The following is a 55,489-nucleotide window of genomic DNA, read 5'->3' on the forward strand; positions in this document are numbered from 1 at the left end:
AATGGCAATTAACTTAAGGTTCTTTTCTTCGATAATGTGCGCCAGGAGTTCATCACGCTTTGCGGTTTTTATGCCAAGTGCGCGTGCTTTTAGCAGTTCGGGGTGATCGCTTGGCAACGCAGAAGTATGAACGAACCAGTCGATGGGGGTTGCGCTGTGACAGGCCTCAAGAAACGAACCATCTTGGTTAAACGATAGGGAAACGCCTTTTTTTTCGAGCATATGAGTGAGGGGGGAAGCCTGGAGATCGGACCCCTGGATAGAATAGCCCGCATCGAGAGCTATTTCGGCGAGAGGCCCAATCCCCACTCCGCCAATTCCAGAAAAGAAAACATTCATACCCTACAGTATACCACTTGTCCTTATCCGGTCTCTCGTGTTGTAATAGAGGAAACGAAGGCAATACAAACATGATTAGGCAACTTATTCACCGACTTCTCCTACGCCGCCACTTTTGGCGCTATGCGACGTTTTCTGAGGTAGCCGAAATATATGCTTCACGAACGCTGCGGTTGATGGCCATCAGTATGTCGATGGTCTTTATGGCGATTTTTCTGTATCAAAACGGCTATTCGGTTCAGTTTATCGCAGGATATGGAGTGTGCTTCTCTTTCTTTAAGGGAATCATTGCGCTGCCAGCTGCGAAATATACGGCACTGTTTGGTCCAAAACACGGTATATTATTGTCAAATTTGTTATATATACCGTCTATGGTATTGTTTGCCTCGGTGCCGCAGCTTGGTCTGCCTGCGCTTGTAGCAACAGGAATTCTTCAGGGGATTTCGTTGACTCTTTATGATATTTGTCATCTGACCGACTTCTCTAAGGTAAAAAGCGTGGAGCATGGCGGTAAAGAAATCGCATTCATGAATATCTTTGAAAAGATAGCAACTGGTCTCAGTCCCCTTTTAGGGGGAGTTATTGCACTATTTGCGGGTCCTCAAGCGACTCTGTATGTTGCGGCCCTTCTCTTTACGATAGCTTCTATACCTCTATTTAAGACGGGCGAGCCGGTGCCGACTCACCAAAAACTAGTATTTCGTGGTTTTCCGTGGCGAACGGTTTGGAGGACGCTTGTAGCAGAAACGGCTGTGGGCTTTGACTCTGTGGCTTCAAGTACTGTATGGCTTTTGCTTGTTGCGCTGACGGTATTGGGTATTTCGGGCAATCAGGTGTATGCAGAATTAGGTGCGCTTATCTCGGTAGTATTGCTCGCTGCGCTCGCGTCATCGTATGCGTACGGTGTGCTGATTGATCGACGAAAGGGCGGAGAGTTGCTTAAAACGATGGTAGTAGTAAATGCATTGCTCCATCTCACGAGGCCGTATGCTCAAACCCCCGTGTCGGTAGCGCTAATAAATGCAACGAACGAGGTGGCGACAACTGGATACGCAATGTCGTTTGTAAGAGGGATATTCGATACCGCAGATTTGTCAGGGCATAGAGTAACATACATTGGGCTTATTGAGATAGCGCTCAATGTTGGTATGGCCGCCGCCGCTGGTCTATTCCTCTTCTTTGTCAGCTTTTGGGAGCCGACTTTAGGGATGAAGCTGTTCTTCTTTGTGGCTGCCCCCGTGACACTTCTTATTGCAACGCCGAAGTTTCGTCTCTACCGAAAATAAGGGGCATGCTACAATAAAGAGAGCGTCGAGGTGGGGTATTTTTAGGTGGCTGATAGAAAGCGAGTAAAGAAAAGTATCAAACAATTGCAGCGGGTGAAAACCTGGCAGCTTTTGATTTTGTTTATTCTTATGGCTTTTGTTACGGCCACATTCCTCCGCTTAAACAACATCGGCATGATCCAGCGCCGTGACGCAGTGCTTGCTGCCGATAAAGATGGCAACATTGAAACGATCCAAAGCAGATTATGGGACCTCCAACGCTATTCATCGATGCATATGAATAGCGAAACAGGGCCATTTTATCTGGAGCAGCAATACCGTCGTGATGCACAAAAAGCCGTAGACGCGGCCTCTAAAAGCGACAATAACCCGAACGGTAACATCAATGCAAAGGCCGAGGCAGTCTGTCGCCCTCAGTATGCGGTATGGTCACCTGCCTACGTACAGTGTTTTACGGATGAGCTTGCCAAGTACCCGCCGTCTCCCGATCCTACCGAAAACGTCAACCTCCCTAATCCCTCTTTGTATCGGCAGAATTTCATTAGCCCTTTATGGTCGCCTGATTTTGCGGGATGGTCTGTAGTAGTATGTGTCGTTATTCTTCTTATGATTATTGCCCGGTTGATAAGCCTTGGCGTTCTTCGTCTGCTACTTAAAAAACATTACCACGGCATTTAAATGTTGACAGAGGCCGACAGAGGCGGTACGCTTACAGAGTAAGACGCTAAAGGAGGTATAAGAACTTATGGCTTACAAACACACTAACTCTAAAGGTGTTACCTACTACCTGCACAAAACTGAAGTGACGCTTCGTGGCGGCAAAAAGCAGACAATCTACTTTTTCGCTAAGGTAGAAAAGAACGCTAAGGGTGAACCTACAGACCTTCCAGAAGACCGCGTAGTTAAGGAAAATCCACGCAACGGCTTCCTTACCATTAGCAAGAAGAAAACAGAAGACTAGTACATTTCTCTATTTATAGACAGAATCCCACAACAGTTACGTTGTGGGTTTTTTGTGTGCGGGGGTGGTTTAGACCCCCGGCACGCGTGTCAGCGCAGCTCTACCTTCTTGACCTTGAAGCAGCGATCCAGAGCACCTTGAGTCAGCAGGCCAAAATAGCCTGGGGCGATTTCGGTGGAGCTGAAGCGAAGGATGTCAGCGGTTGACTTGATGTCGTCTACTTCCATACCCTCGCGATTCGCAGCGGCAAATGCGGCCACCTCTCCTACGACATACCCTGTACCAGGGGGAGTGATCTCGAGGATCCGCACGCAGAATGACTCGCATACGGCCAGCTTCCCTCTGTCCAGGTTGAGTAGCTGAAGGTGAATGACCGTTCCGCTCTCACTAACGATGAAAAGCTCACGTCCGATTTCCTGGCCAAGATCAATCGTGTCCATGGTGACTCCTCGATCGAAGGGATGATGCGAGTATAATCTTATCATAATAATGAAAAAAAGCAATGTATTGAAACATAACCTTTTTTGATGTACAGTTAAATCAAACAAACAGGTGCCAAATTTACCGGCAAATGCCTCGTGTGTTTGCCGGTTTTTTGAAACCTGGTTCTCTTTACTCTAGAGCGACTAACGACAACGCTAAGATAAACACCTACGAAACGATCAATACATTTATTGTGCGTTCAGGGCTTTTCCTCTAAAATAAGGACGTTTTAGACCAGCACTTGAAGAGGAATCATGGCTGAACAGCGGTTTGTGCCGGGTACGCCGATCGATCCGAGCGTTCCGCTTATAGTGGGTGTGTTTCATGAGGAATGGCTACGGGTGGTGTACCCCGAGATCAAGGAAGTTGCCACCAGTCAGCGGACGTGGGAGGGAAAGACATTCATCGTCTATCCCGTTCACGAATACGGCGTAACCCGCAAGCTTCTAAAAATGCTGATGGCGACGACTAACGAAGAAACGGCGGCAGCCAAAAACTATCCGCATCCGATACATGACGAGAAAGGTAGGCTTATCGCGGTCGTCGTTCACCAAGTGTCATCCATGATTTACGACGGATTGTACACGTACCGCATGCTCATGAAGTAGCCTAAAACAAACTTCGGTGGTGCTCCTTCTAATTGACGGAGCACCACCGAAGCCGATAATCGCTTTTCGTCCTTTTGGACTCATCAGTACGAATACGCATTTGTAGAAGCAATTTGCGGCAGAGTGAAGTGAATTTTCGCTTCACTCTGCCGACCTGAGCATGCAACTCAGGATTTTCCTCTCAGATCACGTCACACCTCGGCGACGGCGAATCCCAGTCGGGGGACCAGGAAGCTGCCTTCGAAGCCCACGTTGGTGATGCCGGCCCCGAAAGCCATGGGGTACTTCGTGCCGAAGTAGTCCCAGGTGAACGGAACCTTGCTGACGTGCGTGGAGAACTGGTTGGTCTTGTAGCCTCCCCAGCCCTTCTTGGCGAACGACCTCCAGTCGAATTCCTTCTTGAGCTGCGGACCCTCTTTGGTCTGGATGTAGGCGAAGAACGCCGTGATCCATCCCGAGACGTGCGGTCCACCGGAACCGTCCTCGTACTTGTAAATCGAGCGCCAGAAACCCTCATTGGGTGTGGCGCCTCCGGCAGTCTCGGCGATCTGCTGCAACACGGGTAGGAGGTCACTGAAGTAGCCTGCCAGCCCGTGGAAGTCGCGTGCCAGCATCTCCGTGCGGAAGTAGAGATCGTTCCAGTCGGTCGGTTCTCCCTCCAGCTGAATGCGCGGAATACCGCACCTGGTGGACATGACGTACTCGTAGAACGGGCTCGCCGCGTCCATCAGAGCGATCAGTAGCGTGGTCTCATCCTCGATGGTGGAGGTCGAGAATCGCGGCAGGAAAAGATCGGCTGTGTAGTCGGTGATCTTCTCCCTGAGCGGATCACGGAACAGGTTGATGGCCCGTCCCCATTCTGAAGGTGCGTCGTAACGCAAGGAGTCGTCGCGGACCTCGATGGTCTGCTTGGCCTCCGGCGTGTCGGTGAACAGACGTGCATAGTCCGACGAGTTGTCCTTGATGAGCTGGGCGACCTCGTGGACGATCATGTACCACAAGACTTCCGGTCGAAGGCTCAGCGCGGTGTGTGATGCGTACGCCTGATGAATCGCTTGGATTCCCAGGCTGGCACTAGCCGAACCAAAGGCGGCTTCGTTGTAGTCGCCGAAATCGTCGGGCTGGTTGACGAAGTACGTTGTGTCGCTGCTGTTGTAGTGGAATCGTGCCGGGTTACCCAGCGCGGACTTCAAGAAGACCTCGTTGCCCGTCTGTTCGACGCGAGTTGCTTCTTGGGTGCGGTGAGAACTCCAACGATCGTAGGAGGGCTCGACGGGGGTGTCGATAACGACAGTCACCAGAACTCCTTCACGAGAAGTACACTGTATAAATACAGAGGTCGTTCCGAGAGGAAAGACCTGTATATTATAGAATGATTTGTAATAAAAATCAATAAATTCTAATCTGGTGGGGGCGGTTGGAATCGAACCAACTACCAAGTGGTTATGAGCCGCCTGCTCTAACCGATGAGCTACGCCCCCGCTCTAGGGCATTATAGCGTATTCTTCCCTGTTAGGCTATAATAGTCTTAAGAAAATGAAAAACATAAACATCCGCAAAACTTACTATCATCTTCGACATCGGTACTTCACGATGAATAATGTAGTGATGACAATCGCCCTCCTTGTGGGCGTGGGCTGGGCGTGGGCATCGGTAGGTGCCATGCAACGCAATTATAATTTGCAAAAAGAGGTGGATGACAAGGCGCGTCAAGCCAAGTTACTTGAATTAGAAACACAGTCACTAGCTTTTGAGCAGAAGTATTTTAAAAGCACTGAATATCAGGAGTTGGCACTTCGTGAACGCTTAGGTCTTGCGAACCCAGGAGAAAAAGTATTAATGTTACCACCAAATACGGACGCGGCAAGAAAAGCTGATGCATCATTGGCCGCGTCTCCTCAAGTAAAAGCGAGCGATGAGCCGGTGAGTAATTATCAATTATGGATGAATTTTCTCTTTGGTGGAAATAGCAAAGAGATGAAGTAATACGGCAAAGAAAAAACGACTACCGAAAGGGTAATCGTTTTTTCTTGGTTGCGGGGAGAGGATTTGAACCTCTGACCTCGTGGTTATGAGCCACGCGAGCTGACCAGACTGCTCCACCCCGCGATACGTTCTTTATTCTAACAGATTGAATCATTCATTGCAATGGAGTAACAGGGTAATGCGGGGTAGGCCAAAAAAGCCTACCCCTAGGGAAGCTACTTGCTCAGTAGTAATCCTCGTCGCGCTGTTGTTTGTTGTACGTCTCCGCCGACGAGACTCCATAGCTGTGAGTCACGTCGATGATGTGACGACAGTCCTTGTCCGGGCAGGTGATGACGGTCTTGTGGTCGTCGTGGCTGTGCGGCAATCGTTCGCCTGCTCGCACGTCTCGCTTCTGGAAGCGAACTTTGGCACCACAATTGGAGCAGTTTGTTTCGAATCGCTTATCACGACCAACGATTTCGGCCACCAGAACTCCTTACTCGTAGTAGTTTCGCTCCCTACCCTATCATCGAACACAAAATGCGTCAACGATCAGAGCTTTGCTGCGGCAACCCGAACAGCTTCACTCCAACTAAGAAATGCGTGCGGTGTCTCTGCCAGCTGTTGGGCGGTGAGCTGATATTTTATAGCCAACGCTAATTCATGAATTGTCTCGGCCGAATGAGGAGCCACTACAGTTGCGCCCAGTAAGATCCCTTTTTTATCAGTGATGAGTTTTACAAATCCATCCCGAAAGTCCGATGTGTTGCTGCGGGCAATAATATTAAGGGGTGCGATAGCTTTGTTGATAGGAAGATCACGCTTAATACAGTCATCCTCAGAGAGACCCACTGAGGCAATACCCGGATAAGTGAAGGTAAGACGGGTAGTAGCCGTATAGTCTGGGCTGGTGCGAGATTTGGGGTGAAGGAGATTGTGTGCGGCAACGCGGCTTTCAAGGATTGCTGTATGTGTGTGGCTGTTGTGTCCTAGCACATCGCCTGCCGCGTAAATGTGCCGTGCCCTTGTTTGAAGGAATTCATTTGTTTCAATCCCTTTAGGGGTGTATGCGACGCTAGCATTTTCAAGACCAAGATCAACCGAGGGTACTCGGCCGGTGGCAATGAGGACATCATCAACATGGATTGTTTTTTCCACCCCACCTCGATTGTAAGTGATTTTTTTGCCAATACCATCTTTTACGATGACAAGCGTTCGAGTTTGCGTGAGGGAAGTAATGCCTTTTTGTTCTTTTAGAATCCGCTCCATGAGGATGCCAACTTCTTCATCTTCTTGAGGAAGAATGCGACTGGCGATCTCAGCCAAATATACCTTGGTGCCAAACGTTGCCATCAATTGGGCAATCTCAACGCCGATTGTTCCGGCGCCAATAATGTAGAGACTTTTTGGTGGCCGCATAACTTCGAGGATCGTTCGTGGGGTGAGGTAAGAAACGTTTGCAAGGCCTTGGATGTTTGGTGGGATCCAGCGAGAACCGGTAGCAATGAGGAATTGATCTGCGGTGAGATGACGTCGGTTAACAGTGATTTCATTTGGGGTAAGGAAGTGAGCCGAGCCTTGAAAAGTATCGATACCTTCGTTCTCGTAGTAACGCCGATTACCACCGGCTCCGGTTCGTTTTACGGCGAGATCCTTCCAGGCGCGAAGCGAAGGGTAATTATAGCCAAGAGTATTTGAGCGTAAACCAAACCGAGCCCCGTGCCGGGCTTCGTCGTATAAATGGGCAACATGAAGCAGTGCTTTGGTTGGAACATCGCTCCAGTTAGGGGAGTCGCCGCCAAATGTATCGGCTTCGATAATGGCAACCCGCTTCCCTTCACGGGCGGCAATCGTAGCGGCAGCACTTCCGCCGGCACCGCTGCCGATAACGATAAGATCATAATCAAAGGTGGTTTTTTTCGCCATTACTTTCTCCTTAGAGCACTAATTGGTGGTGTTTATACAGATATGCGGCCTCTGGATGAAGAACGGCGAGTGCTTCACTGGCTTTACGGCGGACATCTTCACTGGTGACTTCCGGTTTTTGATTGAGCCAAGAGGTAACTTGCTCGCAGACACGGTTGGCAATACTTTCAGCCTCACCCTCGGGGCTACGAACGCTCAGGCATGCGGCAACAACACTGGCATGGAGCTTGCTGCGTTGGAATTGCTCGCTTTCTCGCTTGCCACTCCGTTTGATAATATCGGCCATCTAAAATCCTCCATGGGCCATGGCTGTGGTGGCAAGTACTTGGTCGACATAGATATAAAATCCTAGTACTAGCAAGCCGCCGCCTGCCGTAAATTGCAAGAAACGTTTGTTGTTTTCGCGCCATGCCTGGATGCGACTGAGTTTGTGGCCACTACCCACCAAAGCGTACACAATTAAGAGGGAAAGAAGTGATGTGAGAGTATAAAGAGTAATACCAAGTAACTGCCACATAGGTTCAAGTCGGATCAGCGCGAGGCTGGCTACGATAATAGGGGCTATGATAAACAACACTTCGCTGATGACGCTACTAAGTCCTAGGCTGAATGCCTCTGCGCTATGGCGAGTGGATTTGGCCCGATCACTCAAATGTCTGGCAATTTCTCTTGGAAGCCAGAGGCTCGTGCCCTGCCCTTTGCGGTAGTAAAATGCCCATACTGCCACGCCAAGACCTAAAAGAAGCCCGCAGCTTGCAGCCCAGATGATCTGTGGGGTCGTTTGGGTAAAGATATTTTGGAAAACAAAGGAAGTAAATGAAATAGCGAGCATGGTCATCACCAATGCACCAAGGAGAAAGCCTGTCGTAAGCCGCATGACCTTGGCGCGCGCTGTTTTGGCACCGATAGCATGGCCGCTGAACAGCGTAAATACACTCACGCTGAGCTGAAAGCTGGCGTGTATAAGGGCTGCGAAGGCAATTATGGCGAGAGAACTAATCATTGTTTATTTTTTGGCCTACCTCTTGATTCACTATAGCATAAGCGTAGTAACATGGTCAAAGCAACATAAGATTTGCGGTATGTTTGAAAATATGGCGCCTGTAGTGTAGGCTGAGTGGTGGCACTACACATCACCTACACCTAAGGAGCGGCCATGTGTCGTAAGCGTGATCGAGGACAAGCAGATCGGGTTGAAAAGCCCGAAATCAGTAACAGCCTTCTGAAGTCGATGATGAATCGTGCATCTCACGGAGACGTAGACGCCTTACTAGGGCTGAGTACCCTACTGAGTAAACGCATCGACGACAGTCGCAACAATTTCCGAGCCCAACACACCGATGATAATCGTGTTGAAGAGGTGCGCCAGGCACTTGCTTGGGCAACTCAACAGGCGTGGCAGAGGAGGCATTTGAAAAAGCTCTCTTCCCCCGACGTCAAACGGCTCATGGACGATGCGCTGCGTGGAGACGACGTTGCCCTTGAGCGCCTCCAGCTCATTGGGGAGGAAGTCAAGACCATCACCGGCGCCGAGGCGAATTTGGTGGCGCACTTCGTTAAGGCTAGATTGGCGAAGTAGGGTGAGTGTAGTGCGGAAGTGGGCGTCCTTCTGGTGCGCCCACTCCAATAATTCTTTCATAATACTATTGCTTTTTTATAAAATTTATGCTTAAATAAAAATATACAAATGACAAAACAAAAAGGAAAGAAAAATGGAAACAACCGACATAACCGATATGGCAACATGGAATAGAGAGCGTTCTACCGCTGAGCTTCGCTTTTTTGTCGAACGACATCACGCTACTCTGCCGGCCGACATCGAACTAGAGTAAGTCTCGCCTAAAATGCTATAATTAAATAGCCAGCGAAGATTCTTTTGAAAGGGTAGCAACGAGTGTCTGATGTACTTCGGATCCAGCCATACGACCTTTCATCCCGTCCAACGGCCAACAGTCCGACGGCGTACGCCACGTGGCCAGCAAGTAGCGAGCTTTCGGGCGAACAGCGAGGCGAAATCCGAAACAAAATAGTGGCAATCAGCGAAATCGCATCGTGTAACTGGGACGACGAAGGTCGTCTCCTTTTGGAGCGCAGGCCGGATCTGGTCTGGCGCACCGATGTGGGACAGCAGATCTGCGACGTGGTTTCCACATACCTAGAGAAGCCGCTAGACCTTGAAATAGGGAGGGCGGGATAGTTTCTTCGAGGCGGGCGAGTACTTCACGAAAAAGTGAGTGCTCGCCTTCTTCATTATGATGATTTGCGGTAGGTAGAGATAAACTGTTTGTAGTCGGCATGGGTACGTACGGATTGATTGGCGGTAGAGGTTAGCCTTTCGAGCAAGTCAAAAAGGGGCCCGTGTGGCAAAAAGCAACCACTCTTAAGGAGGTACTTCCTTGAGAGTTGAATATGCTCTTTAATCAAGGTATTCGTTGCTTCCATGGAATATAGCCAGAAGTCTTCTTGCATATGCGCAACCAAAGAATTTATTTCATAAGTGCCAGGGCGTATCCGGGCGTGGCGCAAGATATAGGTGACAACCGCACTACCGCTTCCCTTGCGTATATCTTCTTGCCAGTCATAAATATCGTCTGTCAGTTGCCGGGCGATAAGATAATGCCTGATGCCTTTTTCAATTAAGTGACGTGAAGGGGCTGTTTGATGGCAGAGATATGTGAGGGCCATTGGTCCGAGCGCATGGCCAAAAGAACGGCGGGCAAGGCCTTGGAACCGGTGATAGCGAGGAAGAGAGGGGATGATAATTGAGTTGCCGTCTTGTATAAATTGACAATTTGCCAGCTCCCATGAATTTGCTATATCCATATCGTCAAAGGTCGAGGTGACTAATTTTGAAAAAGGGTGATCAGAAGGGAAAAGCGAATGGTATCTTGTAAGCGCTAAGCGGTGGGCGCAGTTAGCGACAGGCAAGCCTTCGACGCCTGATTGCTCGTCAAGGAGGTGGTCGTAAATGGTATACGCCATCCAGCAATATACATTAGCTTCTCCTAGTAGGGTAAGCGGCAGGTTAGACGGTGTCGCTGCTAACGTGCTTGAGAAATGGCTGGCAAAGAGAGGGATTTCGAAGTGCGTATCCGCCTTTTTAATGCGCTGAAGAAACTGTAAGGCAAGCGAACGAAGCGGCTCGTCGAACTGTGTAATCTGAGCGGTGACGGTAGAAAAAACAGTATCGGCAAGGGGCGTCGAGGTCTTTTGAAAGGGTTGCCGTAAGAGTAGGGCAGCGTCGTATTTTCTTAGTAGCTCTGTCACTTCTCTGCTCTGCTTCCCTGCCCGTCGCGCGTTGATGAATAGCGTTACGCCCGGCAGTGGTATATGAAGGTAAACAAACAGGTAGCCGACGGCAATATTAGTGAGGAGATCGGGCTCTCCGTGAGCATTTCGGTACGGACCGCCCGGTGCCGTTTCGGCGGCGATGAGTCGCTTGATAAGCCGTGCCATCGTTGCTCCGTCGGGTTTTGTGCCGGTGGTTAGGGAAGTGTCTGCGATTTGTACACAGACCTCATGAAGCGGGCTCTTCCCTATCCAATCTATCGTGCGTGTACTCATGAGTGGGCGAGAGGAAGCTCGATAACAAAATCTGTCGAGTCTGTGGTGTCGGCAAGGGCGAGATTTCCTTTGAAATGGGTTTCGGTAATCTTTTTTGCTATAAAAAGTCCGATGCCGAGTCCATCTTTTTTGCTACTTTGAAGTGGTGAAAAAAGCTTCTTGCGCTGAGTAGGGGTAATGCCCACGCCTTTATCGCGCACCGTAATAAGAAGTTTCTGCCCAACTACTTCAACGAGTACGGATATAGGCTTTTCTTTTGCTGTTTTGGGGTAGGCCTCAATCGCATTGCGGATAAGGATTCCAACGATATGATTGAGTCGAAGCGGATCACCATAAAGAGGGGGGTGGTTTTTTGGTGAGATGAGAGTGATATCGGCACGCGCTTCGGCAGTCTTTGGTGCGAGAATTTTAATACTCTCTTCAAGGCAAGCGACGGCATCGAAGTGGTGAGCCTCATTTTTACCTTGTAATTGTTTGCGCACCTCACTGACGGCATGATCAAGGTAAGAGATACTTTCTTCAACGTGATGAACGGTTTGGCTGTGTTGTTGCTTTTTGAGGTCGGCAATATCGAAGTTAAGCACAGAGAGGTGATTGGCTAAATCATGAAGCAAGGCTGCGCTTAGTTGGCCCATTTCCGCGAATTGATACAGCTGTTCCATCTCCTCCAGCTGAGCTTTTTGCAACTGACGCGTCCGTTCGCGTACACGAATCTCTAGGAGTTTCTTTTCGTTAAGAAGTGCTTGCTCGGCACGCCTGCTTTTGAGAAAGAGGTATTCGGTTTGTCGCCCGAACAGCCAGGAGATAAGTGCAAGTATGCCAAGGAGTGTACTATATGCGGCTGCATCTCCAAAGTGGGACGGGTTAACAGTATTAGAGAACAGTGCGGTGTGGTGTAGCGTAATAAACGTTTGGATTGCAAAGATAGAGATAATAGCGCAAACGGCAGCATACAGTGTATGACGCGCTCCGAGTAAAATTCCTGCCAGGATGATAGTGATGGCAAAGATAAGCAGCCCGAACGAAGTGTTGAGCCCCCAGCCGAGTAAAACGATGACGGAGATAAAAAAATAAAATGAAATCAGGATTTTTGAGGCAGCTGCCCGGCGATTTCGAATCCAGACCATATACCCAATACCAAGATAAATAAGCCCCACAACACACAAGAAGATCCGACTGAGGACATAGTTGTTGTGAAATGCGAAATAGCTAACAACAAGAAGAAGTGATACGACCGCAATCAAAACGAAAGATCCGATAAGCAACGTCTCAAAAACGGTCCTGTATTCGCTTGAGGGATCCATTGCATTTGATGGCGACGGGGAATAAGGGCCTCGTGCTGATGTGTGTCTCTTTTGTCGTCTCATCTTTTACCTAGTCGTTGGCGGACCGTTTCAATCAAACCAAGGCGCACCGACTGTGAGCTCTTGCGATAAACGCTGCTCTATACTTTCCGCGTCGCGGGCATCTGTGTCAGTAAGAATTGCATATACTGTTTCTTCCATGTGCCTCCCCTTTCTAGTTAGAATCATCTACCATGTATCCAACCCCATATGCCGTTTTGATAAGAGGTGAATCAAATGGTTTGTCAATTTTGTCTCTCAGATATTTAATATGGACGTCTATTGTATTATGCCAGCTTTCTTTCGTGGTGTCCCACGCGTGGTCAAGAATCATATTGCGAGTGACGGCACGACCCCGGTTGCTGACAAGATATTCAAGGATATCAAATTCCTTACGACGCAGCGAAATGGGCTGACCGGCTCGCTGGACTTGGCGCCGATTTATATCGATGGTGAGGTCCTTGACTTTAAGTATATGGTGGTTGTATCCGTACTGATGCCGTCGGAATAAAGCATGAATCCGGGCGGTAAGCTCGCGTGGGTCAAACGGTTTAACCAGGAAATCATCAGCACCGTAGTCGAGGAGAGTGACACGACTATTGCTGTCCTTTATCCCTGAAATAATAAGGATAGGGGTAGTTATTTGGGCTTTGCGGAGTTCTTGGCATATTTCACGTCCATGGATATCCGGAAGATTGAGGTCGAGTAATATAACAGCGTACGACGAAGATAAGGCTTTGGTTTTGCCTTCTTGGCCTGTTGAGGCCGTATCAACAACGAAGCTCTTTCCGAGGTAGTATTTTATTCGTTCGGCCAAGCGAAGATTGTCTTCGATAAGCAATATTTTCATCGTTAGTACCTTTAGCTCTCAGTAAGAAATAATTCTAACTCTTCTTATAATAAGGTCTAAATATTAAATTACTATTAAATTTTAATCTTCATTTAACATTTAATTAATAAAGAAGGATGTACGGGGGTGAAACCGAGGAGTGAAAAAGTCCCTCCTCGGTACCTGCCAGCCTTTGTAGAGACGGGTGCCACGAGGCAACCGTTCAAGCATGATCTACTCCTCACATGGCTCGTAGGTGAACTTTCCCACCAAAGTTAAATCTATAATCCCACTTTTTTATTGCTAAGTCAAAACCAGGTATGATAAGTGTACATGAATAAAACTAATCGAATGCATATCGATCATTACTTGCAAGGAGTGATGCTTTCTAAGTTGGCCGCTTCAGATACGCCGCTTCGTTTTAGTGAGCTGAAGGATGATGGAATCGAGAATAGCTTGTTTATGTATCACGCGAACAAACTCATTGCCCGTGGAATGTTAGAAAAGACGGACAAAGGGTTTTACCTTACACCCAATGGTGCGCGGTGGGTAAATACTATGACCTCGGATATGTGGTATACCAAGCCGACACCACGACCACTTATCCAGTTTGTGATTACTAGGGACAATGAAGTACTTCTTAGCTCCCGTACAGGCCAGCTTAAAGAGCTCCTCAACGACTATATGCTACCGGGCGGGCTGCATAAGCTGGGCTTTTCTGCCGATGATAATGCTGCTCGTATTGTCACCGAGTGGTGGGGAGAAAGTACTATTTCTTTAGAGTTTCTTGCTGTAGTAGAGACTATCGCTACCCATAGGGACGGATTTACGCACCATAGCCTCTCGCACATCTTTAGAGGCGAGGCGGATACCGGGGTACTGCCTCCTCGGGATCCTCGTTTTGAGTTCCACTGGGTACCTATAGAGGCAATTCGGGCAGACAGCGAACTGTTTGCGAAGAGTCAGTTCGTTCCCCTCTTTATGCAAAAAGTACAAAGCGAAACCGTGGCCGCCAGAGAGGTGATTCGCATCGACACCATTTAGTAAAAAATATTTTACTGACTATTGCAAGCGGGCATACCATAATAGGCTCCGAAATAACGAAAGGAGCCTAGACTATGGCAAATCATGAACAACTTGCGAGAAGAGGACAAGAAATAATTAAAGCGGCACCACAACTTTATTTTGATGTGGATGTGGAAGCGGATGGGGTTCCCGGGTACGGATCGCTGTTAAGTGTAGGGGCGGTGAGTCCGTGGGGTGAAACATATTATAGCGAGCTAAAACCGTCGAGCGAGCGGTTTATAAAGAGTAACCGTGAGTTTTGTGAGGCGCATAATCTGGAGCGCACTCGTCTTATGGACGAGGGACGGAACCCGGATGAAGCGATGCGTGAATTGCGTGATTGGGTAGGTGATGTGACGAACACGTATGAGAAAAATCGCCCGGTATTTTCGGCATTCAATGCAAGCTTTGATTTTCCTTGGGTGGATCTTGCCATGCGCGAAGCGGAGCTGAAGAATCCGTTTGGCATTGCGGGCTATTGTATTAAAAGTCTGGCGAATCACCTATCGCGCGACTATGATTGGCGAAAGACGGCCAAGGGCAACTTGCCTGCCGAGATTGTGCCCGAGGGTGACTTTACGCATAACGCTCTTGAAGACGCCGTATATCAGCAGAAAATCCACAATGCATTAGTTGGTAAATTGAAGCAGGGTCAAGAGCTCGGAATCCTTTAATTAAAGATAGCCTACCCGCACGCCATGTGTGAGTAGGCTATCCAGACGTGACGAACTACGCGGCGGTCAGCGGGGTGACCTCTTCGACGCGGCGGAAGCGCTGCACGAAGTCGGTGAGGGGAAGCTCGTAGTAGGGATGGGTGATGTCGGCGGGGCGCCACTCGAGCTTGATCATGCCCGTGTCGTAGTCGATGCCGACCACTTTCGCCTGCCGCGAATCCATGCCGTTCTTGGATTCCCACATCTGGTCGCGCACGATGCCGGGATCACCATTACCGGAGTACATAATCTCTCTCATTCGTCGAACGTATCTGGCTTGAAAATAATACCATCATTGCAAACATTGGTCAAGAAAAGTAAAACCCCGACTCTAGCGGGAAGGAGCGGGGCTCTACTTTCCTTTTTGGTGTCGGGGCGTTATACCTTCTGGAAATAAAAGGTGTTGTCGGCCTGCATGGTGAATTCGACGCCGTATTGCTCAGTGAGGCCGGGTGTTGTGAGGCTGGTCAGGATCTCCGCGTGATTGACGACCCCGCGCTTGGTTAGCGTGACAGCCACTTGCGCCATTGCCTCCAAGCCTTCGGCCTTTTTCTGAGCCTCTTCGTACATGCTCCTCACAAGCTCGTTCGAGCTCATGGTGGCGCGCGCCGAATCGAGGTTATCCGTGCTGGAGTTCGGCGAAGAGCCGGTGTGGGATGCTTGCTCATCCAATCGGTGCCAACGGCGCCTTCTGAACCTTTCGGGCATTACTTCTCCTTCTTCTTGGCCACCTGGATCATGTAGATCGCGATGGTCTCACCGTGGACCCTGTACACGACATTGACGCTGCCGACCACCTCGTCTTCGTAGCTCGGCAGCACGAGGCATCCGGCATAGTACTCGCTTTTGGTGACGATCGTACCCATGTCGTGCGGGTCGAGCTGGTTGTTCTCGAGGTAGTCGAGAAGCCGGTCGCAGAATTCGTCCCGCGCCTCCTTACCACTCCCCTTGGCCTCGAGAGTCTCGAGCCCTCGGCCAATAGCCGGTTCGTCGATGAATTGCGCTACGTAACGAATGTCACTCACGAAAGAAGAACCTCCAATCAATCCGACGACTACAACATTATAGTTTTAACATGGTATGTTGTATTGGTCAAGTTAGCTATGCTATGATGACGATGCTACTTTTTGTACTGCTACGATGAGGAGAAATCGTGAACAGGGAAATCGGGTTTGAAGAATTCAAGGAGCGGGCCAAAGCCAGAGATTTCAACCCCCGCAACGTGACGGTGATGTGGAAATGGCTCGCGGAACACCGGGGAGGCTACGAGCTGCGAGATTACGTCCTGACAGACTGCACGATCCCTCTGGAGACCATTCTGAGTTTTACTCCGTCTATGGCGGAAGGCGCCAAAGGGGTAAGCCTGGTTTTGCTTAAGGTATACAGGTTTGTCTATCAGAGTCTGCTGGACGACCCTTCACCTCTCCCCGATCATGACGAAGAGGTAACCCGGGAGAATCTGAGGAAGTTCGCACCCGACGTGCACCCCGGAACGATTACATCAGCGTGGCATGAGTTTCGTCGAGCGATGAGTGGTTTGTCGGAGGAGCAGCCCCTTATCGAACAGCTCGAACTGTTTTGCGGACGCATGGAGGACAGGGACAACTGGCCTATAGCGTTCAAGCCGGCGTATGACAAGCTGCTGCGTGACTGGCTGAAATCCCTCCAGTCGCAGCAAGGCAAGTAGCAACGAAGATCCGTGATCGGGCTCACTGCGAGAAGCCGACCAATACCAGCTACGGTAATGCTGGTTTTTCCATGCCAAAAGTTTTATTTGCTATACTGTGGCTATGAAGCCTGGTGGAACAAACAAAACAATTCTCCAAAAAAATTTCTTCTCTACGGAATTGTTACTTCCTCTTATTTTGTTATCTTTAGCAAGTTATGGAGTGGTCCAATTGACGCCGCTGCTTACTCACAATACTGGGGCGACCCAGCCCGCTACGTGGCAGCTTGTCATTGTAGGAGTAGGGATTATACTATTCAGTTCGCTTTTTCTTACCTATGCAGCTAAGCTTATCGGTCTCACGCGGGGGTGGTTGATATTGGGCGTGCTATTCAGCTCGTGTATGATAATCACGAAATTCATCCTTATTCCAGAAGCGCTTTACTCTCAAGTTTTTACTCTTAAACCCGGTGGATTTGATCCAAACAGTACGGGTGGGTATTTTACTATAGCAATCGTGTTATTTATTGTGTATGCCGCTATACTTATGTCTACATATAGCTATCACCGTAAAAGAGTAGCGGCTGTGCTTGAGAATAAAGAGCTCATGATGGAAGAGCCAAAGAGCATGGCCATGGTAACTATACTTATTCTCCTGGGTCTTATTGCAGTGCTGGCATCGGGAGCTGGTGCTATTTTGCTATTTCCATTGTTCTTCCTTGGTGGGCCGGTGGATTATGTGAATTATGCACTGGCGGGTGGAGGGATTGTTTTGGTCTTGATGACGGTAATGACGATCGTACTTTCATTAAAATATCTCCAGCATGCCTCAAACAAAGCTATCGAGGCAAAAGATGCGACTATTTTGGCGGTTACCTTTTGGATCGGCTTGTCGCTTATTTTGGTGTATCACGTACTATGGGTGATATTTATGGGCGTTCTTCTTGCCCTGTGGCCATTTAAAACGATCTCGCCAAGCGGAAAATGAGGTATCTTCGCCTTCTTTTTCATATGATCCGCTATAAGTCGGCACTTGTTTTGGTGTTGTTTATGACACTAAGCTCGCTGATACACGATCCGGTGATCTCCCATGTTTTCAAATGGCAGACGCTTATTATGGCTGTGGCTTTGGTGTTGGTGTACGCGTGCGCTACTTGTATTAACGATCTTGCAGATTGGAAAATAGATAGGGTTAATTTGAAGGGTCATGCTGATCGACCGCTAGTAACCGGCGAGGGAAGCAGAAAAGATTTAATCATTCTTGGCATTATTGCGGCGATGGTTGCGATAAGCTTGGCACTCCTGATTAACCCCATTGCGGTGATAGTCGTATTACTGGGATTGGTGCTTAATGCAGCGTATTCTCTTCGTCCTCTACGGATATCACATCGCCCTATCCTTACGCCGTTTTATTTGGCGCTTTGTTATGTTCTTGTTGCGTATCTTGCCGGATTTGCAGTTGTATTTGCGGCAGAATTACAGTTTAATTGGCTGTACTTGAGCGCGTTTTATTTTCTCTTTTTGGCGCGCATTAGCCTTAAAGATTTTCGAGACAGAAAAGGCGATGCGCTAGCTGGAAAACCTACCTTAATCTTAAAGTATGGAAAAACGGCAGTATGCATGTTGAGCAGTACAGCTGTCGCTGTAGGAAGTATCCTTTTAATGATGGCGGTGAATAGGCCTTATTTACAGGTGGTAGTTGGAGGCTTTGCAGTGTGCCTTCTGGTCATTGAGTATAGATTGTATAGATCACGGAGCGAGCTTCACGAACTACTCTCTGTGGGATATAGCGCGAGGGTGGGAAATGGGATATCTTTTGCACTTCTTGGTACGCTAGTGTTAGAGGCAAGCGGTGCAGCGACATCGGATATAGTCATTTTTTATGCCAGTTTGGTATTGCTTTATGCCTGGATGGTTTGGGATTATGTGAAGCATCCGGAGTCATTTTACTTTGGTAAAAAGAAAGTCGTATGAGCGAGAAAGAATTCTTAGTTATTATAGGCCCTTCAGGCGTAGGAAAGACGAGTGCCGTCAAGGCTCTGAGCAGACGGAAGGTTCTTCACCCTATTCCCTCTTGGACAACACGCTCTTTGCGACCTGGCGAAGAGGATGAGCGAGTTGACCATATCTTTGTTAGCGAAGAAGAATTCGAGCGTCGTAGCAAGGCAGGTTTTTTCTTGGAAGAAGTACGAATGTTCGGATTGCCTTACAGGTACGGTCTGCCCAAAATTGAATTTAAGTCAGATACGGTTGTTCCTGTTTTGTTACTTCGAGCGTCGCTCGTCTCCCTTCTTCGAAAACACTATAGTAATTACCGTATCTATCAGATTGAAGATAGTTTTGAGCGCGTAGCCAAGCGGCTTCGGCGGCGCGAAGAACAGGGCGAGGAACAGGGCGAACGGCTGGTAATGTATAAAAAGGAAATAGCCTTGGGAAGAAGTGTTGCCGACAGGATAATAGAAAATAAGGAGGATCTTGAGGGGCTTAGTGCGAAAATCGAAGAGTACGTTCGGCAGGACTTTAAGGAGATCGTTACGTGATTGTCTTCCTCATTACGGCCTTTTATTTTCTGACACTCTTTATTGGGATTGAGTACATAGCGAGAAAGACTGCCGTCGTGACCGAGGTATCTCGTAAGTTAGCTCACATACTCGCTGGCATCAGCGCAGCTTTTCTGCCGCTCGTGCTGCCATATCCCTCGATAGCCTTATTGGCCGGTGTATTTTTAATCGTGATGATGATTTCTCGGAAGTTGCACGTGTTTACCTCTATTCATGATGTGACACGCCGTAGCTATGGTGAACTGTTTTTTCCGATTGTGATTGGAGGCATGGCGTTAATTTTTCCTCAGAATATCCTTTATATGTATGGTGTCTTGGTGATGGCTTTAGCGGACGGATTAGCGGGATTGCTCGGCACTTTTTATGGCCGCGCGACATATAGTTTGGGAAGAGCACAGAAAAGTTATTTGGGAAGTGGAGTATTTTTTCTCGTTTGTGTGGGTATTGGTTGGGTGATGACGCCGCAAGAGAGTGTAATTATAATTGCGATTATTTTGACATGTGTAGAGGCGGTAAGCTCAAAGGGGTTGGATAATCTGCTTCTGCCGCCTATAGCAGCGATCCTTATGGCAGCTCTGGGGTAGCTGCTATTGCATTTATTTATTATTTGTTTTATTATATCGATTAGCTCCCTCGTGGAGACACCTAACACCTGAAGGGGTGACTATAGTGTTTGAGCTCAGTGGCTCGTTCGATTCACTGGACCCGGAGAAGCGGCGCAAGCTCGCGGATTACCTGGAGGTGCGCAACGAGTACCTCGAGATGACGATCAAGCTCAACGAGCTGCGCATCCGGACGCTCGTGGAACCGACGGCCGCCAACCAGGACGCCGTGAACAACTACGCCTCCGCGGTGCTCGCACCGATGCGTGCGAAACACAACGAACTGGCGTCGAACCTGGTGAGAGACGCGGTCAACGTGGAGAGCCTCAAGGGCATGCTTCCCATGCTGGCCATGGCGCTCACCAGCTCGATCGACGTGCCGCTCCTGCTGACGACGCTCAACGTCGATCCCGACATGATCGAGAAGATCGTCGGCGAGGCGTCGTCCTTCTTCAAGAGGGGCATGTGACCTTCTGAAGACCAGAGGGGCGGAGAGTTATACTTTTCGCCCCTCTGGTAACCCGAAAATATGGCCTGCTTGAAATTGCGAGCCTATGAGTAGGGCTTTTTTCATGTCCAATAACGGCATACTCTTTCTACGCTTCTTTCGGGAATAGTGCCGTAATCTGTTAGAATGGTGAAATGAAACATTTTTATCAGGTCCTCTTTAATACACTTATCGCCAATGTTACAACCAGTTATCTTTGGTTTGCATTGACGTTTTGGGTATACCTTGAGACTAAGTCAGTCCTAGCTACGGGTATTATCGGCGGTGCATATATGCTCTTAATAGCAATTTTCAGTATTATCTTTGGTACGATCGTCGACCACAATAAAAAGAAGCGTGTTATGGCATTTTCGTCGATCTTTACGCTCGTGTGCTTTGTGATCGCCAGCCTGGTATATCTCTATTTCGACAAGAGTCAGCTACTCGATTGGACCGGGCCGGTCTTTTGGTTATTCACGATGATTATCCTCATTGGTGGCGTGATTGAAAATATGCGCAACATCGCACTTAGCACGGTAGTGACGCTGTTGGTACCAAAGGACGATCACGATAAAGCCAACGGCATGGTCGGAACAGTACAAGGCGTTGCCTTTATGGTAACAAGCGTCTTTTCGGGACTTTCCATCGGTTTTTTGGGCATGGGGTGGACATTGGGAATCGCTATTTTTCTTACGGCCGTCGCGGCAATTCACATTCTATTCGTAAAGATCCCTGAGAAAGAAATCGTGCATGACCCGGAACTAGAAAATAAAAAGATTGACTTAAAGGGGAGTATCGCGGCAATCCGCGCCGTACCTGGCCTTGCCTGGCTTATCGTATTCTCGACATTCAATAACCTGGTAGGCGGTGTGTTTATGGCTCTTATGGATCCATACGGACTCACACTCTTCCCAGTAGAGATATGGGGCGTCGTGTTGGGAGTGACGAGTATCGGCTTTATCATTGGTGGGACGGTTGTTGCCAAAAAGGGTCTTGGTAAGAACCCACTAAGAACAATGCTTCTTGTAAATATAGGAGTAGCGATATTAGGCGGTTTGTTTACTATTCGTGAATGGTGGTTGTTGTATGGGGTGGGTATACTCCTTTTCATGTGCCTCATGCCTATTGCAGAGGCGGCAGAGCAGACCATCATTCAGCGCGTCGTTCCTTTGAAGCGTCAAGGCCGAGTGTTTGGCTTGGCACAGGCTATCGAGTCGGCAAGTTCGCCTATCACCGCTTTTATCGTGGCACCAATAGCTCAATTTGCTATCATTCCCTACATGCAGTCGTTGCAGGGGAAGCAGACGCTTGGCTGGCTGCTTGGGGATGGTCAGGCTCGAGGTATTGCACTGGTATTTGTTGTGGCAAGCCTTCTTATGCTTGTTGTTGTGCTATTTGCTTTTAGAACTCAAGCGTATCGGCGATTATCGGAGTTTTACCAGAAGGCATAAACTCTTAGCCCTCCGCGAAATATATTCGCTTCTTTCTTCGTATAAAGGGTATGATAGATGAAAATAAATGCATCTCGGCGATCATAAAAGGAGATGCTAACCAATACAGAATACTTGTTGAGCGGTATCAAACGGGTCTCATTATTCACTGCGAAAATCTTTTAAAAGATCGCGAGGATGGTGAAGATGTCGCCCAGGAGGCATTTATAAAAGCCTACAATAATCTGGCGGCATTTTCCAAGGATAAGGCTAGATTCTCAACGTGGCTGTATAGAATAGCAACGAATCTTTGTATCGATCATTTGCGCAAAAACAAGCGGAAAGTACATATTGAGAATGTGGAGGAGTATGTTGACACCATCCAGCTACGGGCGCTTGAGCAAAACGACGTCGTGGCAATCCGCCAAGCGGTCGAAACACTTGAGCCACCGCTCTATTCACAAATAATAAAGGCTTATTTTTGGGAAGGTAAAAGTTACAAAGAAATCGCTGAATTGCACAATACATCTATAAATACGGTGGGAACCTGGATAAGCCGGGCAAAAGCTCAGTTGAAGGAGAAGCTTGTATGAAAACTATAATAGATACCTATATTGCTGCGGCTCGTCCCGATGACAGCCAAAATGCTAATGTATTATTTACCGACAGGGTAATGACCAGCATTACCTCCAGCGAAATATTTTCTTCCGCAATTCGTAAAACGAGTGTTACTAAAAAGGAGACACTGTTTATGAAATTACGTCACTTACCAAAAATAGCGATTATTGCCATTGCTATTGGCGCGCTGCTTTTTGTTACAGGAACGACTTATGCTGTAGTGCAAACGATTTCAAATCTTTCACATGTGAAAGTTGATGAATCAAGCACCAACGAATTTGGTCGAAAACAGCTCAGCGTCAAATTTAATAGCTGTGATGAACAAAAGAAAGAAGGAACGACGTACGAATTGAAACGAGGAAGTAACCTCTCGGCTGAAGATGGTGCGAAGGTTTTGCAAGCTAAGTGTGATATGGACACGCTGACTTCGTGGATTCAAAACGATGCTCAATCGGTAGAAAAGATGGGCAACTTTGCCCGAACATACACGCGACTTATGCCGGGGCTTAATACCGCAGATATAGTAAAAGAAATCAAAGGGAATACACTCGTGCTTGAACATCGTGGCGAGCGACTGCTTGCTGAGGATGCTCGCGTGGTGGAAGAAAACAAGGTCATTCCACGGGACACTTTGAAAGTCGGTGACGCGATTGTCTATTTTGTCCCTGCTACTTTTGGAGATATGGGAGTTGCGCAAGAGTCTAAGGACGCAAGCGGAGTAGTTATCTTTAAACTGCCACTGCCGGCGCAGTATTACAGCCTGGAGTATCAGTCGTATGTGAACGTTCGTGCCGCATGCGATGGTAATCCTGAGCGCACATGTTTGAAAAGCAATGGTATTAACCATACGACACTTGTAGTGACGTATGGTGGAGGGCTACCATCTATGTCAGATCCACGAACGCCACGTGAAATTCAAGGACGAGTAGTCAGTTATGATGCAAACTTAATAAAGTTAGATGTAGGCAAGGGTGTCATTTACACTATTCAAACTCCAAGGAGTATTATTGACCAATACAACCAAAACAAAGTATATACCCTCGCAGGTTTTGATAACATTTACGCCAACACAAGTCCGGAAGATTTGAAGATAAAACTAGGTGACAGTTTAAGTATTGGCTATCTCGAGTCAGCTAATGAATTTTCTTCAACCATTGCATGGAATCAGGTTAGCGGCATAAGTCTGATGGTGGAACGGACGCCTAAGAACTTGGATGTCCTCCAAAAATACTAAGCTTCGTCTTGTGGTCGGCTGAGGGTTGCTAGTTTGGCGATACCCCAGCCGATCAGGGCGTACACTACAATGGCAACAACAGTACTTACCTCAAAAGTAAACTGGCCATATGTAGGTTGGTAATTGAAAATGCCAAAGAATGGCGCTGCGAAAATACCACTGAGTGAGTAAACAAAACTAACGAAAGCTGCCGTATCGTTGGCTGCCAATAGTAAGAGCACGAGGCGGAGCGCCAGAAGCGCGATAATAATACCGGTAATATACCACACCACTCGGCGGAAAATGATCGCACCTGGTGTCGTCGTCGTTTTTTTGACCGTTTCACGTTGCACATCGGTGTTGCCTACGCGTTCGTTTGTCTCTCGTACCTCGGTTGTTTGCTTGTCTTCTTGCATAACCCCTCCTTAATTAAGAGCTAACTCTATTGTAGCACCTTGCAAAAGGGTATATGGTGCTACAATAGCATTAAGCTTTGAGAGGCTAAAACAAAAACAACAAGGAGAGACAGATGGCTCAGAATGTGCCACTTATTCAACACCCTAGCGGGATCGACCAGAAAATAGTAGATAAAGTGGTAAGCAGAAGAGAGAGACTATACGCTTTCCCTGTTCTTAATCTCTCTAAAACGGCACTTGTCGTCATTGATCTTGATATGGGAACGGGAAGAGATGATGAGGTGCAAGTAGCGAGCATCTCTGAAAATATAAATAGCCTTGCGAGTGCACTGCGAAGTAGTGGAGGGCGGATGGCTTGGGTAACGACACCTATGGAGAAGGCAACCGATAATTTTCGGGCGGTATTTGGTGATGCGTTTGCCGACCTTCACGAGGCTAACGGAAAATCAGGCAAGTCCGATACTATTTGGCCCGAGCTGGAGTATCGGACTGATGATATTCGCGTAACAAAACGAGGTCACAGTGCGTTTTTTCCAGGAAAGTCAGATTTGCATCAACGGTTGCAAGCTGAAGGAGTCGAATCGATTTTAATCGTTGGCGCTGTAACGAATGTATGCTGCGAAGCGTCCGCTCGCGATGCTGCCGAGCTACAATACAAAGTTACCCTTATTTCTGATGCCTTGATTGGCTGGTCGGAAGAGCAGAGCCAAGCAACCTTCGCTACTTTCTTTCGCTGTTATGGAGATGTAAGGCCTAGTGTGGAAATGGTGCAGCTCATTAAAGAAGGATAATTTAGGACATATGAAAACCCCCGCTATGAAAGCCGGGGGTACCTACTTCATTATGAGCCAATAGACCTCTCCAAAAAGGACTATGCGTACTGCGCTGTGAGGGCCGTCACCTTCTCCTGGTGATGCTTCACGATCGACCACAGCTCTGAGCACTCGGGGTTGGTTCTGAGGTATTCGAACGCCACCTTCAGTCGCTCAACCAGCTCTTGTTCGTGGATAGCGTTGTACAGAAGTTCGAACGCCCCCGCGCCGTACTTGGCGATCATGAAAGCGGAGGCGACCAGCATGAACTCAAGATCCACTGTGTTGGAGATGTCCAGAAGGTGCCGGTTTCCCAGGGCATCGAAATCTTTGAACCGGACAGTCACCCGTCCTGGATGCACATGAGAAGGATAGGCGCGCAATACTTCGTACATCAATCTTCACCTTTGTCCGACTAGTAGGGTGTAATGTATGGTACTGGTTTTGTATGGATTTTGCAATTACCTGGTGAATTTAATTGGAGCAATGGTAGAGCTAGCCTCCTGAGATAGCCAAATAGTTTAAGTAAGGACCTGGTATAATAAAGCTCAATATGAGCGATATAAAAAGCTTGCAAGAAAAGATCGCCAAGTTTGTTGAGGAGCGAGATTGGAGCCAGTTCCATAACCCTAAAGATTTAGCTATATCGCTTAGTCTAGAGGCGAGTGAGGTATTGGAGCATTTCCAGTGGAAAAATCACGAAGAAATGGCACAGCATGTTAAAGATAACAGGGAAGATGTAGAAGACGAGCTTGCCGACGTGCTTTATTGGGTACTTCTCATGGCGAATAATCTGGATATAGATGTGGTCGCTGCCAGCGAGCGCAAGTTGCTCAAGAACGCCAAGAAGTATCCTGTTGTGAAGGCAAAGGGTAATCACAAGAAATATACGGATTTGTAGCTATAAGAACGACTTATACCGTATTTTAAGCTACATGAGTTCGCGACAAGAGTAGTTTGTTGTCGCGAACCCATGTATGTCAGTACTGTAGGTGCAGGTAGTCAATCAACGCGAACAGCCTTGCTTTCGTTACCGTTCCAAAATCGACGAAGCTGGACGGGTGTGTGCTTAACAGCGACGACACTATGCAGAGCCATGGCAGCACATGCGTGTTGTAGGACCATCCGTCTTCGGAAGGCGTGCCGTTTTGGGCGCAGCGGCATTGGCCATAACGCTTCTCACATAGTCGGCATATGAACGCAATGCCCTCGACATTGCGGAGTTTAAGTATGAGTTCATACGCGATCCCATGCGCCTGATTGCTGGTGAGTTGCGGGTTTTGGTTTCGGAAAAAATTTGCAATATACTTGGAGTCAATCAACTGTGGCTGCACAAATACCCCTAACAATTAGCGGCAACGGCAAGTGTTATGATATCACAGCACCAAGTCGTTATACTACAGGATAGAGTTAGCTCAGAACATGTTGTAGGTAATTGGCTATATTATCGACCCGTCCGACATCAGGACGTTCAAGATGCTCAGTCCTCCTGATTTGCAAGAGCAGCTCGTTCTACCTTCAAACGCACGAGCGCTTGAAGTAGTCAGGCTCGCAATTCAGATGTGCGTGGACGATCGGCTGTTTTCGGAACCGTTAAATTGGCTAGTTATTATCTGTTAATAAACAAAATCACCCCGAAGGGTGATCGAAATATTCCTTTGGTAGGAGTGCTGCGATCGAAATGGAACATAATACTCCATGAACTGATAGAAATGCATCGTATTGTTGTATTCGCCCAGACGGGTAAACGGGTGTAGTATTACGCGCTAAGGATTGAACCTAGCTCAGCTATCAATTTCAATGTGAAGTGGCAGGTTTGTACTCTTAGCAATTTTTGGCAAAACGCCATTAAAGCCTCCCCAACGGACAGCAACTGAATTTGTAGCGGGGATAGCAAAGTGGCAAGTTTTTCTCATCAGTCTGGCTAAATAGAGTCAAGTAGATGAACATTCTGATTATGCTAAAATAAAATCAACTGTGAATAATTGTAACTGGAGGGCGAGTGGATACAGTGCACGTGAATGCTAAAGTGAATAAAGTACGCTTAGTTTCTCGGTTGCTTGTTCTTCTAGCGGTAGTAACGACGATTGTTACATTTGGTAATTCTCAGCCAGCGTATGCGGCTTCTTTTACAGTGACGAACACAAGCAATAGCGGCTCAGGTTCACTCCGTCAGGCATTGATTGATGCGAACAATAACGCTGGTATTGATACGATTACCTTCAATATCCCCGGTTCTGGCCCTCATGTAATTTCACCGCTGACAACGTATTCTTCAGCCGACGGTTCTCAGCTGGGGAGTGGTCTGGACGGCTCCAACGCCGTCATTATTGACGGCTGTAGTCAACCGGGTAGTGACTGTAGTAAATTCCCGCTTACTCTAAAAGTGCAAATCGACGGTGCAAATTTGCCGGCGACACAAAACTCTATCTTCAATCCGGCAGGCATTAACTCGGTAGTAAAAGGTCTGTCGATTACTGACAGTCGCTCCACTCCACTCTATGCGGCTTTTAGCGCAGATCGTGTCACTAGCGGAGGACGCTTTGTGTGTTTAGGTGGCCTCACTTTGCAGTCAAACTTTCTTGGTATAGCGCCCGATGGCAGCGCGAAAGGACTGATCTCGGGTATCGCCCCATGTGTTTCGGGTACGCTCTCCTTTCCATCCCGTATTGGAGGTGCTAATCCTGGTCAAGGAAACGTTATTGGCAGTATTGCTAACTATGGCATTGCGACAAATACACCGATTTTTGGATCTGGGAGTACGAATGACTGGATCATTGAAGGTAACTACTTTGGCCTAGATCCTACCGGTACTCAGGCTCGGCCAATCGGTGATGGCGTAGGGGCGCTTGATACCGCAATCGCCATATCGGGGGCATATACAGATCCAGTTACTCAAGTGTCTGGGGTAATTATTCGTAATAACAAAATAGCTAACAGTACACGCGGCATTTTTATGTATGCTTCAAGTGGTGTCTTAATAGAAGACAATGAGATTGTTAATAATGCGGTTGCGGGCATCTACGTCGCTGGCGCGGCTAAAACAACGACGGGTACAGGCTTTCCGCCCAACGTCGTACGAACACCCTTTATCATTCGAGAGAATACGATTACGGGTACGACGGGTGGCCCTGGCATTGCTATTTTAACGACTGGTGCTGGTTTTACCGGAACACCAACGGGCGTTACGATACAAAAGAACAGTATTTATGGCAATAGCGGCCCGGGGATTGATCTTGGCAACGACGGTGTGACTGCCAATGGCCCGGCAGGTGTGGCGAGGAGTGGCGCGAATAATCTGATCAATTACCCGGTGCTTACGCATGTTGAGCAAGGATCAATTCGTATAACAGGTACCTACGCGGGCATGCCTAATCAAACGTATACACTCGATTTTTATACCAGTGAATCCGGTGATTCAAGCGGGTATGGCCCTGGTCAAACATGGATTGGATCAACCGACATTACGACTGACGCCACCGGTAATGCACCGTTCTATGTCACCTTTAATACTACCGTACCAGGAGGCCATGTTGTGAGCGCGACAGCTACTAATGCGACGGACGGAACTTCTGAATTTAGTGCATTCCAAGTGATGCCAGATACTCCTATGGCATCACCCACGACACCTTCAGGCTCCGAAGGTCAATTAGCTAATACGGGTGAGAATATGGTCACAGTATATAGTGTAGCCGCTCTGTTAGTCACTGTAGGTGTAGCGGGTATTCTTCGCGCCTATTCGAGACTTCGCGTATAGTGTTGGTTGCTATGGTTCTATTTTAGTAATCTGCTCCAGAAGTGACCGACTCGAAATGGAACCTGATACTTCATGAACTGATTGCTATGAGCAGGATTGTCGAACAGTCCAAGCGAGATGTTATCTTAAGTATTGCGCGATAGGTATTGAACCTAAGTTTAGTCATGAAAATTCTGAGTGCTTTTCGTCCTTTTGAACTCATCAGCATAGACACACATCTACGTAAGCGGTGATGACAAGCAGACAATAGTTTGAGAGACAGGCAAGGAGCCTGCCTGGGTAAATTCCCAAACTACTCCCTGCCTGCCATCACCGCAGTTGATTACCCCATGGCGTTCAGCCCGGCGCGCCCCATCAGGCGGACACCCTCTGGGGAGAGGTGGCCACTCGCCTCGATGAACGAGCCGGAGTCGGCCATCACGCCGTCCGGCTTCGTCATCTCGTCACGACAGAGCGCGATGATGGCATCGGCCATCCAGCCCGAGATCATCTCGTCGAAGACGGCCTGCACGCCACCGAATGCGACGACGAGACCGTCGCGGACGACACTGCCGCCCCACTTGGTCATGCCAGGCACGAACAGGTGAGGTGCCTGCTGCTGGACGACGCGGCTCGGCAGCCCTGTCCTCCAGGACACGTAGGCCTTGGCCTCGGCGATGGTGGTGTACTTCTCGTTTTCCGCTCCGCCCACGACTTCGGCGTACAGGACAGCATCCGTGGGGAGTGCTTCCTGGCCGACGAAGAGCTTGGTCGGATCGAGCACGAAGATCGTTCCCTCGTGCTTGTTCGTGACATCCATCTGCGCGGCTGTGCCGATGGCGGGGACGATCATGTCCCATGCAGTCGCACAGATTCCACGGGTCAACCCTGTGTACATCTCGGACTCATCTCGTGACTCAACTGCGTTAACAGTGAGACTCAATACTCGTAGCTACAAGTACTAAGTCTCACTGTTAAATAATGTCTGCTTGTCAAAAAACGCCTTCGGAGCAGGTGTGCTCACGAAAGCTGAATATATTTTATCATAAAAACTGAAAATGTCTATACTTGGTAGCAGCGACTGGGATTGAACCAGTGACCTTAGGCTTATGAGTCCTACGCTCTAACCAACTGAGCTACGCTGCCATTTAACTTGAGTTATTGTAGCAGATTATTGAGGTGATTTCCAGAGCTTGGTATACTGCTGAGACGGTTATCTGATAAGGGAGGTAGTGTGAGTACCGAACGTGATGGAGCTGTTTCGAGGTTGCTTGATGCGATCGAGGGTCTGAACGTACAGCAGATCAACGACCTGGCGCGCAAGGCTGAGCTGATAGGTGGTTGGCAAATGGCGATGGAGAATGCCGCCGATCGCGCGAAGACAGGAAATCAAGAGCGTCGACCGGACGCGGACGAGCTGATCTATCGGGATCTTGTCGTGTTTTGCGAGGAGATTGGTGCACCGGTTGAGGTGGCGAGTGTAGCGTGGAATAGGTTGCATGGCAAGCGAGGAGGGTTCCCGCCGAACCAGACAAACGAACTGCGTCGTACGCCCATTACGGTGCGTAAACTGCGGTCAGCTGCTGCTGGGATGCCCAGCGGCTCTCGCCACGACAAGGCCCGTCAGGACGAACAGCTCGTTATGGCTTGGGAGAAGACTCTGTAATAACTGCATACCGTGATCAGGCCCGATAAAGGAAGCTGATCGTTGCCAACTACGGGGATGTTGGCACTCTACCCCTTGATTTTAAGGATAAAATACAGAGGTAGGGAGATTGACTTAGTAAGTATTTTATATTAAAGTTATATATGAAACCAGCTTCACGAATGAGGGAGGTTTATTGTGGTGAAAACTACTCGGCCTGGTGGCAGGCGACTCCGTGGAGTCGATTTTGTCGAAAGGGCGGCTGAGTTCGGCTACGAATCTGGGTCGGCGCGTCAGGCATGGCGAACCGTCGTGCAAACGATCAAGAAAGCCACATACAGCGTGTCGGCTGCGTACGACGAATCAGTTACGCGAGTTCAGCTCACTGACTTGCTGAAGTCCAAGCCGGCGCAGGTAAGCGAAGAAAAGTGGCAGCTCATAGTCAAGGTGAGCGAACGGCTGCTTCGTACGGTGACTCGCAAGGAGTTCCACGAGTTTGGCGCTGCGGTGGATGGCGTGACACCAACTGCTGTCGGCCAGGCGTGGAATCTGTTTATGAGGACCGCATCGAGCATGGGCGAATTGCCCGCCAGGACGCAGAACACCGATGAGGTGGAGCTCAAGCATCTCGAGACCTTCTGCGAGTTAATGGAGGATGAGAACAACTGGCCTCCGAACTACGGGCCGACTCACGACTCTCTTCTCCGTCTCTGGCTGACTTTCATCACGCAGTAGTGATCTCCGTGGTCAGGCCTCCTAGCGGGAAGCTGATCAACGCCAACTACGGGAATGTTGGCACCTACCTTGCGATCATTGATTATTTTAAGCTATATGATATAATATTTTTCGGTAGAAACTCGACAAGGAGAGGAGCGACAATGTCGTTCGAAAAACTGATCCAGGACATCGTCGCCAAGACGGCGGGTGGTGCCCAGATCGTGGTCTACGCACCGGTGACTGTCTACGTCAGTACCCCTGCGATGGCGCCGGACCCCCTGGGGCAGGTGCTCGACGTGAGCAAAAACCCCAAGTCCGTGCCCGCCAAGGGTGACGCGTGGAAGGCGGCCGAGAACCAGGCTCAAGCGGCCCGGGACGAGCAGGAGCGCAAGGCTGCGTTGGCCGAAGCGTTGACTGAGGCGAGGAAGCGTACCGCCGAAGGTAAGGGCAAGCAGCCGGAATCTCCGGAAGCCGATGTCGCCACGCCGATGGCGGAAGCCAACTTCCGCGGTACGGTCGGTGAGCAGACGCTCGTCGACAAGGCCCTGAACCAGGAGCTCAAGGGAGCCGTGGGTCACCGCCTGTGGGAACTTCTGAACACCAGCAGGGAACTGCGCGCCTTCTGCGCGGATCTTGGTGTCGACTTTCCGTTGCTCGGCAAGAACGGCATGTTCCGCCGGGCCGACCTGAAGTCGCTGGCCCGACGGGACGGCATCACTCGTGTCAAGGGCTTCGGCACCCGGAGTCAGGCTCTCCAACTCCTGAAGTCGCTGTAATTTTCTCCCTCAGGAGTTCTACTGTTTACCCTGACTCCGCCTCGTAGTGACGGCGGAGTCAGGGTAAAGAATCTACGTAGTGCAACTTGCCCTTTTCAAGCGGCCAGCCGTGGTTAAAGGGATCACCTTTGTTCTGAAGCCTGGTCGCTTCAGTGTAAAGGTGGTATACTATAATCACTTCCACGCGATACTCACTGGCATACACCGCTAAGCGTCCCTCGCGAACGGATCATCTATCTATCGTCTTCGGATTTGTCGCTAAAGAAACGGGCGAAAAAGACGGGCGAACAATCGAAATAACGTTTCTCTGATTAATTTATTCGGAGATTTTAACGATGGATGACGAACTTTTTTTGAACGAACGGGTGGAGGTGATCACGCTTTTTAGTGATGGGCAAAACCTCTGTAAGCCGGTACGATTTCGCCGACAGAGCGGGCGAGTAGTGGAGATAACCGAAGTGGGTTTGCGTCACCCGGCACTTCACGGTGCCCGGACGATGCACGTTTTTGACGTGACGGATGGTGGAGCCGATTACCGCTTGGAGTTTGATACAGAGCGGCTTACGTGGCATCTCACCCGTGAGGCGGATCACTATGAAGCAAGCGTTTAATACGGCGCGTCCTCTCGTGATGCATATTGATCTCAACTCTTGTTTTGCAATGGTAGAGCAGCAGTCTCGCCCTCTGTTGCGTGGGCGGCCCGTGGCGGTTGTGAACCGCCGCACGGAGAATACGTCGATCGTTACCGCCAGTTACGAGGCGAAGGCGCTTGGGGTTGCAGTAGGGATGAAAGTAAAGGAGGCGAAAAAACTTGCCCCTGATTTAGTGGCGCTTGAGAGCGACCCGGCAAAGTACCGCTATGTGTATCACAAAATGATGGATATCATGAAACGCTACTCGGCGCATATTACGATGAAAAGTATCGACGAAGGCATCATCGACTTTAAGGATACGACCGATGCGATTCGTGGACGCGATCTTGTTAATATTGGCTATGAGATCAAACAGCGGCTCCGCGAGGAAGTGGGCTGTGCGATGCGCTGTAATGTGGGAATCGCAACTAATCGTTTTTTGGCAAAAACCGCGGCAAGTCTCCATAAGCCTGATGGGTTGGATGTCATTACGCCGGATAATATCCATCAGGTACTGGAAAAGTTAAAGCTTACCGATCTCACAGGAATTGCTTATCGCAACCAGCATCGGTTAAACGCAGTAGGAATCTACACGCCGTTGCAATTTCTTGAGGCTGATGCCCAGACGCTTAAAAAAGTAGTGTTTAAGAGCGTTGTAGGGGAGTGGTGGCATCAGCGCTTGCGGGGCTGGGAAGTCGACGATGTTTCTTATGATCTTAAAACAGTAGGCAGGCAATATGTGCTTGAAAACAAAACGCTGTCGAGGCAATTGATTCTTAAGCGCCTTCATCATTTGTGTGAATCCGTAGGAGGAAAGTTACGCTCGCAGGGAAAACGTGCCAGGGGGGTGTTCGTCTATGCTCGTTCATACGATCGAGGGTATTGGCATGCTCGCCGTACTTCTCCCCTACCCTTTTTCAGTAACGGGGCGATTTACGCACAGGCGTTGCTGCTTTTTACCGAGGCCCCAGAGCGGATCCGTGAAATTGGTGTGAGTTGCTTTGCGCTCGAAGATAGTGATTCGCGTGACCAGCTTAGCCTTTTTGCTGATGAAATCGTGCGTGAGCAACAAATAACCAGCGCGATCGATACAATCAATCAACGCTTTGGCGATAGAACGATCCATTCAGCCGATACATTAGGTACGGGCAAATTCGTGAAACAGAAAATTCCGTTTGGCAGTACGAGGTATTTATAGGCTGGCGCGTGAGAGTAGGTTGCCAAGAATCGTTGTACCGTAAATAAATGCCAAAATGAAGAGGAGGGTTGCTAAGAGGATGTAGGTGCTATAGAGGATACCCCGGGAAGGATTGTGGGGCTGGCGATGAAGGGCGGGTAGTGATCCGATATAAGAAACGCCGAGCGCGAGAGGAAGAAGGTAGACGGGAAATCCGCTGAAGGTGAGTCCGATAAACCCAAGGATGAGAAGCGTGCACCCGGAGGTTACACGTGAGAGAATCGTTCGTTTGTTCAAAAATAGCGCCCCGGTAAGTGCCAGAACGACGATAACTACTAAGCACAATGATGTGGTAAGCATCGAGCGGTGAGGAGTAAGAAGGCGGATAAGTTCGAGAGCGAGAACGCCTATAGTAAAGGCTGCAAAGAACATACTTGCACGTTTGAATATTGCCTTTGAGGTGGTGCCTTTCTTTGTCATTGTCCCAATATACCACATACTTGACACCGTAAACCAATTGCCCTAGCATGGGAAAATCGTGCTCGGGCTACCTGCCCGTTTGCACGCACTTCGACTTTTGGAAGGGTCAGTGATGAAAAGACTGTTTGTCGGTTTGTCGGTCGCTGTGACGGTGGTGCTCGCGGTTCTGTTCGCACCCGCCGTGGCATCGGCCGACGGCTTGCCGTGGATCTGGCGCCTGGGCGTCGACGGAAGTCTGCGTGGTTTGGCTGGACAGTCATCGGCGGCAGCACTGGCAACGACCGGCTGGACCGAGATGGTGACGGCCGACGGAGCTACCTGTGTCCGTGGAATTCTACGAGACGGAGTATAGCGATTCCGGCCAGGGTGATCGTCGCTCGCTCGGTTCGTACAACGCTCCGTGCATCTCCTGATCATTCAAGGGTCGATCCCCTGCCGTATGTATGCGGTGGGGGATTTTCCTTTTTGGACATGAAAAGAGGCCCACGAAAGGCTAAACGAACGTAAATGTGTTCGTGAGCACTCTTTTCGTAGGCCTTTTGCTTTTTACTCCGCCACAATGCGGAGTTTACCGTCCTCCTCCTGAAGGATGAACTGACGCCGATCGTTGAGCTTCACTTCGTCGAGGTGAATCTTGTTGTCCACGAGTTTGGCAACGAGCAGAAGTTCTGCGGGTCGTTCACCATTCTCGTAGTAAAGAACGCCGAAGCTGCTGCCATCCTCGGTCTTTTCCTCGAGAAACTTCCTCGCTTCGTCGAGGCTCGAGCACGTGGCCTCGTTGCCGTGGTTTCCCAGTAGGAGGGAGACGACAGTGTAGCGGGTTGCAGGGTTTGACACGACGACTCCTTAGCAGAAAATGCAGGACCCTCGTATAATACCGCTATTTTTTATTTTCGCAACCGATTGAAAGCAAGCCTCTGTATAATAAAACTATGAATAAGAGAGTACTTCTCTTCTTTGCAATTATCTTTGGTGTGCTTGGCGCGTACGTTCCTGTATGGTTTGGTGATACGGAGCTACTTGATGGCTGGAGTATTTTAGGTGGTTTCGTCGGTGGTTTATTTGGTATTTGGCTGGGCGTAGTGGTATCAAAAAGGTGGGGATAACGAATGAGGGGAGGGCGTGTTAAAGGATTTACGATCGTCGAATTGCTGATCGTCATTGTTATTATTGGTATTTTGGCGGCTATTGTTGTTGCTTCTTATAATGGTGTTCAAAATAGGGCACGAAATAGTGTTAGGGTAAGCGATATCAAGACGGCGCAAAAGCTGGTTGAGGCGTATAATGCCCAAAATGGCAGTTACCCCATAACAACCAGCAATCCTGTTAGCAACTGGAAATCATTTGATGTACGTACCGACGATAATTGTCAGAACGGTACGAGCCAGCGGGATTGGATCCCTGGCCTTTCGACGGCACTTCCCCAGAGTGATCAGGCGTATGCCGGAGGCGTTGATGGTATAAACGGTTGTTATCTATATGTAAGCAATGGCACTCAGTATGTTCTTTCCGCTTGGAATATGGCTAGTTCGCCGCAAACATCCACGCTGTATCGCCGGCTCGGGTTTCGAGAGTTTCAAACTCCTACATCCACGCAGTTTTATACATGCAATAGTAATGTGGTTGGTGGGGCAAACGGCAGTAGTTACGATATCACACAGGATTACTACAAGCATTCGTATACAGTTTCAAATATTACCGATTGTAACGAGACGCCACCTCCAGGTGCATAGCGTATAATAGGGGCAATGATTCAAAAGTGTCTTGTTGCGGTAAGTGGTGGTGTGGACTCTGTGGCATTGCTCGATATGCTGGTAAAGCAAGGCGCATACGAACTACTGGTGGCGCATTTTGATCATGGAATAAGGCAGGACTCACAGGGAGATGCGCGATTTGTTGAGGCGCTAGCAAAAAAATACTCTCTTCCCTTCTTTACTAAGCGCGAAGAATTGGGACCGCATGCCAGTGAAGAAGAAGCGCGGGGCCAAAGGTACAGCTTTTTGCGCCATGTCGCAAAAGAGCAAGGAGCGATCATTGCTACAGCACACCACGCAGACGACATTGTGGAAACTGTGGCTATTAATATAATAAGAGGAACCGGTTGGCGTGGGCTGGCGGTGATGGGAGCAAAGGATATCATAAGACCTTTAAGTACTCTTCGAAAATCCGAGATTTACGCGTATGCTCTCGAAAATCGTCTGGAGTGGGTAGAGGACGATACAAATGCAACCGACAAATATCTTCGTAATCGTGTGCGCTCTCAAATTGCACGCCTAGTAGATGATGGTACGAAGCAGCAGCTTCTTGAACTTTGGAAAGCGCAAGCCGTATGTAGACAGGAGATTGAGGGCGAAGCAATACGAACTCTAAGTGCCGCGCATCATTCACGTTATTTTTTTACCTGTATTGATAGTAATGTGGCACTGGAGCTCCTTCGCCGCCGTATATATGCGGATCTTGGTGTTACGTTACTCACTTCGCAACTTGAACGTGGCCTTCTGGCGATCAAGGTGGCGCTGCCCGGCTCAATCGTACAGCTTGGTCGGGGGGTGGAACTTTCTTTTTCACGCGAGAGTTTTGTTGCTCTCCAAAGTGAAAAAATGCTATGATTTATAGGAGTATCTTGATCTGATTCTTGTAACTCCTAAATAAGAAGGAACCTATAGATTAATTATGGCAAAACAGCAGTCTCCAAAGAAAAAGTTTACAAATGCCGTACGACTGAGCATGTTCTGGGCAATCCTAGTGTTCATCGCACTCGCCGTCGTCGCATTTACCTCTCCACAAGGAGGATTGAAGGACGTTCCGTTCTCGGACGTTATTAAGCGTGCTAACAGCGGCGAAATTTCCAAGCTCGAAATTCAGGGCAACGATATTAAAATCACACCGAAAGGCCAGCAGAAACCGACCGAACATTCAGTGAAAGAAGGTGGCAGCAGTATTTACGAGCAAGGTCTAAAACAAGAAGCTACCGAAGTCACCATCGTCCCGCCATCTGAAGTAGGCTCAACACTATGGAATGTGGCAATTATTATTGTGCCAGTGCTTCTAATTGGTGCCTTCTTTGTGTTCATGATGCGTCAGGCTCAGGGCCAAAACAACCAAGCGATGGGCTTTGGTAAGTCGAAGGCAAAGCTGTACGGTATCGATAAAGAAAAAGTTGTTTTTGATGACATTGCGGGTAATGACTCGGCTAAGCAAGACCTTGAGGAAGTCGTAGATTTCTTGAAACATCCTAAAAAATACGAAAGCCTCGGTGCCAAAATTCCAAAAGGTGTACTGCTGGTAGGTAATCCGGGTACTGGTAAAACGATGCTCGCCCGTGCCGTTGCGGGTGAAGCTAACGTACCATTCTTCTCGATATCAGGTTCAGAATTCGTAGAAATGTTCGTGGGTGTCGGTGCAAGCCGTGTGCGCGACCTCTTTGCTAAGGCAAAAAAGAATGCTCCGGCGATTGTGTTTATCGACGAGATTGATGCCGTGGGTCGTAAACGCGGGAGCGGTATGGGGGGCGGTCACGATGAACGTGAGCAGACATTGAACCAGATTCTGGTAGAAATGGACGGATTTGAGACCGGTACGAATGTGATTGTTCTCGCAGCGACCAATCGTGCCGACGTGCTTGACCCCGCTCTTCTCCGACCTGGCCGCTTTGATCGTCGCACGAATATCATGCTTCCTGAGCGTAAAGATCGTGAAGCGATTCTTAAAGTTCACTTCCGCAATAAGCCTGTGGACGGAACGGTCAATATCGATGCGCTCGCAGCCAAGACAGCCGGTTCATCTGGTGCAGACCTGGCAAATATTGCCAACGAGGCAGCTATTATCGCTGCTCGTCGTAATAGCAAGAAGATCAGTAACGTCGATTTGACAGAAGCATTTGAAAAAGTTGCCATTGGTCCTGAGCGCAAGACCAAAATAATGAGCGAAAAGGAAAAACAACTCACTGCATACCACGAAGCTGGCCATGCGATCGTTGGTCATGTACTGCCCGATTCGGATCCTGTTCATAAGGTGACGATTATTCCTCGCGGCGGTACGGGTGGCGTGACGTGGTTCCTTCCACCGGAAGATAAAAGCTACACGAGCGTGGTTGAGTTTAAGGATATTCTGGCGCGTGCATTAGGCGGCCGTATTGCCGAAAAAATCATCTATGGCGATGATCATATTACAACCGGCGCCGGCTCCGACTTGCGCAAGGCAACTGAAATTGCACGCGATATGGTCATCGAACAAGGAATGGGTACCAAGCTTCGCGATCAGGTCTTCCACGAAGACAATGGCGGCATGGTGTTTGACCGCATTACTCATGAGCGACCATACAGCGACGAAACCGCTAAGGAAATCGATAAAGAAGTCGAAACGCTTATTAAGGAAGCTGCTAAACGTGCTGAGGCCGTTCTAAAGCATAACCGTCCAAGCCTCGATCACCTTGCTAATGCACTTCTTGAAGAAGAAACGATTGAAGAAGAAGGCGTCAAGAAACTTTTAGCTCATACTGTTTTGCCACCGGAGGCAAAGCTATACTAGGGTAGCGGCCAATGGGCAAAGTACGAAGTGCCGTCGCAAGAGCCAATATAAAGCTTACGATCCAGCTTGCCGCTGTACTATTGGCTGGATCAACGCTTCTTTCGAGTGCGCTCGGGTTGTTTCGTGACCGTCTTTTAAACGGTGCTTACCTCGATACATATCCTGTAGGGATCGACGCATATACGGTCGCGTTTACGATCCCCGATTTTATGTTCTTTATTCTTGTTTCGGGCGCGCTGAGCGTGACATTCATCCCTGTCTTTAATCAGCGCCTCGCAACAGGGAACAAAAAGTCTGCCTGGGAACTCAGCGCAAGTATGATCAATTTTATGGCGCTCGCCACGCTTATCGCCAGTGTATTAATTATTATTTTTGCTGAGCAACTTGTTCGCTATGTAGTTGGGCCGGGGCTTGATGAATCCGGACGGAGTCTGGCCATAAGCATGATGCGTGTCATTGCGATCAACCCCTTTCTGTTTGCGATTGCGACGGTTATTGCTAGTATGCAGCAGGCAATCGGGCGCTTCACCTTTTATGCCCTGGCGCCCACGATCTATAACATCGGTATTATCATTGGTACCCTGTTTTTCACGAATGGCATAAATATTTTTGGCTGGCAGATTTTTGACGGTGGAATCATGGGTGTGGCATTGGGCGTCGTGCTTGGATCGATTCTTCAGCTGCTTGTAAGTTCCATTGGACTTATGGGGCTGGGCTTTGATTATCAATTTAAGATATTTTGGAAAAACAAGGGCTTTCGCCAGGTGCTCCGCTTGTTGCCGCCACGCTCGTTAGACCAAGGGGCCGACTATCTGAATAGTCTGGTCGAAACAAACTTGGCCTCACGCATGGCTGCGGGTACGGTACGTTCATATCAGCAGGCGACCGCTCTTCATTTGGTGCCGATCAATCTTATCGGTGTGGCTATTAGTACGGCGGCATTTCCTAAAATGACCGAGCGACTGAGCCAAGGGCGACCAGACCTATTTAAGACTGAACTTCAGGCAATCCTGCGCGTAATTATTTGGTTGGCGTTGCCGGTGGCAATAGTCGCTTTCTTTTGCCGGGGATACCTTGTAAATTTCATCAAAAACGGTGGAGATACGCTTATGGCGGGGTTACTTGGTGCACTTGTCGTGGCCATTTTGTTCCGTTCGATCTATCATATCGCCGCTCGTAGTTTTTATGCCCAGCAAGATACGAAAACTCCACTCTATATCTCAATATTCTCTATCGGTCTCAATATTTTCTTAGCTGTATGGTTTACGACGTCGCTTTCTATGGGGGCGTATGGACTGGCTTGGGCGCAATCGATCGTGGCCGCGGTGGAGGTGGCGATTCTATTTGTGATTATGTCATGGCGCATCAAGGGACTATTTAATGGCGCATTCATACATGCCGTTGCCCGGATGACTGGTGCGACAGCAATGATGGGGGTTGTGACGTACATTACTGTGCAGCTCTTTCAATTGGGTGTGAACGATCAGAGCTTCCTTGCGACCTTCCCTAAGTTTATGGTGATTGTGATTGTGAGCCTCGGCTCGTACGTATTCTTTAGTCGTTTGCTTAAGTTACGTGAAGCCGAGCCGGTAATTGCAAAAGTGCGGTCACTTTTCTTTGGAAGGGTACGCTCCAAGTAGTAATTGGCAGATGAGAAGTGCGGGTCCTGTCATTCGGTCCGCCCCTAAAAATTTTTATCTTTTAGATAAAATATTTTTGGGCGCTGCCCCGCCGAGTGTCACCCGCAACAGTAGTAGCACAACACCTCAGTTAATGCTATAATACACCTCTGAAATCATGACTCAAATCAATATTAGAAATTTTTGCATCATCGCCCATATCGATCACGGAAAATCGACTCTTGCTGACCGCATGATGGAGATAACCGGTACGGTTGAGAAACGCGATATGAAATCCCAACTACTTGATAGCATGGATTTGGAGCGCGAAAAGGGAATCACGATCAAGCTTGCCCCTGTTCGCATGGACTACAAAGGTCACGAACTCAATCTTATTGATACACCGGGGCACGTTGACTTTAGCTATGAAGTATCTCGAAGTCTTGAAGCCTGTGAGGGTGCAATTTTAGTAGTCGATGCCAGCCAGGGAATCCAGGCGCAAACACTGGCGAATGTATACTTGGCGCTAGCCGCAGATCTAACAATCATCCCTGTCCTTAATAAAATCGACCTCCCAGCGGCCGATGTTCCACGGGTATCCGAAGAAATCGTTAATCTCCTTGGATGTAGTGAGGATGATATCTTGAAAATCAGTGCCAAAACAGGTGACGGCGTATCCGAAGTACTCGATGCAGTGATCGATCGGCTAGCTCCTCCGCAAGGTATCGAAGAAGCGCCTACACGTGCTCTCATTTTTGATAGCTACTATGATGATTATCGCGGCGTCATCCTCTATGTGCGCGTGGTTGATGGCGAAATCCCTAAAAACGCACATATTCATATGCTGGCAACCAATGCGAAAGGGCTGGCGCTTGAAGTTGGAGCGCTGAAGCCAAAGATGACACCATCGGACGCTTTGAGGACGGGCGACATAGGCTATATCGTAACAAATCTCAAGTCGACTCGAGAGGCAAAGGTGGGAGATACTGTGAGTCTAGTTATCCATGGTGTGGACTCTCCTTCTGGTGATATTGTACCACTTCCGGGCTATCAAAACGTTAAGCCATTCGTATATGCTGGCTTTTTCCCTGAAAGCAACGAGTATTACCAAGAGTTAAAAGATGCAGTAGAAAAGTTGAGCCTCAGCGATAGCGCGTTGCAGTTTACTCCTGAAAATTCACCCGTTCTAGGGTTTGGCGTACGAATCGGCTTCCTCGGACTTCTTCATATGGAAATTGTTCGAGAGCGACTTGAAAGAGAGTATAGCCTGCGCCTCATTGTTACGAACCCAAGTACAGACTACCAGGTTATCTTGAGCACGGGTGACGAGCTCGATATTAAAAGTGCCTCAGAGCTCCCCGACATGGCAAAAGTAGCTGAAATCAAAGAGCCATGGATAAAAGGCGAGATTGTCGTACCCCGAGAGTTTATTGGTCCGGTGGTGCAGCTTATAGTTGCTCGCCGCGGTTTGCAGCGCAATATCAGCTACCTTGATGACCGCTTGGCACTCATTACTTTTGATGCTCCGCTTGCCAATGTACTGACAAATTTTTATGATCAATTGAAGAGCTCAACCAGCGGTTACGGGAGCTTTAACTACGAACTTACCGGCTATGAAGTTCATGATTTGGTCCGGCTTGATTTTTACGTGGCAGGTGAGATGGTAGATGCACTTTCGCTTATTGTGCACCGTACAGAAGCGCCAAGTGTAGGAAGAGAAGTAGTGGGGAAGTTAAAAGAGGTGATTCCGAGACAGCAATTCCCGGTTCCCCTTCAGGCTGCGATCGGTGGTAAATTTATTGCCCGCGAAGATATCAGTGCATATCGCAAAGATGTTACTGGCTATCTGTATGGCGGTGACGTCAGCCGCAAAAAGAAGTTGCTGGCCAAGCAAAAGCGTGGTAAGGCACGTATGAAACGATTTGGTAAAGTTGATATCCCTGCCGAAGCGTTTACGGTCCTCCTCAAGCAATAGCATAATATCCTTGTTATTTACCTCGAGAGGGACTATTATAAGAATGTTAGATAGTCGAAGAGAGGGAAAATATGGGGTATCAACATTTTGGAGAAATCTTGGGCTTAGGAACACCGGAATTAATCGTTATTCTGGTTATTTTGCTACTGTTGTTTGGTGGTAGTAAACTTCCTCAGCTTGCAAAAAGTATTGGGTCATCGGTGAAAGAAATACGCAAAGGTGTACAAGACGATGCAAAAGACACTGGGACACAAAACAGCCAAGCAAAGAGCAACGAAAAGGCATAATGAGCCTGATCTTCCTCCGGTAAAGAGCTTTTCGGATCATATCAGTGAACTACGACGACGTCTTTTTGCCGTAGTGTTTATTTTCATTGCCGCTTCGGGCATCGCTTATAACTATAACGAAATTATAGTTAAGGCGATAATGAAGCCTCTAGGCGGTGAGAAGCTTATTTATCTGACTCCCGGAGGAGGGTTTAATTTTATTTTCCAGGTATCTCTTTATGCTGGATTGTTGCTTGCCGCGCCTGTTCTTATTCATCAACTGTATGGATTTATCAAGCCTGCGCTTCCCGATCGTGCCAAGCGTTCTGCTAGTAAAGTAGTAGTCGCCGCTTTTGTTTTGATGCTTGCCGGGGTTGCCTTCGGGTACTTTATCGCTATCCCTTCTGCGCTCCATTTCCTCTCAACCTTCGCAGGTAGTGACATTATTCCTAATCTTACGGCTGACTCTTATCTCAATTTCTTCCTGGCTTATGTAGCGGGGCTTGGCGTTTTGTTTGAACTTCCCCTTCTCCTTTTATTTTTTCACTGGATTCACCCACTTACTCCAAGTGGTCTTCTTAAAACAGAGCGTTTTGTCATTTTATTTTCGTTTGTGGTGGCTGCTATCATCACACCGACTCCCGACATGTTTAACCAAGCGATGATAGCTGTACCGCTTATTTTGATTTATCAACTTGGTGCAATTACGGTATGGGTGGCGATTCGGAAAGAACATAAAAAGCTACTATCTACTCGGCAGCAGAAATCGACAGAGAAGACCCCTCGCGAGCCAGAGGTTTCTTTGCAAAAATCACCTCAGCCCTTATCCCTACCTCAAGCTCCGGTGGCTCCAAGTACGGTGCCGCCCGTTCGTCCTCGTCGGTCACTGGATGGTTTCGGCCCTTCTCAACGACGTGTTTCCGTGCCTCAAAGGGCTCAGGCACCTCAGCGAGGTAGTGGTACGCCGAGATCGCATTATCAGCGTGGCTTAAGCGTTGATGGATTTATTTCATAAAATTGATAGGTAAAGTAGCTTAAACCCCCTTGACCCCATGCGTCATTTGCTTATAGAATAATAAGCAGTAGCACTATACGAGAAAATAGACATGAATATACAAAACGATATGCAAAAACTATTGCAAAAAGAAATGGACCGCAAGGATTTTATCAAACATGTGGGAATTGGATTCGCGGCAATCTTGGGAATTACAACCATCTTAAAAACCATCAGCACCATGAGTGGCTCACAAGGCAAGACGGTCGGTTATAGCTCGGGTGTATATGGCGGAAGCGGTAAATCGGATACCCAAGGCCCAAAAAGTTAAATCTGAATTTTGGCTGTAAATTTCAACTGACTAGTATACGCCACCAGTGTGTGGTATAGTTTGCCGTATGGAAAAAGCTCTCCCCCAGTTGCATGATAAAAAAGCGTTTGAAAATGCGCTTTCAAACTATGAAGTTTCCGAGCACGGTCGACACGTACTTGCAGGCACGCCGTTCGTGGCTATGAGTAGTGTGTCAGGGGGCGGCCGTAACACGATTATTCGCCGACTTGTTGAAACGGGAAAGTACGTGTTCGCTGTATCCGACACCACGCGCCCGCCTAAAGTTCGCGACGGCCGTCTGGAAGTGGACGGAGTTGACTATTACTTTCGTGATGAAGCGGCGATGCTTAAAGATATTCAGGCGGGAGAATTTATTGAGGCCGAGATAATTCATAATCAGCAGGTCTCCGGTACTAGTATTCGTGAAATTGAAAAAGCGGCGAGTACGGGTAAGATTCCGATTCATGATTTTGAGTACGGGGGGATTAAAAACGTTATAAAAGCCAAGCCAGATGCAATTATTATCGGACTGGTTCCGCCCAATTACGATGAGTGGATTCGCCGATTGTATAATCGTGAGCCGCTTCATGATCAAGAGTTCTTTAATCGTTTGGTTACTGCGGAGAAAGTACTTGAAAATATGCTTTCTCACGACTACTTTAAGCTTTTGGTTAACGACTCTACCGAGGAATGTGCAGAGGAACTTCGCAATGTAGTTGAGCAAGGCGAGTATACGCCCCAGATGATAGAGCGTGGCAGGCATGTGACAGAAGCGTTGCTCGCCGATGTGCGTAAAGAACTTGTCTTGCGAAACTAGCACTCGGGTTGAAAGAGTGCCAGAAAAAGAGTAAAGTAAAGGCATGACCGAACGTCAAATCGCCATCCTTGTTGCTATTGTCGAACAGTACGCTGAAATCGCGGTACCTGTAGGAAGTGTGACTCTGGCAAAGCTGTTTGGCGTGTCGAGTGCAACCATTCGTAGCGAAATGGTTCGGCTAGAGGAGATGGGGCTGATTACCCAACCGCACACCAGTGCTGGGCGGATTCCAACAGATAAAGGATATAGGTTTTATGTGAACCGGCTCACCGAAACAGAAGACCATAGTTTGCTTGAACTCGATCGCAGTGCGAGAGCGATTGAAGCACGAGTAACTACGCATAGCGACCATGCCGGTCACGCAATCCGCAGCGCGGTAGATAGTTTGGTTGAACTTACTCATAATCTTGGTATTGCCACGATCGGTGATCAGTTATATATGAGCGGTATCGGTAATCTCTTTAGCCAGCCTGAGTTTATGCAAGGGCGCCATACTCAGGCGGTAGCACAGCTCCTGGATAACCTTGAGCCATGGCTACGTGAAGCGGCGCCTAACGAACCCCTGAATGTCTTTATCGGTTCGGAAAATCCAATCGGAAAAACCAGTGGAGCAACGCTTATCATCAGTCGTTTTCGTTCACCGTATTCTGATAGAAGCTATATTGGTGTACTTGGTCCCACTCGCCAAAGCTATGGTAAGGTGATGCGCCTTGTCAGGCACACCGGCGCCATGCTTGAAGAAGTGTTGTAGTATAAACCATTTTTGTAATATACGCCAAAATAATTTATTATTAAGTCAGACCGAAAGTGGCTAGAAAAGAACGGTGGGTGAACGTTGCCCGAGCGAGCGGTGCAAGGACGTTTACAAGCTAGTGGTAGCAAGGAGACCTCACAGTTCTGGACGAAAGTCTATCTGTGGTATGTGTGGCCTGGAATGGCTGTCTTTTTGGCGGCATTGGCCTGGATGTGGTCGGATTCGCTAAGGAACCTCTTTACGACAGGAGGATTCAAGGGGATTGCTGGCTGGCTTTCATGGGGAATTATCCTCGTGGGACTGCGTGTGTTTCTCCTTAGTGTCCGTTTATACAAGGAGGTGGCCGGCCCTTGGAGTCTCAAAGCACGGTTATGGGTGCTCCTGGTTGGCGCAGGAGGGAATCTGGGTGCCAATGCGGTAGCCATCGTGGCCATTGCCACTAATCTTTCAACAGGGAGATTGGCGTGGTCTTCGTGGGACACGCTGTGCTCATGGGTGGCTGTGGTAACGATTGTGGTAGCAGTAGTTATGAAGGTGAGATTCAGGGTAAAGACAACCTACGCCGTAGTAGCGTTGACTATCGGCACTCGTGCGTTTCAGCAGGCGTGTCTTGTGTTGTCTTCGCAGCTCGTTCACATTCCCGCAGGAACACTCCTGGGGCTTACAGGCATTGCTTCGCAGCAGGCGATTCTGAGTTTCATTGAGTATCGGCGGGCGGTTCAAGAGCGGATGGAGAGTCGTACGGAGGCACTTTTGTTGCTGTGGGCGGATGGCTTTAATGTCATTTCTGCTCTCATCCCTCTTGGGGGATGGATTCTTTTACGCTAGTTTTGGTTTAGGGGAGGTGCCTGTATGCACAGTCGCAGGCATCTCCCCGGATCTTCTAGCACTCAATTGCAAAGAGTGCCAATACACGCTACCATAGAGATAAAGACGAAGAAGGAGCGCTATGACAAAGCAAAAAAATGCCGACGAAGCCCAGGCAAGAATTGATGAACTAACGAAGGATCTCCAGCGTACTCGCGCTGATTTTGAGAATTATCGCAAACGTATGGAGGCAGAAAAAACAGCTGCCCGCGAAGCCGGACAAGCGAACGCCATCCTAAAACTCCTTCCTATTATTGATACAATCGAACGAGCCATCGTGTATATCCCTGCTGAATTAAAAGATAATAAATGGGCCCTCGGTATTGCGGGCCTTGCTAAAAACCTTTCTAAATCTCTTGAGGGACTCAACCTCAAGAGAATCGATGCCTCTAAGGGTGCTGCTTTTAACCCTGACCTTCACGAAGCGATCCAGTTTGATGAAGAAGCTACAGGAGACAAAGAGGTTATCGCCGAAGAACTTCAGGCAGGATATCTTCTTGGTAATCGCCCGATTCGTCACGCAATGGTAAAAGTAACACGCCAATAAGATAGAAAAGGGTATCTCCGTAAGGTACACTAGGTAGCAAGTGAAAGCTCACCCCTTCCTCAAAAAGCATCCCACCCGTTCTCTGTTCGCGATAGTTCTATTTATGATGGCAGTAGTACTGCTGCTTATAGCATTTAGTATTATTGCCCTTCGTTCTCCCGGGCTGACGGAAATAACAACAGGAAGAAAGACCAATGTCAGTAAGGCTACTTTTTTAAAAAACTACACCGTACACTATCCTATTTTTCATGATGCGGCTCTCGATGCAATCATTAGCCGGCATACGGAAGAATATATTGCTCATTTTGAGAAAAGACTGGCAGGCAAGAATGACATACGCGATCATCTTACGGTAAACTACGAAGCAAATCATGTCGGTACCATCACAACGAGTATTACATTTATTAGCAAAGAAACAGTTAGCGGCCAACCGGATGTCATCTCGAGTCAGCATCTCGTTCTCGATATGCAGAATAAAAAACAGCTCACGGCGCAAGATGTTATTGCGCAGAATTTAAGTGCGCGGCAGACGTTAGCAAAATTATTGCATGACTATTTCAAGCAAGCAGGTGTCGTATCATCGCCGCTTGAGCTGGTGAATCTTCTTGAGCTACAACTAGCAGATCTTCATGATTTTAGCCTCGATGCCCATTCACTCATTCTTTATCTCAATCCACACCAGCCGAGTATTACTAATGCGGGATTGGCTCCAGTTGCGATTGATAAGTCACTTCTTGGCGGAGTGCTTTACGATACATACACAAAACCAGATTCGGATGTTCAGCCTGCCGATCCACTAGTTGCGTCGTACCATATTCAATCCCCTCCACCAGCTGGTAACATAATTAATCCTGATGGTCGAATGCTTGCTTTAACATTTGATGATGGCCCGGACAATCTCACGCCAAGTGTGCTTGATCGTTTGGACACGTACCAATCACATGCAACATTCTTTGTGCTTGGTCATCTCGTCGATACCTATAAAGCGACGCTTCAGCGAGCTATCCGCGAAGGCAGCGAGATAGGCAATCATAGCTGGAATCACCCAGACCTTCGCTCACTTTCGCCCGCCGAGCTGGAGTGGCAGGTAGGAGCGACACAGGCTGCCATCCAAGTGGCCACAGGCGGATACACACCCCGGCTAATGCGACCTCCCTATGGTGGAACGAACTCTTTAGTGGCCCATTATCTGGAGACGCACGGGTTACGTCAAGCACTGTGGAATGTGGATACGGATGATTGGCGTGACCGTGATGCGGAGGTCATCTACAATCGGATTATGGCCAACGCAGCCGATGGTCGAATAATACTGCTTCATGATATTCATCCTACTTCAGTGCAGGCGGCTCTGCGCGCTATACGCGATTTGAAAGCGCAAGGTTTTCAGTTGGTGACGGCATCTGATCTGTATAGATATAGAGGTATGTAGCCTAGACGCGGGTCCTGTCACTCGGTCCGCCCCTAAAAATTTTTATCTTTAGATAAAACATTTTTGGGCGCTGCCCCGCCGAGTGTCACCCGCAGTATTCTTAAAATATATAAATTAGCACTCTTGACACGAGAGTGCTAATTTATCTACAATGAATGTATTGGCAATCACTATGCCAGACTGCTAGAATGAATACAGACTGAATTAGTAATGTACCCCGGAGGAAATTATGGGAAAAATTATTGGAATCGACCTAGGAACCACCAACAGCGCCTTTGCATACATGGTAGCCGGTAAGCCCGAAGTCATTGCAAACGCTGAAGGTAACCGAACGACGCCAAGCGTTGTCGCGATCAATAAAGGCGGTGAGCGTTTGGTGGGGCAAGTTGCTCAGCGTCAGCGTGTAACGAATGCAAAAAATACTATCTATGGTGTAAAACGTCTCATCGGTCGCAAGTTTAGCGACGACGAAGTGCAAAAAGATCTTGATATCATGCCCTACGAGATTGTCAAAAAAGGCGATGGTGTAGCAGTAAAGATGGGCGATAAAGAATACACGCCTGAAGAAGTGTCGGCTATGATCCTCTCTAAAATTAAGGCAGATGCCGAAGCATTCCTTGGTGAAAAGGTCACCGAAGCCGTTATCACCGTTCCTGCCTACTTTGACGATTCACAGCGGCAGGCGACCAAGGATGCGGGTAAGATCGCTGGCCTTGAGGTAAAGCGTATTATCAACGAGCCAACGGCGGCGGCGCTGGCCTATGGTCTTGATAGCAAAAAAGACGAAAAGATCGCTGTCTTCGACCTTGGCGGCGGTACATTCGATGTTTCTATTCTCGAACTTGGTGATGGTGTTTTTGAAGTTCGTGCTACCAATGGTGACACGCACCTCGGGGGTGAAGACTTCGATAACCGTATCGTCAACCACTTTCTTGACGTCTTCAAAAAGAATGAAGGTATCGATCTTAAGGGTGACAAAGCCGCAATGCAGCGTCTTAAGGACGAAGCTGAAAAGGCAAAGAAAGAACTTTCAAGTACGACGGAAACAGAAATCAATCTTCCATTTATTACCGCGGATGCCGATGGTCCCAAGCACTTCGAGTACAAGCTCACCCGCGCCAAACTAGAAGAGCTTGTTAAAGACCTCATCGACCGTCTTGCCCAGCCTGTTGAAAAAGCATTAAAAGATGCCGATCTTAAGGCAAGTGAAGTCGACGAAATCGTGCTTGTAGGTGGTATGACTCGGATGCCTGCCGTGGTAGAAAAAGTAAAGGCTATCTTTGGCAAAGACCCGCTTAAAGGTGTTAATCCAGATGAAGTGGTTGCCGTTGGTGCTGCGATTCAAGGTGGGGTGCTTCAGGGTGACGTTAAAGACGTACTACTGCTGGACGTGACACCGCTCTCACTTGGTATTGAAACGATGGGTGGCGTTTCGACTAAACTTATCGAGCGCAATACAACTATTCCAACTAGTAAATCCCAAGTCTTTTCTACCGCTGCTGACAGCCAGCCGCAAGTTGAAATTCATGTCCTCCAGGGTGAGCGCGAAATGGCGAATGACAACAAAAGCCTTGGTCGATTTATCCTCGACGGCATCGCCCCAGCACCTCGCGGTGTTCCGCAAATTGAAGTAACCTTCAACCTCGATGCCAATGGAATCCTCAATGTTACCGCAAAAGATAAGGGAACAGGCAAAGAGCAATCCATTACCATCCAAGATAGCGGCAATATGAGCAAAGAGGATATCGAAAAAGCGCAAAGGGAAGCTGAAGCGCATGCTGACGAAGACAAGAAAAAACGCGAAGCGGTAGAAGCTCGCAATACGCTTGAAAATGCCATTTACCAGGCAGAAAAAATGCCCGACGAATTCAAGGATAAAATCTCTGACGACGATAAAAAAGCAATTACCGATGCTGTTGAGGAAGCCAAAAAACATCAGACTTCCGATGAGAAGGAAGAGCTTGAAAAAGCGGCTAAAGAATTGCTTGAAAAAGTCCAAACGATCGGTGCCAAGCTTTACGAAGCTGCGGCTAAAGAAGAAAAGGCCGATACCGACAGCGCGTCAGGTGATAAGAAATCTGATGAGCCGGTTGAAGGCGAAGTAGTCGACGATAAAGAGAAAAAATAATAACTAAAGCGGCGAACATCTCTAAAGCCATGCGAAAGTCGAGCCGCTCATCAGTAATCATGAGCGGTTTCCGAGTTTAGATCTCGCCGTGCTCTACGAGTGTAATGAGCGTGGGGAGATCTCTCGGAGAAATGCCCGATGAAAGCGCAAGGCGGGCGATCCTTCGGATTACTAGAATCGTATCCGGATTGCCATAACGCTCTTTTTTCCGCGCAACTTTATCTTGATACATGAGTTTATCGGCTTCGGCTAAGAGCTCTTCCACCGTCTCCCCTTCGCGATGCATGCGTCCCCCAATAGCAGTGCCGATGCCATAATCGTCGAGTGTTTCGCGAATACGCTCTCGAATAACTGCCAGCTCCTCTTCCGAGTCGATCTTCGACAGCATAACTGTAAATTCATCGCCACTTTTGTGGGCCAAAAATCTATCTTCCGAACGAATCGTTGCCGAAAGCACTTCGGCAATTGTTTGAAGAAACTTGTCCCCATCGGGGTGGCCATCTTCGTCATTTACTTCCTTCATACCATCGATGTCCAACTCTAAAATAGCTACCATGCCGGGCATCTCCAAAACAGCCTGCTCTAGAAATTCATTTAAAGCCAAGCGGTTGGGTAGGTTGGTGAGTGCATCTCGATGTTCTCTGGGAAGGTGATCGTATCCGGGCATGACGATAGTATAAAAATATACATAGCATATGTCAAATATCAAGAGGATATCGCTTGTGTTTATCAAAGAGGCGGTGCTACAGTAAGGGTATGGATTTACAAGCGGAACTTACGAAGATTTTTAAAGGCGACGTCGATACCTCTGCTGAAACACTAGAATTTTATTCACACGATGCAAGTTTGTTTGAGTTACGACCTCAAGTAGTGACATTTCCTAAAGATGTCACGGATATAAAAGCACTCGTATCGTTTGTTGCGGCGCAAAAAAAAGAACACCCGGAACTGAATATTACACCGCGTACCAGAGGAACGTGCATGTCAGGCGGTGCAATAGGCGAATCAATCATCCTGGATGTGAGTAAGTACATGACGACACTGTACGAAGTAACACCTTCAAGTGCGCACGTTCAACCGGGAATGACCTATAAAAACTTTGAAATCGAAACACTCAAGCAGGGCAGCCTTATGCCGAGCTATCCAGCGAGTCGTGAGCTTGCAGGCCTTGGCGGCATGGTAAGTAATAATGCCGGCGGTGAAAAGTCACTTGAGTATGGTAAAACAGATAACTTCGTCACCGAATTAAAAGTTGTTTTGGCCGACGGCAACGAATATGTAGTAAAACCACTGACGCGCACTGAACTCAATGCCAAAATGGAGCAAGACGATTTTGAAGGTAATCTCTATCGTCAAACGTTCGAGCTGCTCGATAAGCATTATGATGAGATAAAGGCAGCAGCGCCAAAAGTAACTAAAGACTCAACCGGCTATCACCTGTGGAATATCTGGAATCGTGATACAGGAATATTTGATCTTACGAAGTTATTTGTCGGCTCTCAGGGTACGCTAGGCATTGTTACCGATATCAAATTCCGGCTTGTTCCCCAGCCGAAGCACTCTGGGACGCTTGTATGTTATATGCGCGATATTGCCACGCTTGGTGAAGTAATTCCAGCCGTACTTGCCCATAAGCCCGCAACTTTTGAGAGCTTTGACGACAACACACTTTGGCTAAGCTTTAAGTTCTTCTTTTCTTTTTTGTCTCGTCTTGGCTTGTGGTCGTGGATCAAACTTGCTTTGCAACTTATTCCCGATGGCATCATGCTCGTCAAGGGTATCCCGCAGCTCATCCTTCTTATTGAATTTACCGGAGCTACCCCTGAGGAAGTCACCCAGAAGATTCATAAGGCCAAGCTGGATCTAAGACGATTCCACTTCACCTATATGGAAGAAGATGACACCGAGGCAAAGTCAAAAAAGTTCTGGCTTATGCGCCGGGAAAGCTTCAACCTACTACGCAGCAAAGTAAAAGATAAGCACACGGCACCATTTATCGATGATCTTGTCGTTGCACCTGAGCATCTTACGGAATTTCTTCCAGAGCTGCGTGAGATCATTAAAAAATACAAATTACTTGCGACCGTCGCGGGCCATATGGGTGATGGTAACTTCCATGTTATTCCTCTCATGAAAATCGAAGAACCAAGCGAACGGGCTAAACTAGAGCCTGCTATGAAAGAGGTCAATACGCTGGTTATCAAGTATGGCGGCTCCGTTTCTGGTGAACACAACGACGGGCTCATCCGTGGACCATGGCTCGAGCAAATGTATAGCCCGAGTGTTTTAGGGTATATGAAGGAAATAAAACACCTCTATGATCCGCAAAATATCTTCAATCCGCACAAAAAAACCGACGCAACTTGGGAATACAGCTTCAACCATATCCGCAAGTCCTTTTAAAAAGGAAAAGCGTCCACCGAGCGGTGAGCGCTTTTCGGTGGACGTTCTACTGACGGGAGAGAGCTTCGGCGAGCTGCCTGACTGCGTATCGCTTTTCGGATTCGTGTGCACACCCGATAAAAGGAGCTCCATTATAGAGCCCCTTTAGAGTTATATAACTATAACCGATTAGATTGTTGGTAGTACCGCAACAATAGTATTGTCACTAAGAACGTGGTTCTCGACGGTGTTGCCAGAATTAATTGCAGTGTTGTTAGAGGCAACAGTTGTATTGTTTGAGTTTACGTTGGTTGTATTTGCGGTAACGTTAGTTGTATTTGTGGTGTTGCCTGAGTTTACGGCAGTATTGTTGTTTGAGTTAACGTTAACGGTGTTGTCTTTAATGATAATAGGGTTCTTACTGTTGTCGTTGTAGCTGTCTTTGTTAAAGCTATCCTTGATCTTAACGTTGGTAACTGTGGTTTTTACTTCAGTGTTGGTAATGTTGTTGGTCGTAGTTGTGCTGCTCGTGTTGTTGAATGAATTAGTAACTTTAGCAGATGGAACGTAGTGGAAATAATGCGCGCCCGTTGCAACTGGTGCAGAATCGGCAGCTGCGTTTTGCTGAGGAGCGGGTGCGGTGGCCTCTACGGGTGCTGCGCAAGTACCTGTGGTTTGTGAGGTTGGCGTGTTGTTCTCAACATGCGAAGAAAGTGCGCTTGCAACCTCACCTTTCATAAGTGACATAATGACAAGAGTCGATACAATAACGGCAGCCGTAATAGACGCAAAAATCGTAATCCCCATAAGTAAAAATTGATTGTTCTGGTAAGTAGAATGTTGCATATCAGTCCCTCCGAATGCTTTTCTAAGTTAGTTTTCAAGAACTCCACAGCCCTATATCATCATAGTATCCCTACAAACATTAAATGATTTCAAAAAAATGTTGTAGAATAGTCAACTGTGTAAAGAAAACTAAATAATTCTTGTGACCTCTGTCACTCTTTACAGTTTGGAGATGACTGTTCAATGCCTAAGTGAAAGAGCCCCCGCGCGGGGGCTCTCCTATCACCAGCCGCGTTCGATGCAGCATTCGATGATGATGACACGTTGGTCCTTGTTCGTCCTGGCCTCCGACCCCAGCATGAGGTGCACCAGATCGAATGCCGCTTCATTCGGCGCTGTGAGTGTCAGTCGACGCTCGCAGTGTTGCAGCTTTCGCTCTTCTCGTGCGAGCCATCCCGCCGTATAGGGCATATCCTGAGGATGGAGGGGATAGTCGGTGTCTTCCCGGTTGCCCCAACGCCTCACGAGCCCCATGATACTGATCTCGCCCTGGACTTCGTCCGTGTTCACCCTCAACGCGTACCTGGTATTGAAACCACCTTCCGCGATGAGGGCGAAGTGCAGGGCGTCACAGCCGGGCTTGTGTCGGACTCTCATGAACATCACCTTTCAAGTAATAGGGTCTTTGTGACGCATGTAATTATATCATAATATTAAGGAAAAAACAATACAATTGGCACTCTAGACACGTAAGTGCTAATTCGTTACAATGAATAACAGATGAGCAAACGTGATTATTACGAAATATTAGGGGTGTCTAAATCTGCTAGCGCCGATGAAATCAAAAAAGCTTTTCGTAAGCTGGCCGTTAAATATCACCCAGATAAAGATGGTGGTAATGAAGCTAAGTTCAAGGAAGTCAATGAAGCCTACGAAGTATTGAAAGACCAACAGAAGCGTCAGCGTTATGATCAATTTGGTCATGCTGGTGTGGGCAGCGATAGTGGCGGCACCAGCGGTGGTAATCCGTTTGAAGGGTTTGGGGGATTTGGAGGTCAAAACGTTCACTTCGATTTTGGTGACGGCGGCCTTGGAGATATCTTTGGCCAGTTCTTTGGCGGTGGGCAGAATAAGCGTGGGCCACGAAAAGGCAGGGATGTCGAAACAACGATCACGCTTAGCTTCGAGCAGGCTGTTTTTGGAGTTGAAGAACAAATTGAACTCACTATGGAAGATGAATGCTCGCATTGTCATGGCACGACGGTGGAGCCTGGTCATAGTATGAAAACTTGTCCTACGTGTAAGGGTGCGGGTCAGCAAACTCGTGTCATGAACACGATCTTTGGTCAGATCCAGCAAGCCGTGCCCTGTGAAATGTGTCGCGGCACAGGTAAGGTTCCTGAAAAAGTATGCACTGTATGTCGGGGCAAGGGAACAGAACGCCGTAAACAGACGATCGTTCTAAAGGTGCCCGCTGGTATTGATGACGGAGCAACGATTCGCCTAAGAGAACGAGGAGAAGCCGTGGGCGGCGGTGCAAAAGGTGACCTATATGTTCATGTTCGTGTAAAACCGCACAAAAAATTCACCCGTGAAGGCGATATTATCCTGAGCGAAGAGCACGTTTCTATGGTGGATGCAGCCCTTGGCACCGAAATTGACGTAGAAACGGTGGACGGCATCATCCGCATGAAAGTCCCGGCGGGAACACAAAGCGGTACCGATTTTAAGCTAGGCAGCCATGGTGTAGCTCATCTTCGAGGCAATACGCGAGGCGCGCACATAGTAAGTATTATCGTTGACATCCCTACTAAACTTTCGAAAAAACAACGGGAATTACTTGAGCAATTCGAAGGCGCTAAAAAGAAAAGCCTCTTCTGACTTAACACTCCTGAATGAAGGCGCAGGGGCAGTCTAACTATTGCACTACCCCTGTTAATTATTGACTTTTATACTCTAAAGTGTTATAGTTTTTAAGTTACTAATCAACAATATATAAAACGAGTGAGAA

General features: G+C 48.3%; 65 protein-coding genes and 3 tRNA genes (1 of these 68 running past the window's edge). 44 read left to right on the forward strand and 24 right to left on the reverse strand.

The window, feature by feature from the left end; all coding sequences use genetic code 11:
* Positions 1 to 339 carry the 5' end (the start) of a Mur ligase domain-containing protein gene (locus tag VFH06_01585; GenBank protein HET6746779.1) on the reverse strand. 912 nt of this gene lie to the left of the window's left edge, so the window shows 339 of its 1,251 coding nt (coding positions 1–339); it begins with the start codon at positions 337 to 339; the stop codon falls past the left edge of the window.
* A 71-nt stretch (positions 340 to 410) separates the two neighbouring features.
* Between VFH06_01585 and VFH06_01590 the strand changes: the two genes are divergently transcribed.
* The 3 genes from VFH06_01590 (at position 411) to VFH06_01600 (ending at position 2,586) form a co-directional block, all read left to right on the forward strand.
* Positions 411 to 1,625 carry an MFS transporter gene (locus tag VFH06_01590; protein HET6746780.1) on the forward strand — a complete coding sequence of 405 codons (1,215 nt, stop codon included), beginning with the start codon at positions 411 to 413 and terminating at the stop codon, positions 1,623 to 1,625.
* A 45-nt stretch (positions 1,626 to 1,670) separates the two neighbouring features.
* Complete coding sequence (locus tag VFH06_01595; protein HET6746781.1) at positions 1,671 to 2,303, forward strand: hypothetical protein; 633 nt, start codon at positions 1,671 to 1,673, stop codon at positions 2,301 to 2,303.
* A gap of 67 nt (positions 2,304 to 2,370) precedes the next feature.
* Positions 2,371 to 2,586 carry a hypothetical protein gene (locus VFH06_01600; protein ID HET6746782.1) on the forward strand — a complete coding sequence of 72 codons (216 nt, stop codon included), beginning with the start codon at positions 2,371 to 2,373 and terminating at the stop codon, positions 2,584 to 2,586.
* Positions 2,587 to 2,675: 89 nt separating this feature from the next.
* On the opposite strand, the gene VFH06_01605 is transcribed toward VFH06_01600, so the two are convergent.
* Positions 2,676 to 3,026: a hypothetical protein gene (locus tag VFH06_01605; GenBank protein HET6746783.1), complete on the reverse strand. Its 351-nt coding sequence runs from the start codon at positions 3,024 to 3,026 to the stop codon at positions 2,676 to 2,678.
* A 297-nt stretch (positions 3,027 to 3,323) separates the two neighbouring features.
* On the opposite strand from VFH06_01605, the gene VFH06_01610 reads away from it, so the two are divergent.
* A complete protein-coding gene (locus tag VFH06_01610; GenBank protein HET6746784.1) occupies positions 3,324 to 3,677 on the forward strand; it encodes a hypothetical protein in 354 nt (117 codons plus the stop codon).
* A 191-nt stretch (positions 3,678 to 3,868) separates the two neighbouring features.
* On the opposite strand, the gene VFH06_01615 is transcribed toward VFH06_01610, so the two are convergent.
* Together VFH06_01615 and VFH06_01620 are read right to left on the reverse strand one after the other, a co-directional pair.
* Positions 3,869 to 4,975 (reverse strand): DUF4419 domain-containing protein, encoded by a 1,107-nt coding sequence (locus tag VFH06_01615; protein ID HET6746785.1) that lies wholly within the window; start codon positions 4,973 to 4,975, stop codon positions 3,869 to 3,871.
* Between the two features lie 107 nt (positions 4,976 to 5,082).
* Positions 5,083 to 5,158 (reverse strand) — tRNA-Ile (locus VFH06_01620).
* A 55-nt stretch (positions 5,159 to 5,213) separates the two neighbouring features.
* Between VFH06_01620 and VFH06_01625 the strand changes: the two genes are divergently transcribed.
* Complete coding sequence (locus tag VFH06_01625; GenBank protein HET6746786.1) at positions 5,214 to 5,663, forward strand: hypothetical protein; 450 nt, start codon at positions 5,214 to 5,216, stop codon at positions 5,661 to 5,663.
* 45 nt (positions 5,664 to 5,708) lie between these two features.
* Here VFH06_01625 and VFH06_01630 read toward each other — a convergent pair.
* From VFH06_01630 to VFH06_01655, 6 genes are all read right to left on the reverse strand, one after another.
* A tRNA-Met gene (locus tag VFH06_01630) sits at positions 5,709 to 5,786 on the reverse strand.
* 100 nt (positions 5,787 to 5,886) lie between these two features.
* Complete coding sequence (locus tag VFH06_01635; protein ID HET6746787.1) at positions 5,887 to 6,132, reverse strand: hypothetical protein; 246 nt, start codon at positions 6,130 to 6,132, stop codon at positions 5,887 to 5,889.
* A 65-nt stretch (positions 6,133 to 6,197) separates the two neighbouring features.
* On the reverse strand, positions 6,198 to 7,571 hold the full coding sequence (locus VFH06_01640) for an NAD(P)/FAD-dependent oxidoreductase (protein ID HET6746788.1): 1,374 nt from the start codon (positions 7,569 to 7,571) through the stop codon (positions 6,198 to 6,200).
* 10 nt (positions 7,572 to 7,581) lie between these two features.
* On the reverse strand, positions 7,582 to 7,857 hold the full coding sequence (locus VFH06_01645) for an ATP cone domain-containing protein (GenBank protein HET6746789.1): 276 nt from the start codon (positions 7,855 to 7,857) through the stop codon (positions 7,582 to 7,584).
* Complete coding sequence (locus VFH06_01650; protein HET6746790.1) at positions 7,858 to 8,574, reverse strand: hypothetical protein; 717 nt, start codon at positions 8,572 to 8,574, stop codon at positions 7,858 to 7,860.
* Positions 8,575 to 8,856: 282 nt separating this feature from the next.
* Positions 8,857 to 9,210 carry a hypothetical protein gene (locus VFH06_01655; protein HET6746791.1) on the reverse strand — a complete coding sequence of 118 codons (354 nt, stop codon included), beginning with the start codon at positions 9,208 to 9,210 and terminating at the stop codon, positions 8,857 to 8,859.
* 255 nt (positions 9,211 to 9,465) lie between these two features.
* Here VFH06_01655 and VFH06_01660 point away from each other — a divergent pair, with 255 nt between their 5' ends.
* Positions 9,466 to 9,768 carry a hypothetical protein gene (locus VFH06_01660; GenBank protein ID HET6746792.1) on the forward strand — a complete coding sequence of 101 codons (303 nt, stop codon included), beginning with the start codon at positions 9,466 to 9,468 and terminating at the stop codon, positions 9,766 to 9,768.
* Between the two features lie 53 nt (positions 9,769 to 9,821).
* Here the strand turns inward: VFH06_01660 and VFH06_01665 are convergent, their stop codons facing one another.
* From VFH06_01665 to VFH06_01675, 3 genes are all read right to left on the reverse strand, one after another.
* A complete protein-coding gene (locus tag VFH06_01665; GenBank protein ID HET6746793.1) occupies positions 9,822 to 11,135 on the reverse strand; it encodes a class 1 isoprenoid biosynthesis enzyme in 1,314 nt (437 codons plus the stop codon).
* Entirely contained in the window at positions 11,132 to 12,502 is a 1,371-nt protein-coding gene (locus VFH06_01670) for an ATP-binding protein (GenBank protein ID HET6746794.1), read from the reverse strand. Before VFH06_01670 ends, VFH06_01665 begins: the two co-directional genes overlap by 4 nt.
* A gap of 151 nt (positions 12,503 to 12,653) precedes the next feature.
* Positions 12,654 to 13,328 carry a response regulator transcription factor gene (locus VFH06_01675; protein HET6746795.1) on the reverse strand — a complete coding sequence of 225 codons (675 nt, stop codon included), beginning with the start codon at positions 13,326 to 13,328 and terminating at the stop codon, positions 12,654 to 12,656.
* Between the two features lie 312 nt (positions 13,329 to 13,640).
* Here VFH06_01675 and VFH06_01680 point away from each other — a divergent pair, with 312 nt between their 5' ends.
* On the forward strand, positions 13,641 to 14,351 hold the full coding sequence (locus tag VFH06_01680; GenBank protein HET6746796.1) for an NUDIX domain-containing protein: 711 nt from the start codon (positions 13,641 to 13,643) through the stop codon (positions 14,349 to 14,351).
* A gap of 74 nt (positions 14,352 to 14,425) precedes the next feature.
* Positions 14,426 to 15,046, forward strand: coding sequence for a 3'-5' exoribonuclease (locus VFH06_01685; protein HET6746797.1), 621 nt, complete (start codon positions 14,426 to 14,428; stop codon positions 15,044 to 15,046).
* Between the two features lie 55 nt (positions 15,047 to 15,101).
* Here VFH06_01685 and VFH06_01690 read toward each other — a convergent pair whose 3' ends face one another.
* The 3 genes from VFH06_01690 to VFH06_01700 all read right to left on the reverse strand — a co-directional run bounded on the left by VFH06_01690 (position 15,102) and on the right by VFH06_01700 (position 16,131).
* Complete coding sequence (locus VFH06_01690) at positions 15,102 to 15,332, reverse strand: hypothetical protein (protein HET6746798.1); 231 nt, start codon at positions 15,330 to 15,332, stop codon at positions 15,102 to 15,104.
* A 131-nt stretch (positions 15,333 to 15,463) separates the two neighbouring features.
* The gene (locus VFH06_01695; protein ID HET6746799.1) at positions 15,464 to 15,793 is read right to left on the reverse strand and encodes a hypothetical protein; all 330 of its coding nucleotides are present in this window, start codon (positions 15,791 to 15,793) and stop codon (positions 15,464 to 15,466) included.
* On the reverse strand, positions 15,793 to 16,131 hold the full coding sequence (locus tag VFH06_01700; GenBank protein ID HET6746800.1) for a hypothetical protein: 339 nt from the start codon (positions 16,129 to 16,131) through the stop codon (positions 15,793 to 15,795). Before VFH06_01700 ends, VFH06_01695 begins: the two co-directional genes overlap by 1 nt.
* Before the next feature lie 107 nt (positions 16,132 to 16,238).
* Between VFH06_01700 and VFH06_01705 the strand changes: the two genes are divergently transcribed.
* From VFH06_01705 to VFH06_01745, 9 genes are all read left to right on the forward strand, one after another.
* Entirely contained in the window at positions 16,239 to 16,772 is a 534-nt protein-coding gene (locus tag VFH06_01705) for a hypothetical protein (protein ID HET6746801.1), read from the forward strand.
* Positions 16,773 to 16,875: 103 nt separating this feature from the next.
* Complete coding sequence (locus VFH06_01710) at positions 16,876 to 17,739, forward strand: hypothetical protein (GenBank protein HET6746802.1); 864 nt, start codon at positions 16,876 to 16,878, stop codon at positions 17,737 to 17,739.
* A complete protein-coding gene (locus VFH06_01715) occupies positions 17,736 to 18,725 on the forward strand; it encodes a UbiA prenyltransferase family protein (protein ID HET6746803.1) in 990 nt (329 codons plus the stop codon). Before VFH06_01710 ends, VFH06_01715 begins: the two co-directional genes overlap by 4 nt.
* On the forward strand, positions 18,722 to 19,291 hold the full coding sequence (locus VFH06_01720) for a hypothetical protein (protein HET6746804.1): 570 nt from the start codon (positions 18,722 to 18,724) through the stop codon (positions 19,289 to 19,291). The genes VFH06_01715 and VFH06_01720 overlap by 4 nt, the downstream gene beginning before the upstream one ends.
* Positions 19,288 to 19,896 carry a hypothetical protein gene (locus tag VFH06_01725; protein HET6746805.1) on the forward strand — a complete coding sequence of 203 codons (609 nt, stop codon included), beginning with the start codon at positions 19,288 to 19,290 and terminating at the stop codon, positions 19,894 to 19,896. The genes VFH06_01720 and VFH06_01725 overlap by 4 nt, the downstream gene beginning before the upstream one ends.
* 85 nt (positions 19,897 to 19,981) lie before the next feature.
* A complete protein-coding gene (locus VFH06_01730; GenBank protein HET6746806.1) occupies positions 19,982 to 20,383 on the forward strand; it encodes a hypothetical protein in 402 nt (133 codons plus the stop codon).
* A gap of 173 nt (positions 20,384 to 20,556) precedes the next feature.
* Positions 20,557 to 21,852, forward strand: coding sequence for an MFS transporter (locus tag VFH06_01735; protein ID HET6746807.1), 1,296 nt, complete (start codon positions 20,557 to 20,559; stop codon positions 21,850 to 21,852).
* Between the two features lie 50 nt (positions 21,853 to 21,902).
* Complete coding sequence (locus tag VFH06_01740; GenBank protein HET6746808.1) at positions 21,903 to 22,424, forward strand: RNA polymerase sigma factor; 522 nt, start codon at positions 21,903 to 21,905, stop codon at positions 22,422 to 22,424.
* Positions 22,421 to 23,683, forward strand: a complete 1,263-nt coding sequence (locus VFH06_01745) for a hypothetical protein (protein HET6746809.1) — start codon at positions 22,421 to 22,423, stop codon at positions 23,681 to 23,683. The genes VFH06_01740 and VFH06_01745 overlap by 4 nt, the downstream gene beginning before the upstream one ends.
* On the opposite strand, the gene VFH06_01750 is transcribed toward VFH06_01745, so the two are convergent.
* Positions 23,680 to 24,078, reverse strand: a complete 399-nt coding sequence (locus VFH06_01750; protein ID HET6746810.1) for a hypothetical protein — start codon at positions 24,076 to 24,078, stop codon at positions 23,680 to 23,682. The two genes, VFH06_01745 and VFH06_01750, sit on opposite strands and share 4 nt — an antisense overlap.
* A 113-nt stretch (positions 24,079 to 24,191) precedes the next feature.
* Here VFH06_01750 and VFH06_01755 point away from each other — a divergent pair, with 113 nt between their 5' ends.
* The gene (locus VFH06_01755; GenBank protein HET6746811.1) at positions 24,192 to 24,869 is read left to right on the forward strand and encodes a cysteine hydrolase; all 678 of its coding nucleotides are present in this window, start codon (positions 24,192 to 24,194) and stop codon (positions 24,867 to 24,869) included.
* An 80-nt stretch (positions 24,870 to 24,949) separates the two neighbouring features.
* Here the strand turns inward: VFH06_01755 and VFH06_01760 are convergent, their stop codons facing one another.
* Positions 24,950 to 25,285 (reverse strand): hypothetical protein, encoded by a 336-nt coding sequence (locus tag VFH06_01760; GenBank protein HET6746812.1) that lies wholly within the window; start codon positions 25,283 to 25,285, stop codon positions 24,950 to 24,952.
* A 158-nt stretch (positions 25,286 to 25,443) separates the two neighbouring features.
* Here VFH06_01760 and VFH06_01765 point away from each other — a divergent pair, with 158 nt between their 5' ends.
* The gene (locus tag VFH06_01765; protein HET6746813.1) at positions 25,444 to 25,791 is read left to right on the forward strand and encodes a nucleotide pyrophosphohydrolase; all 348 of its coding nucleotides are present in this window, start codon (positions 25,444 to 25,446) and stop codon (positions 25,789 to 25,791) included.
* Between the two features lie 1,101 nt (positions 25,792 to 26,892).
* The gene (locus VFH06_01770) at positions 26,893 to 28,647 is read left to right on the forward strand and encodes a right-handed parallel beta-helix repeat-containing protein (protein ID HET6746814.1); all 1,755 of its coding nucleotides are present in this window, start codon (positions 26,893 to 26,895) and stop codon (positions 28,645 to 28,647) included.
* A gap of 322 nt (positions 28,648 to 28,969) precedes the next feature.
* On the opposite strand, the gene VFH06_01775 is transcribed toward VFH06_01770, so the two are convergent.
* A complete protein-coding gene (locus VFH06_01775; GenBank protein ID HET6746815.1) occupies positions 28,970 to 29,479 on the reverse strand; it encodes a hypothetical protein in 510 nt (169 codons plus the stop codon).
* Between the two features lie 216 nt (positions 29,480 to 29,695).
* Positions 29,696 to 29,772 (reverse strand) — tRNA-Met (locus VFH06_01780).
* A gap of 88 nt (positions 29,773 to 29,860) precedes the next feature.
* On the opposite strand from VFH06_01780, the gene VFH06_01785 reads away from it, so the two are divergent.
* From VFH06_01785 to VFH06_01805, 5 genes are all read left to right on the forward strand, one after another.
* Complete coding sequence (locus VFH06_01785; GenBank protein ID HET6746816.1) at positions 29,861 to 30,292, forward strand: hypothetical protein; 432 nt, start codon at positions 29,861 to 29,863, stop codon at positions 30,290 to 30,292.
* 177 nt (positions 30,293 to 30,469) lie between these two features.
* Positions 30,470 to 31,006, forward strand: coding sequence for a hypothetical protein (locus tag VFH06_01790; GenBank protein HET6746817.1), 537 nt, complete (start codon positions 30,470 to 30,472; stop codon positions 31,004 to 31,006).
* A 143-nt stretch (positions 31,007 to 31,149) separates the two neighbouring features.
* Complete coding sequence (locus VFH06_01795) at positions 31,150 to 31,764, forward strand: hypothetical protein (protein HET6746818.1); 615 nt, start codon at positions 31,150 to 31,152, stop codon at positions 31,762 to 31,764.
* Between the two features lie 335 nt (positions 31,765 to 32,099).
* Positions 32,100 to 32,375, forward strand: coding sequence for a hypothetical protein (locus VFH06_01800; protein HET6746819.1), 276 nt, complete (start codon positions 32,100 to 32,102; stop codon positions 32,373 to 32,375).
* Entirely contained in the window at positions 32,359 to 33,594 is a 1,236-nt protein-coding gene (locus VFH06_01805; GenBank protein ID HET6746820.1) for a hypothetical protein, read from the forward strand. Before VFH06_01800 ends, VFH06_01805 begins: the two co-directional genes overlap by 17 nt.
* On the opposite strand, the gene VFH06_01810 is transcribed toward VFH06_01805, so the two are convergent.
* Positions 33,589 to 34,053 (reverse strand): hypothetical protein, encoded by a 465-nt coding sequence (locus tag VFH06_01810; GenBank protein ID HET6746821.1) that lies wholly within the window; start codon positions 34,051 to 34,053, stop codon positions 33,589 to 33,591. The two genes, VFH06_01805 and VFH06_01810, sit on opposite strands and share 6 nt — an antisense overlap.
* Before the next feature lie 181 nt (positions 34,054 to 34,234).
* On the opposite strand from VFH06_01810, the gene VFH06_01815 reads away from it, so the two are divergent.
* Positions 34,235 to 34,405 (forward strand): hypothetical protein, encoded by a 171-nt coding sequence (locus VFH06_01815; protein HET6746822.1) that lies wholly within the window; start codon positions 34,235 to 34,237, stop codon positions 34,403 to 34,405.
* Between the two features lie 194 nt (positions 34,406 to 34,599).
* Here VFH06_01815 and VFH06_01820 read toward each other — a convergent pair whose 3' ends face one another.
* Positions 34,600 to 34,890 (reverse strand): hypothetical protein, encoded by a 291-nt coding sequence (locus VFH06_01820; GenBank protein HET6746823.1) that lies wholly within the window; start codon positions 34,888 to 34,890, stop codon positions 34,600 to 34,602.
* Between the two features lie 95 nt (positions 34,891 to 34,985).
* On the opposite strand from VFH06_01820, the gene VFH06_01825 reads away from it, so the two are divergent.
* From VFH06_01825 to dnaK, 15 genes are all read left to right on the forward strand, one after another.
* Positions 34,986 to 35,159, forward strand: a complete 174-nt coding sequence (locus VFH06_01825) for a hypothetical protein (GenBank protein ID HET6746824.1) — start codon at positions 34,986 to 34,988, stop codon at positions 35,157 to 35,159.
* A 3-nt stretch (positions 35,160 to 35,162) separates the two neighbouring features.
* Entirely contained in the window at positions 35,163 to 35,786 is a 624-nt protein-coding gene (locus VFH06_01830) for a prepilin-type N-terminal cleavage/methylation domain-containing protein (protein ID HET6746825.1), read from the forward strand.
* A gap of 15 nt (positions 35,787 to 35,801) precedes the next feature.
* Positions 35,802 to 36,662 (forward strand): tRNA lysidine(34) synthetase TilS, encoded by an 861-nt coding sequence (tilS, locus tag VFH06_01835; GenBank protein ID HET6746826.1) that lies wholly within the window; start codon positions 35,802 to 35,804, stop codon positions 36,660 to 36,662.
* Positions 36,663 to 36,726: 64 nt separating this feature from the next.
* Entirely contained in the window at positions 36,727 to 38,583 is a 1,857-nt protein-coding gene (ftsH, locus tag VFH06_01840) for an ATP-dependent zinc metalloprotease FtsH (protein HET6746827.1), read from the forward strand.
* An 11-nt stretch (positions 38,584 to 38,594) separates the two neighbouring features.
* On the forward strand, positions 38,595 to 40,223 hold the full coding sequence (gene murJ / locus VFH06_01845) for a murein biosynthesis integral membrane protein MurJ (protein HET6746828.1): 1,629 nt from the start codon (positions 38,595 to 38,597) through the stop codon (positions 40,221 to 40,223).
* A gap of 157 nt (positions 40,224 to 40,380) precedes the next feature.
* On the forward strand, positions 40,381 to 42,177 hold the full coding sequence (gene lepA, locus VFH06_01850) for a translation elongation factor 4 (protein HET6746829.1): 1,797 nt from the start codon (positions 40,381 to 40,383) through the stop codon (positions 42,175 to 42,177).
* Positions 42,178 to 42,248: 71 nt separating this feature from the next.
* Entirely contained in the window at positions 42,249 to 42,464 is a 216-nt protein-coding gene (gene tatA, locus VFH06_01855) for a twin-arginine translocase TatA/TatE family subunit (GenBank protein ID HET6746830.1), read from the forward strand.
* On the forward strand, positions 42,409 to 43,458 hold the full coding sequence (gene tatC, locus VFH06_01860) for a twin-arginine translocase subunit TatC (GenBank protein ID HET6746831.1): 1,050 nt from the start codon (positions 42,409 to 42,411) through the stop codon (positions 43,456 to 43,458). The genes tatA and tatC overlap by 56 nt, the downstream gene beginning before the upstream one ends.
* Positions 43,459 to 43,549: 91 nt before the next feature.
* Entirely contained in the window at positions 43,550 to 43,768 is a 219-nt protein-coding gene (locus VFH06_01865; protein HET6746832.1) for a hypothetical protein, read from the forward strand.
* Between the two features lie 67 nt (positions 43,769 to 43,835).
* Positions 43,836 to 44,585, forward strand: a complete 750-nt coding sequence (locus VFH06_01870) for a hypothetical protein (GenBank protein ID HET6746833.1) — start codon at positions 43,836 to 43,838, stop codon at positions 44,583 to 44,585.
* A 43-nt stretch (positions 44,586 to 44,628) separates the two neighbouring features.
* Positions 44,629 to 45,336, forward strand: a complete 708-nt coding sequence (locus tag VFH06_01875; protein ID HET6746834.1) for a transcriptional regulator — start codon at positions 44,629 to 44,631, stop codon at positions 45,334 to 45,336.
* Positions 45,337 to 45,519: 183 nt separating this feature from the next.
* Positions 45,520 to 46,167, forward strand: coding sequence for a hypothetical protein (locus VFH06_01880; GenBank protein ID HET6746835.1), 648 nt, complete (start codon positions 45,520 to 45,522; stop codon positions 46,165 to 46,167).
* A 121-nt stretch (positions 46,168 to 46,288) separates the two neighbouring features.
* The gene (locus VFH06_01885; GenBank protein ID HET6746836.1) at positions 46,289 to 46,753 is read left to right on the forward strand and encodes a nucleotide exchange factor GrpE; all 465 of its coding nucleotides are present in this window, start codon (positions 46,289 to 46,291) and stop codon (positions 46,751 to 46,753) included.
* Between the two features lie 103 nt (positions 46,754 to 46,856).
* A complete protein-coding gene (locus tag VFH06_01890; protein HET6746837.1) occupies positions 46,857 to 48,182 on the forward strand; it encodes a polysaccharide deacetylase family protein in 1,326 nt (441 codons plus the stop codon).
* Positions 48,183 to 48,411: 229 nt separating this feature from the next.
* Entirely contained in the window at positions 48,412 to 50,310 is a 1,899-nt protein-coding gene (gene dnaK, locus VFH06_01895) for a molecular chaperone DnaK (protein HET6746838.1), read from the forward strand.
* 76 nt (positions 50,311 to 50,386) lie between these two features.
* On the opposite strand, the gene VFH06_01900 is transcribed toward dnaK, so the two are convergent.
* Positions 50,387 to 50,977, reverse strand: a complete 591-nt coding sequence (locus tag VFH06_01900) for a GGDEF domain-containing protein (GenBank protein HET6746839.1) — start codon at positions 50,975 to 50,977, stop codon at positions 50,387 to 50,389.
* An 89-nt stretch (positions 50,978 to 51,066) separates the two neighbouring features.
* On the opposite strand from VFH06_01900, the gene VFH06_01905 reads away from it, so the two are divergent.
* Entirely contained in the window at positions 51,067 to 52,713 is a 1,647-nt protein-coding gene (locus VFH06_01905) for an FAD-binding oxidoreductase (protein HET6746840.1), read from the forward strand.
* Positions 52,714 to 52,881: 168 nt separating this feature from the next.
* Here the strand turns inward: VFH06_01905 and VFH06_01910 are convergent, their stop codons facing one another.
* Positions 52,882 to 53,538, reverse strand: a complete 657-nt coding sequence (locus tag VFH06_01910; protein ID HET6746841.1) for a hypothetical protein — start codon at positions 53,536 to 53,538, stop codon at positions 52,882 to 52,884.
* A gap of 420 nt (positions 53,539 to 53,958) precedes the next feature.
* Between VFH06_01910 and VFH06_01915 the strand changes: the two genes are divergently transcribed.
* Together VFH06_01915 and dnaJ are read left to right on the forward strand one after the other, a co-directional pair.
* Positions 53,959 to 54,189: a hypothetical protein gene (locus VFH06_01915; GenBank protein ID HET6746842.1), complete on the forward strand. Its 231-nt coding sequence runs from the start codon at positions 53,959 to 53,961 to the stop codon at positions 54,187 to 54,189.
* Positions 54,190 to 54,258: 69 nt separating this feature from the next.
* Positions 54,259 to 55,359, forward strand: a complete 1,101-nt coding sequence (gene dnaJ, locus VFH06_01920; protein HET6746843.1) for a molecular chaperone DnaJ — start codon at positions 54,259 to 54,261, stop codon at positions 55,357 to 55,359.
* Positions 55,360 to 55,489: the final 130 nt, after the last annotated feature.

It is taken from the genome of Candidatus Saccharimonadales bacterium (assembly GCA_035697325.1).
GTDB lineage: Bacteria > Patescibacteriota > Saccharimonadia > Saccharimonadales > Saccharimonadaceae > JALRBM01.

Bases quoted from the DNA above. Each gene is read 5' to 3' on its own strand.
- murJ (HET6746828.1), top strand. From the start codon at position 38,595: ATGGGCAAAGTACGAAGTGCCGTCGCAAGAGCCAATATAAAGCTTACG.
- VFH06_01890 (HET6746837.1), top strand. From the start codon at position 46,857: ATGATGGCAGTAGTACTGCTGCTTATAGCATTTAGTATTATTGCCCTT.
- VFH06_01915 (HET6746842.1), top strand. From the start codon at position 53,959: ATGGAGGGGATAGTCGGTGTCTTCCCGGTTGCCCCAACGCCTCACGAG.
- VFH06_01690 (HET6746798.1), bottom strand. From the start codon at position 15,332: ATGTACTCCGGTAATGGTGATCCCGGCATCGTGCGCGACCAGATGTGG.
- VFH06_01650 (HET6746790.1), bottom strand. From the start codon at position 8,574: ATGATTAGTTCTCTCGCCATAATTGCCTTCGCAGCCCTTATACACGCC.
- VFH06_01885 (HET6746836.1), top strand. From the start codon at position 46,289: ATGACAAAGCAAAAAAATGCCGACGAAGCCCAGGCAAGAATTGATGAA.
- VFH06_01805 (HET6746820.1), top strand. From the start codon at position 32,359: ATGAAGCAAGCGTTTAATACGGCGCGTCCTCTCGTGATGCATATTGAT.
- VFH06_01830 (HET6746825.1), top strand. From the start codon at position 35,163: ATGAGGGGAGGGCGTGTTAAAGGATTTACGATCGTCGAATTGCTGATC.
- VFH06_01795 (HET6746818.1), top strand. From the start codon at position 31,150: ATGTCGTTCGAAAAACTGATCCAGGACATCGTCGCCAAGACGGCGGGT.
- ftsH (HET6746827.1), top strand. From the start codon at position 36,727: ATGGCAAAACAGCAGTCTCCAAAGAAAAAGTTTACAAATGCCGTACGA.
- VFH06_01735 (HET6746807.1), top strand. From the start codon at position 20,557: ATGAAACATTTTTATCAGGTCCTCTTTAATACACTTATCGCCAATGTT.
- VFH06_01590 (HET6746780.1), top strand. From the start codon at position 411: ATGATTAGGCAACTTATTCACCGACTTCTCCTACGCCGCCACTTTTGG.
- VFH06_01875 (HET6746834.1), top strand. From the start codon at position 44,629: ATGACCGAACGTCAAATCGCCATCCTTGTTGCTATTGTCGAACAGTAC.
- VFH06_01900 (HET6746839.1), bottom strand. From the start codon at position 50,977: ATGCCCGGATACGATCACCTTCCCAGAGAACATCGAGATGCACTCACC.
- VFH06_01670 (HET6746794.1), bottom strand. From the start codon at position 12,502: ATGAGACGACAAAAGAGACACACATCAGCACGAGGCCCTTATTCCCCG.
- tilS (HET6746826.1), top strand. From the start codon at position 35,802: ATGATTCAAAAGTGTCTTGTTGCGGTAAGTGGTGGTGTGGACTCTGTG.
- VFH06_01695 (HET6746799.1), bottom strand. From the start codon at position 15,793: ATGCCCGAAAGGTTCAGAAGGCGCCGTTGGCACCGATTGGATGAGCAA.
- VFH06_01680 (HET6746796.1), top strand. From the start codon at position 13,641: ATGAATAAAACTAATCGAATGCATATCGATCATTACTTGCAAGGAGTG.
- VFH06_01610 (HET6746784.1), top strand. From the start codon at position 3,324: ATGGCTGAACAGCGGTTTGTGCCGGGTACGCCGATCGATCCGAGCGTT.
- VFH06_01755 (HET6746811.1), top strand. From the start codon at position 24,192: ATGGCTCAGAATGTGCCACTTATTCAACACCCTAGCGGGATCGACCAG.
- VFH06_01825 (HET6746824.1), top strand. From the start codon at position 34,986: ATGAATAAGAGAGTACTTCTCTTCTTTGCAATTATCTTTGGTGTGCTT.
- VFH06_01640 (HET6746788.1), bottom strand. From the start codon at position 7,571: ATGGCGAAAAAAACCACCTTTGATTATGATCTTATCGTTATCGGCAGC.
- VFH06_01710 (HET6746802.1), top strand. From the start codon at position 16,876: ATGAAGCCTGGTGGAACAAACAAAACAATTCTCCAAAAAAATTTCTTC.
- tatC (HET6746831.1), top strand. From the start codon at position 42,409: ATGCAAAAGACACTGGGACACAAAACAGCCAAGCAAAGAGCAACGAAA.
- VFH06_01765 (HET6746813.1), top strand. From the start codon at position 25,444: ATGAGCGATATAAAAAGCTTGCAAGAAAAGATCGCCAAGTTTGTTGAG.
- VFH06_01625 (HET6746786.1), top strand. From the start codon at position 5,214: ATGAAAAACATAAACATCCGCAAAACTTACTATCATCTTCGACATCGG.
- VFH06_01800 (HET6746819.1), top strand. From the start codon at position 32,100: ATGGATGACGAACTTTTTTTGAACGAACGGGTGGAGGTGATCACGCTT.
- VFH06_01760 (HET6746812.1), bottom strand. From the start codon at position 25,285: ATGTACGAAGTATTGCGCGCCTATCCTTCTCATGTGCATCCAGGACGG.
- VFH06_01750 (HET6746810.1), bottom strand. From the start codon at position 24,078: ATGCAAGAAGACAAGCAAACAACCGAGGTACGAGAGACAAACGAACGC.
- VFH06_01655 (HET6746791.1), bottom strand. From the start codon at position 9,210: ATGAAAGAATTATTGGAGTGGGCGCACCAGAAGGACGCCCACTTCCGC.
- VFH06_01880 (HET6746835.1), top strand. From the start codon at position 45,520: ATGGCTGTCTTTTTGGCGGCATTGGCCTGGATGTGGTCGGATTCGCTA.
- VFH06_01910 (HET6746841.1), bottom strand. From the start codon at position 53,538: ATGCAACATTCTACTTACCAGAACAATCAATTTTTACTTATGGGGATT.
- VFH06_01605 (HET6746783.1), bottom strand. From the start codon at position 3,026: ATGGACACGATTGATCTTGGCCAGGAAATCGGACGTGAGCTTTTCATC.
- lepA (HET6746829.1), top strand. From the start codon at position 40,381: ATGACTCAAATCAATATTAGAAATTTTTGCATCATCGCCCATATCGAT.
- VFH06_01865 (HET6746832.1), top strand. From the start codon at position 43,550: ATGAATATACAAAACGATATGCAAAAACTATTGCAAAAAGAAATGGAC.
- VFH06_01720 (HET6746804.1), top strand. From the start codon at position 18,722: ATGAGCGAGAAAGAATTCTTAGTTATTATAGGCCCTTCAGGCGTAGGA.
- VFH06_01665 (HET6746793.1), bottom strand. From the start codon at position 11,135: ATGAGTACACGCACGATAGATTGGATAGGGAAGAGCCCGCTTCATGAG.
- VFH06_01685 (HET6746797.1), top strand. From the start codon at position 14,426: ATGGCAAATCATGAACAACTTGCGAGAAGAGGACAAGAAATAATTAAA.
- VFH06_01870 (HET6746833.1), top strand. From the start codon at position 43,836: ATGGAAAAAGCTCTCCCCCAGTTGCATGATAAAAAAGCGTTTGAAAAT.
- VFH06_01675 (HET6746795.1), bottom strand. From the start codon at position 13,328: ATGAAAATATTGCTTATCGAAGACAATCTTCGCTTGGCCGAACGAATA.
- VFH06_01600 (HET6746782.1), top strand. From the start codon at position 2,371: ATGGCTTACAAACACACTAACTCTAAAGGTGTTACCTACTACCTGCAC.
- dnaJ (HET6746843.1), top strand. From the start codon at position 54,259: ATGAGCAAACGTGATTATTACGAAATATTAGGGGTGTCTAAATCTGCT.
- VFH06_01715 (HET6746803.1), top strand. From the start codon at position 17,736: ATGAGGTATCTTCGCCTTCTTTTTCATATGATCCGCTATAAGTCGGCA.
- dnaK (HET6746838.1), top strand. From the start codon at position 48,412: ATGGGAAAAATTATTGGAATCGACCTAGGAACCACCAACAGCGCCTTT.
- VFH06_01745 (HET6746809.1), top strand. From the start codon at position 22,421: ATGAAAACTATAATAGATACCTATATTGCTGCGGCTCGTCCCGATGAC.
- VFH06_01740 (HET6746808.1), top strand. From the start codon at position 21,903: ATGATAGATGAAAATAAATGCATCTCGGCGATCATAAAAGGAGATGCT.
- VFH06_01905 (HET6746840.1), top strand. From the start codon at position 51,067: ATGGATTTACAAGCGGAACTTACGAAGATTTTTAAAGGCGACGTCGAT.
- VFH06_01810 (HET6746821.1), bottom strand. From the start codon at position 34,053: ATGACAAAGAAAGGCACCACCTCAAAGGCAATATTCAAACGTGCAAGT.
- VFH06_01645 (HET6746789.1), bottom strand. From the start codon at position 7,857: ATGGCCGATATTATCAAACGGAGTGGCAAGCGAGAAAGCGAGCAATTC.
- tatA (HET6746830.1), top strand. From the start codon at position 42,249: ATGGGGTATCAACATTTTGGAGAAATCTTGGGCTTAGGAACACCGGAA.
- VFH06_01775 (HET6746815.1), bottom strand. From the start codon at position 29,479: ATGATCGTCCCCGCCATCGGCACAGCCGCGCAGATGGATGTCACGAAC.